Genomic DNA, 56,817 nt, shown 5'->3' on the forward strand with positions numbered 1-56,817 from the left:
ATCTCGAGCTCGGCCAGGTCAAGCTCCGCACCGGCGGCGGGGACCACGGGCACAACGGGCTGAAGTCCGTCACCAAATCCCTGGGCGGCAAGCCCTACCACAAGCTGGCGCTCGGCATTGGTCGCCCGCCAGGCCGCATGGCCCCGGCGAACTACGTGCTCAAGCCGTTTTCTTCCAGGGAGCAGGTCGACCTCTCCATCGCCGCAGCCGATGCGGCAGATTTGTGGCGCCGTTCCGTATAAGTTTGTGGCATGCGCTTAGTCACCCTGAGAGTCCCCGGCCATGACCTGACCGTCGCCGCCCGCCTCGAGTCCGACACCACCGCGGTCACCTACCCCGGCTTCCCGGACGTCGGCGCGCTCCTCCAATCGGATTCCTGGCAGGAGGGCGAGCGCGTCTCGTTTTCCCACGACCAGCTTGCACCCGTGATCCCGAGCCCAAGCAAGATCATCTGCGTCGGGCTCAACTACGCCAAGCACATCGAGGAGATGGGGCACGAGCGCCCCGACGTCCCCACCCTCTTTATCAAGTTCCCCGAGGCCCTCATCGGCCCTAACGATGACGCGGAGATCCCCGATTTCAACGCGGATACGCTCGACTTCGAGGGCGAGCTCGCCGTCGTGATAGGAAAGTATGCCCGCCACGTGCGGGAAGCGGATGCGCACGCACACATCGCCGGCTACGCGGTGATCAATGACTACACCCAGCGACACATCCAGAAGCGCACCAAGCAGTGGCACCAAGGAAAATCATTAGAAAAGACCGCCGGGTTCGGCCCATGGTTGGACACCGAATGGCAGCCCGGCCCCACCCTGACCACCACCGTCAACGGCGAGGTGATGCAGCAGGCACCCACCGACGATCTCGTCTTCTCCCCCGCCAAGCTCATCGAGTTCATCTCCCACCTCTACCCGCTCAACCCGGGTGACGTGATCGCCACTGGCACTCCGGCGGGCGTGGGCCACGCGCGCGACCCCAAGCGCTACCTCGCCGACGGCGACACGGTCCGCGTGGAGATCGACGGCCTCGGCGCGATCGAGAACACCACCCGCATCCTGCGGCGACAGCACGCCATGCTCACCAGCGCGTTCCCGCCCTCCGAGTACCTCTACGAACCAGAGTCGGACGAGAGCGACATCGCGATGATGCTCTGCCACGGCTGGAGCGCCGCCGAAATCACCGCGCATTACGAGGACGAGGACAACGTCGACGCCCTTTCGCTTCTCGACGACATCCGCGCCGAATACGCCCGCTGCATCCCCTCCCCCTCCGAGGACGCCACCAAACTCGAGGCCTTCAGGGACGCGCTCGCCGACCGCGGTCTCTCCTTCTCCTTCGACGAGGGTTGGACCAAGGCCGAAGCCGCGGACGAGGGCGCGGATCGGGCCACACGCGAGGGCCGCCGCGGCTACGCCTACTGCACCACGCAGGACGTGGACGACCTCATCCACACCGGCAAGCTCTATTTCGGGTTTGCCTCGCTGGATGCGCCGAACACCGACGCCGACGACGCCGTCGGCCAGCAGGTCGTCGACGCGCTCAGGGATGTCGGCTTCGCGCCCGAGTGGGAAGGCACCCGCGCCGCGCGGATCATCTGCAGCGGCCTCATGTTCGAGCTGGCGCTGAGCGACTAACGGTCGCCCAGCAGGTAGCGCTCGATCTCCTTCGCCGGTGCCTCCATGAGCTCCCCGCGGTCCTTGCCTACCAGGCAGTAATCTTGATGTTTCGTCATCGGGCGCAGGTACGGGTAGATCGGCGGCATGTCGCGATAGCGCTTGGTCATCTCGTTTTCCAGGCCGCGCGCCCACCGGCCGGAAAACGCCTTACTCACCACGGTTCTCCGGTCGGTGCGCAGCAGCTCGCGGTTGCGCTGGCTGGTACCGGCTTCATCGGACAAAAGGAAGGCGGTGCCGCACGCAATGGTCGACGCGCCCAGATCCCGCAGCCGTGCCACGTCCTCCGGCCCCCGCACCCCGCCCGCGGCGATGAACGGCGCGCCGAAGTCCACCACCTCTTCGACGATGGTGTCCAGGTAGCGGGTGTCCGGGACCTCCAGCGGCGACCAGGTGCTGCGGTGCCCGCCCGCCTCTGGGCCCTGCACGATGACGCCGTCGGCGTTCCATGACTCGCCCATCGCTTCCCGCGCATCCTCGATGCGGGTCACGGTCACCCATGCCTCCGAACCGACGGAGTGCAACCGCTCCACGTGCTCCGGGTCCAGCGGCCCGAAGGTGCTGCTCACAATGGGTGGCGCGGCCTCCAGGACGAGCTCGAACTTTTCCTCAAAGCCCCCGGTGACATCCACGTTCGGAACGTCGGTGCCGAGTTCGGAGGCGATGAGTTCGACGTCGATAAGCGAAGGCTCGACCTGCGGCACGAAAAGGTTCACGCCAAACGGCGGTGTGCACTGGCCGAGCCACGTGCGAGCCTGCTCGACGGTGCAGGTGCCGAGCGCGAGAAAGCCGAAGCTGACCGCGTTGACCAGCGCTGGCGTGGTTGGGCCGCCCGCCATCGGTGCGGCGACGATGCGTGGTAGGTCCATGGTTATGCTTGTCCCCGTGTTCGATTTTCTGAAGCGACTGACATCTCAGCCACCGGCCAGACCCCACACCGAGTGGCTCGTGGTGGGGCTGGGAAACCCCGGCCCCGAATATGAGACCACGAAGCACAACGCCGGTTTCCTGGCCGTAGACCAGTGTGCCAAAGATTTGCGCCCCGCGCCGAAGTGTCGCGCACTCGTGCAGCACATTGACGACGTCACGTTTGCCAAGCCCACCACCTTCATGAACCTGTCGGGCGAGTCCGTCTCAGCGTTCGGCGTGCCGCCGGAGCGGATCGTCGTGATCCACGACGAGCTGGACCTCCCGGCGGGGAAAGTGCGCGTGAAGCTGGGCGGCAATGAGAATGGGCACAACGGGCTCAAGTCCATCACGGAGCACCTGGGCACCCGCGACTACGTGCGCGTCCGCGTCGGCATTGGCCGCCCGCCGAAGGGGACGCCCGTGCCGGAATGGGTGCTCGGGCCGCGCTCCGGGGACGAGGCGATCGAGACAGCTGCGGAAGCTGCGCGCCTCGTCTGCGCCCGCGGGCTCGCGGCGGCGCAGAACGAGATCCACGGGCGCTAGATTAGGACAGCGCCTGCTCGAGGTCGTTGAGCACGTTCTCCAGGGACTGGTTCTTCTGCTCGCGGGGCGCGAAGGCGCCGTCGGCGAAGTCCTCGAACAGGGAGAGCGCGACCTGGTTGCGGACGCCGAACATGGAGAAGTTGGCCACGATCTGGCGCCAGTGCTCCACCGCGCGCAGGCCGTTGTCGGCGCCGTAGGACACGAACGCGACGGGCTTCCCGGCCCACTCGGCGCCCAGCACGTCGAAGGCGTTCTTCATCGCGCCCGGTACGGAGTGGTTGTACTCCGGGGTGATGAAGATGAAGGCGTCGCAGGCGTCGACCGCCTTGGACCACGCGGTGGTGGCCTCGTCCTCGTACTGCTTGTTTGCGGCGCCCGGCACCATTTCTGCGTCGAGCAGCGGAACGTTGAACTCGGACAGGTCGAGCAGCTCGTACTCGAAGCCGTCGCGCTTCTCAGCTGCGTCCGAGACCCAGCGGGCAATGGCCTCGCCGACGCGTCCCTTGCGGATGGAGCCGAGGAAAATTCCGATCTTCATAGATACAATCCTTTTTGTTGATTCGTCTACAATTTCGACCCTTTACTCTACACCGCTCCCCGCAACATTGTCAGCCGAATCAGCGCTGCGAGAATTGCTCCAGGTCACGCGGGCTGCCCGCCGCCACGATGCGGTCCGACGGCGTGAGCTGGGTGCCGTCGGTAAGCGGTGCCCACCCCTCATCCCGCTTCACCGAGACGAGCTGAACATGTTGGCTCCTCCACACCTGAGCCAAGTCGAGCGGGCGCCCCGTCACGCACGCGGGCGCCGCCATCTTTGTCACGCCGTAGTTGGTGGAGATCTCAGCGAAGTCCTGGAAGTGCCCACCCAACAGGTGGGCCACGCGCCTGCCCGTGTCGCGCTCCGGGCGAATCACGTGGTTGGCCCCGATCTGGTGCAGGATGCGCGCGTGCGCCTCCGAGTCCGCCTTCGCCCAGATGTCTTGCACCCCCAGCTCGACGAGGTTGGACGTGGTCAGGATGGAGTCCTCCAAGTGGGAGCCGATGGAGACGACAACGCGCTCGACATCCTCGATCCCCAGTTGCCGCATCGCCTCCGGGTCCGTGGTGTCCGCGGCGAGCGCCTCGGTGAGGTACGGTGCCCGCTCGCGGACAATCTTCTCGCTGGAGTCCACGCCGAGCACCTCCACCCCGTTCGCCATGAGTTCGGTGGCCAAGGCGGTGCCGAATCTGCCGAGCCCGATGACTACGACGGGCGGAATGTCAATCGTCGCGCGGGAAAATAATTTAGCCAATGAACGGCCTTTCTTCGGGGTAGCTAAAGCGCCTATCGAGCGTCTTCGCCGACAGCGCCGCCACCAGGGTGGTCGGGCCTACGCGGCCCAGATACATGATGAAGCAGAGCACGATTTGCGACGCCGACGACAACCCCGCCGTGATGCCGGTGGAAAGCCCCGACGTTGCAAATGCGGAAATGACCTCGAAGGATACCTGGTCACCGGTGAACTGCGGGTCGAAGAACCGCAGGGCCGCCACGCCGACGGTGACCACCATGACGCCCGCGAAGCTCAGCGCGAGCGCCTGCCTGGTCACCGAGTGCGGCAGGCTCCGGTGCCCGATCGTTGTTTTCTCACGACCGGTGAACTCGGCCGCCATCGCTGCCAACAGCACGCACGCGGTGGTCACCTTGATGCCGCCCGCTGTGCCAGCCGAGCCTCCGCCGAGAAACATGAGGACGTCGGTGCCCATCAGCGTGATCGGGTGCGCCTGCCCATAATCAAAGGCGTTAAAGCCCGCAGTCCTCGGCGTCGCGCTGGCAAAGAAGGCATTGAGCAGCTTCACCGCCACCGGCATGGGCGCAAGCACGCCGGTCCATTCCGTCGCCGCGACGAACACGGTGCCGGCGACAAGCAGGAACGCCGTCGCAGCCAGCGTCATGCGGGCGGTAATAGAGATGCGGTGGACGGCGTTGGACCTCCGGCGCACCAGTCGCACCAGTTCCGCCCACACCGGGAACCCGAGGCCACCTCCGATCAGCGCGGCGGCTAGCGGCATGAGGATCCAGGCGTCGGATGCAAAGGACACGAGGTTGTCGCTGTGGGTGCTAAACCCGGCGTTGTTAAACGCGGAGACGGCGTGGAAGACGCCCTCCCAGGCGGCGCGGCGGAACGAGTACCCGTAGCCCACCATGAGCCGCGCGCCGACGATCACCGCAATGGTGGCCTCGGCGATCGCCGTGAACCCAACCGTGAAGAAGAGGGTCCGGCGGATGCCTCCGGCAGTGATGGGGCGCCCCTCGTAAGCGCCGGTCTTGCGCGCCTTCAAGCTGATGCGCCCGGTGAGCAACAGCCCGGACAGCGACGCCAGCGACATGATCCCCAGCCCGCCGAGCTGGATGAGCAGCAGGATAACGGCCTGCCCGGCGGGGCTCCAGAAGGTGCCGGTGTCCTCGACAACCAGGCCGGTCAGGGAGACCGCGGACGTCGCAGTAAAGAGCGCAGCCAGGAACGAGGCGTGTTCCGCCCCCGACTCTGCGAATGGGAGCATGAGCACCCCCGTGCCGCTCAGAATGAGCAGCAGGAACCCGATCGCGGTCAGCCGTGCTGGCCCGAGCGATCGCAAGAAAAGCAAGCCCTTCACGAAGATGAAGTATAGACCCAAGCAATTCCTCCGCACTACTCCTTGGCGGCTACACTCTGCGGCATGAGTTCTCTCACTTCCGAGGCCAAGCGCCGCCGCACCTTCGCCGTCATCGCCCACCCCGACGCCGGTAAGTCCACTCTTACTGAGGCGCTGGCGCTGCACGCACACATCATCTCGGAAGCGGGCGCCGTCCACGGCAAGGGCAACCGCAAGTCCACCGTGTCCGACTGGATGGATATGGAGAAAGACCGCGGCATTTCGGTCGCGTCCTCCGCGCTCCAGTTCGAGTACGCGCCGGAGGGGCACGAGGGCGAGCCCTACGTGATCAACCTGGTGGATACCCCGGGCCACGCCGACTTCTCCGAGGACACCTACCGCGTCCTCTCCGCCGTCGATGCGGCGGTCATGCTTATCGACGCAGCCAAGGGCCTCGAGCCGCAAACCCTCAAGCTCTTCCGCGTCTGCAAGGCCCGCGGCCTGCCAATCGTCACCGTGGTGAACAAGTGGGACCGTATCGGCCGCGAGCCCCTCGAGCTTGTCGACGAGATCGTGAACGAAATCGACCTGCAGCCCACTCCCCTCTACTGGCCGGTCGGGGAAGCCGGTGATTTCCGCGGCCTCGCCCACATCAGCGACGACGGCGAGGCCGACGAATACGTCCACTTCATCCGCACCGCCGGCGGTTCCACCATCGCGCCCGAGGAGCACTACGCCCCGGACGACGCCTCCGGCAAGGAGGGCCAAGTGTGGGACACCGCGGTGGAAGAGGTTGAGCTGCTCGCCGCGGACGGCGCCCTGCACAACCAGGAGCTGTTCGAGCAGTGCATTACCTCCCCGATCATCTTCGCCTCCGCGATGCTGAACTTCGGCGTCCACCAGATCCTGGACACCTTGTGCGCGATCGCGCCCGCCCCGCGCCCGAAGGAGGAGCGCGACCTCGACGGCGACTTCTCCGGCATCGTCTTCAAGGTGCAGGCGGGCATGGACCGAAACCACCGAGACACACTGGCGTTCATGCGCGTGGTCTCCGGCGAGTTCGACCGCGGTATGCAGGTCACACACGCCCAATCCGGCCGCACCTTCTCCACGAAGTACGCCCTGACCGTGTTCGGCCGCAACCGCGACACGGTGGAAACCGCCTACCCGGGCGACATCATCGGCCTTGTGAATGCGGGCTCACTGGCCCCGGGCGACACCATCTTCACCGGTAAGAACGTGCAGTACCCGCCGATGCCGCAGTTCGCGCCCGAACACTTCCGCACGCTCCGGGCGAAGTCGCTGGGCAAGTACAAGCAGTTCCGCAAGGCGCTCGACCAGCTGGACGCCGAGGGCGTCGTCCAGATTCTGCGCAACGACCTGCGCGGCGACGCCGCCCCGGTGATGGCGGCCGTGGGCCCCATGCAGTTCGAGGTCATGCAGGCGCGCATGGAGGTGGAGTACAACGTAGAGACCGTCACCGAGCCAGTTCCTTACTCCGTGGCGCGCCGCACCGATGCGGAGTCCGCCGACGAGTTGGGCCGCCAGCGTGGCGTGGAGATCTTTACGCGCACGGACGGCGAAATTATCGCCCTGTTCGGCGACAAATGGAAGCTGGCCTTCGTGGAGAAGGAGCACCCCGAGCTGACGATCGAGCCGCTTATCGCAGACTAGGCGCCGGAGCGGCGAGGAACTCGACCCACCGTTCCCACTCGCGCTCGAGCTGCGCCTGGCCGGCAGCGTAATTGCGCTGCAGCTTGCTGGGGCGGCGCTCGATCGACTCGGCCTGCATGTTGTCGGGGAAGAAGACCAGCGCATCGCCTGCCCTCTCGGCGGCGAGAATCTTCCGCTTGGCGGCATTGTAACGCCAGGCACGCACGTGCAGCGCGTTGCCGATCTCCGGGTAGCGGCGGAACATGCCCCGCACGGCCGCAGGCTGGACCAGCGGTTTCTTCCAATAATCGCGGGGGCGGGTGGCTAAGACGACGAAGCGTGTGAAGCCGGCCTGGCGCGCGGCGTCGATGAGCAGGCCCCCGGAGGTGCCGAGGGCGCCGTCGACGTAGGGTGCGGCGTCGATAAGCGTAATAGGCATGACTTTGGGCACTGTCGACGACGCGCGGGCCGCCCTGGCGACGAGCGACGGGTCGCGCAAGAAGTCGTCCCTCCCCCAACTGACGGTGTCACCGGTATCCGCGCGCATCGCCTCCACGTGCACCTGGGTGGAGGACGCGGCGAATGTGGCGAAGTCGAACGGGAGGAGTCGTTCCGCCTGCCCGTAGAGGAACTCGGAATTGAAGTACCCCTTGCCGCGCGCCAGTTTGAGCACACCGCCGAAGTGCGGGTGCGAGGCCAGCTCGGTAAACGCGGCGCGGGCGCGGCGCACGTCCGCCGACGCGTAGTTCAGCGCGTGTACGGCGCCGGCGGAGACGCCGCCGACCCAGCCGAATTTCACCTGCTCGATGAGGCGAACGATGGCGGGTGCGGTGTACGAGTTGCGCATCCCGCCGCCTTCAACAATCAGGGCCACGTCTTGCGCATCAATCATGCGCCAAAGTCTAGAGCCAGATCACCGATTGCGCTGGGCGAGGAAGTCGCGCATCGCGGGCCACTCGCGCGCCAGCTGCTCCTGGCCGGCTGCGTAGTTTGCCTGCAGCTTGTCCACGTTCAGCTCGGTCGACTCCACACCCATGTGCTCGGGGTAGAACACGTAGGCGTCACCCGCTGCTTCCAGGCGTTTCACTTCGGCGCGGGCCGCATTGTAAATGTCGGGGCGCGCGACCATTGCGTCGACAACGTTGGGGGTCTTGCGCAGGATGCGTCGTAAAGCGCGCTGCCGCTTCTCAGGAGGCTTGATGTAGTCGCGCGGACGGGTGAGCACGACGAGAAAGCGGGAGTAGCCGGCGTCCTTCGCCGCCTGGATGAGGATGCCGCCCGAGGTCCCCAGCGCGCCGTCGACGTAAGGCACGCCGTCGACCTCGCGCATCTTCATCACGAGCGGCAACGTCGACGAGGTGCGTGCTGCGATATTGATCTGCTCGATGGTGCGCATGTTCTCACGGTTGTATACCACGGTCTCGCCCGTATCAGCGCGGACAGCCTCGAGGTGCACCTCCTCCTCAGTGTGCAGGAACGTTTCTATGTCGAACGGCAGATGGTCCTCGTAGCCTTCGTAGATGAACTCGCCGTTGAGCAGACCCTTGCCGCGGACCATGGTGCGCCAGCCGCCGAACTCGGGGTTGCCCACGAAGTCGGTGAAGGACTTCTCTGACCGATACGCGTCGCGCGAGGCGAAGTTGAGCGCGTGGCTCGCACCAGCGGAAATGCCGCCAACCCAGCCGAACTGCACGTGCTCCGCGATGAGCTTTTCCACCACCGGGGCCGTGTACGAATTTCTGGTGCCTCCACCTTCGAAGATGACGGCGACGTCGCGGGCGTCGATTTCTGGCTCAACAGTCATGCGCTTCATCCTAAACGTTTTCGTAGCGACGCCCCAAGGTATTACCTTGCACACCGTAGGCAAGTTTGCATATTCTGTGCAGCATGTCGAATTTCTTGTACAAGCTAGGCAGCTGGTCATACCGAAAAGTGTGGCCCTTCCTGGCCTTTTGGATAGTTGTCCTCATCGGCGCCGGGGTGCTCGCCTCCAATTTTGCCAAGGCACCCAACCCCTCATTCTCCATGCCAGACATGGACTCCACCATCACGCAGGAGGAGATGAGCGAGCGCTTTGGCACTGACGCGGATCTCACCAGCGCACCCACCGGCACCGTTGTGATCCAGGCGGAGGGCGATCACACTCTCGCCGACCAAGACGTGATGGCAAAGGTGGACGAGATGCTCGGTGAGCTGAAGTCCTCCGACGCGCTCGCCGATACCGACGCCATCGTGAACCCCGTGCTCGCCGCGGGTGGCATGCAGCAGCAGCTGACCGAGGCGAAAACGGCGCAGGGCGTCCCACCGGAGCAGATTGAAAAGGACCTCGCACAGCTCGCCCCTGTCAGCCCCGACCAGAAGACCGGCACCGTGGACGTCACCTTTGACGCCGAGGCGGTCATGGATATCTCGTCGGAGCAGCGCAGCGAGATCACCGATGTGCTGGACAGGTATGGCGAGTCTGACCTGCTCAACGTGCAGTACAACGGCATGGCGTTCCAGTCGCAGGAGATGAACATGACCTCCGAGCTGATCGGCCTGGCCGTGGCAGCGGTCGTCCTGCTCATCACGTTCGGCTCCTTCGTCGCCGCCGGTATGCCGCTGCTCTCCGCCGTGATCGGCGTGGGCGTTGGCCTGCTCGGCGTCCAGCTGGCCACGCTGTTCACCGACACGATCTCGGACATGACGCCGATGCTGGCTTCCATGATCGGCCTGGCCGTGGGCATCGACTACGCGCTGTTCATCGTGGCGCGCTTCCGCAACGAGCTCATCAACGGTGCCGGCCTCAACGACCTCACGCCGAAGGAGCTGGCGCAGGCGCTGCGCACCATGGACAAGGGCACGCGCGCCCACGCCATGGGCATGGCCCTGGGCACAGCCGGCGGCTCCGTGGTGTTCGCGGGCTTCACCGTGCTCATCGCGCTCGCCGCGCTGTCCATCATCGGCATCCCGTTCCTGTCCACCATGGCGTACGCCGCCGCCGCGACGGTCGCACTCGCTGTGCTGGTGTCCACCACCTTCCTGCCCGCGATGCTTGGCCTTTTGGGCACCCGCGTCTTTGCGGGCCGCGTCCCGGGGCCGAAGGTGCCGGACCCGGAGGATGAGAAGCCGACGATGGGCCTGAAGTGGGCCCGCATCATCCGCAAGCGCCCGTGGGTCATGCTGCTGGCGTCCGTCGCCCTGCTGGGCATCCTGGCCATCCCCGCTGCGGGTCTCCGGTTGGCCATGCCAACCGACGGCACGGCGTCGCCAGGCACCCCGGCCCGAGAAGCGTACGAGATGACCTCGGACGCCTTCGGCCCCGGCCGCAACGCTCCGATGATTGCGTTCGTGGATGTGGCCAACGTCGCTGAACAAGACCGCCCCGCCGCGTTCCAGGACGCGCTGACCACCTTTAACGGGACCGAGGGCGTCGAGAACGCGCAGATCGTGCAGACCACCGACACTATGGACGCGGCTCAGATCATGATCACCCCAACCACCGGCGCAACCGATCCAGCGACCTCCGAGACGCTGGAGCGACTGCGCGACTACCAGTCCGAATTTGCGGACAGCACCGGCGGCGAGTTCGGCATCACCGGTGTCACCCCGATTTTCGACGACATCTCGCAGCGCCTCCAGGACGTGCTGCTCCCCTACATCGCTATCGTCATCGGGCTTGCGTTCATCGTGCTCATGCTGGTGTTCCGCTCCCTGTGGGTCCCGCTCATCGCCGCGCTCGGCTTCGCGCTCTCCATGGCCGCGACCTTCGGCATCACCGTGGCAATCTTCCAGGACGGCATGTTCGGCATCATTTCTGACCCGCAGCCACTACTGTCGTTCCTGCCCATCATGCTCATCGGCCTCACCTTCGGCCTGGCGATGGACTACCAGGTCTTCCTGGTCACACGCATGCGCGAGGGCTTCGTCTCGCGCGGCAAGACCGCCGGCAACGCCACCGCCAACGGCTTCAAACACGGCGCGCGCGTGGTCACCGCCGCCGCCCTGATCATGATTTCCGTGTTCGCTGCCTTCATGCTCATCGACGAGCCCTTCATCAAGGCCATGGGCTTCGCGCTCGCCGTGGGCGTGCTTATCGACGCCTTCGTGGTCCGCATGACCATCATCCCGGCCACCATGTACCTGCTGGATGATCGCGCGTGGAAGCTGCCCAACTGGCTGGACAAGGTGTTGCCCAACCTGGACATTGAGGGCGAGCACCTGCAACAAACGGTGGAACACCATGAACCTGCGCGAGTCTAAGAAACAGGCCACCCGCGAGGCGATCTCCGACGCGGCGGCGCACATCCTGCTGCACCAGGGGTCGGAGAAGCTCACCGTCGCCAGGGTCGCCGCCGCAGCGGAAGTGTCCCCGCGCACGTTCCACAACTACTTCGCGGACCTGGACGCCGCCCTGCTGGTCTTTGTGGAACGCACCTTTGCGGAGATCGGCGAGGATATTCGCCGCCTCCCGCCCGAGCTCGGGCTCACCGAGGCGTTCGAGCAGATCTGCGTCGACGCGCTCACCGGCGACGGGGTCAAGCTGCACTCGGCGTCGACCCTGCTGCTCACCTCGGACCGGCTTGAGCTGATTCGTGGCTCCGCCTGCCCGAACGACGAGCGCGAGCGCATCCTGACCCCGGTGGTCAGCGCACTACAGAAGCGCGCACCCCAGCTGGACCCCTTCGAAGTCCTCGTGCTACTCAGCGCCTACGGGTCCGCCGCGGGTGTGGCGTTCAAGCGGCACCTCCGCACGCCGAGTGACGACAGCCAGGCCCTCCTGCACAAGGCGTTCGCCGCCGTGCGCGAGAGCCGCTAGTTCCGCGCGTTTTTCACCTCGCGCGCTGTCCGCGCGATCCACCGCTCCAGCTGCAGGCGCCACCGGGCGCCCTCGCTGGAGCGTGGCCGGGCCTGGATGTGCCGCTCGGAGTCGTACCCCACCTGGAGCTCCTTCGCGCGCAGGACTTCGGCGTCGATCTTCACGCCTTCCAGCAGCACGATGTTCATCACCCACACGAGCGCCAGCACCGCGATCACGGTCCCGAACGCCCCGTACGCGGATCGCACGCCGAACGTGGCCATGTAGAGCCCGAACCCCCACCACAACCAGAAGCCGACGAACAGGGCTAACGACGACCCCACCGTCAGCAACCTGAACCGCCCCGGCCTCACATTTGGCGTGAAGTAGTACAACAGCGACAGTAAGATCATCGCCGTCAGCACGATCACGGGCGTGCGCAAATACACCCACACCGGCAGAAACTTCTCCGTGAGGTAGGTCAGCACATTCTCCACACCGAGCGGCCGCGCCACCGGCCCAAGCACGCTGTGCACGATGCCGTCCGTGAGCAGCGTCCCGAGCAGGATCGCCAGCCCGCCGACGACGAGCATCAGCGTGATCAGCCACATGGTCACCCACGTGACCACCACGTTTCGCCCCTCCGAGCGCCCGTAGACCAGATTGGCGTTGCGCGAAAAACTCCGCACGTACGCCGACGCAGACAGCAGCGAGATCAGCAGCGAGACGATCAACGCCACAGTGCTTTGCGACGGAGTGCCCACAATCGTTTCCATCAGATCCCTCGCCTCTCCGCGCAGGGCCTCCGGCACGTACACCTCAACGAGCCCGTCCAGGAGCTGATCGACCGTCCCCGGGTCGCGCCCGAGCAGCAAGGTCGCGATGGCGTACGCCGAGACAAGCATGGGCGCGAGGGACAGCACCGTGTAATAGGTCAGCGTGGCGCCTCGATCCACCATGGTGTCCGTGGAAAAGTCTGCAAACAGCCGCTTGAGCACGAGCGTCCAACCAGCCTTTCCCAGCCGGTTCCTGCGACCGAGGGGATTGGGCAACGTATCTTCCGACGGAGGGAACTCCGGTTCGCCGATGCCGTAGGGCAACACGAAGTCGACGCGTCGCGACGCAATCTCAGGGCCCTTTTCGGCATCTTCCATAGTGCCAGCGTAACGGTTTTCTGCTCGTTGACCTTGTCCTGACACGGTGAAAATCAGCGCGCTTCCAGAGCAGCATGTTGTGTTCGCACGGACATTCTTAGACTCTATGCTCGAATGGCAATTGTGCACCATATCGAAATCGTTTAGCACGCCTGTTCTATTTTAGGCATCGATCTTCGAACCCGTGTTTGGTGCCACGTTTATAGTGCAAGGCATGAACGCTCAACCAGCCCCACCTCGCCCCTACTTCCGAATAGACAGACCTCACGACAGCGCTGCGCAATTTGGCCGCAGCCTCCGTGAATCGGAGCACGCACTGTACTCGCGCTTTAGCGACGACGGCATGGACATCGAAGACTTCGACGTGGTCGTCGATAAGCTTGCTCAGGCCACAGGCTACTCCCGCACCGTCATCCGCTCCGCAGTGCTGTCGTATCACCGGCTGACGGATCTGCCGCGGCTGCGTGCGCTGCACAACGAGCAAAAGCTGCTCACGCTGGGCCACCTGACCGCGATCCGGCGGAAGCTGGAGGAGCTCGGTCCCGACGCCGACGCGGAGATCCTCGCCGGCATCGACGACTTCCTGGTCGAACAGTTCACGCCCACCCGGCAGAGCCAGCCGTTCCCCGACCCTGCGGCCGTCACGCGAAAGTTGCGGGCGCACATCCGGCGCATCGACCCGGCTCTGGGGTACAACCCGAAAAAGCGGAAGGAGCGCGAGGCCCGCCGGGACCACGGAGCCGAGTTCTTCCTCGAGGACTTCGGTGGGATAACAAAGGGCATGATGAACCTGACCACGGACACCGCGACGCTGGCGGCCGTGCGCGCGTTCGTGCAGCAATGCGGGTTGGAGCACAAGCTGTCTTCGCACGACACCGTGGTGAAACTGCTCACCGGCGAGATCACGCCGGCAGCGAAGGCGCGAATCCAGGTATACGCGCCGAAGGGGCGCGAGGCGGGGCAGCCAGTGTTCATCCCGGGCTTCGGCTGGACCGAGCCTGACGCCACGATCGCGTTCGACGAGATGTGCGCGCAGACCCCGCCCTCCATCGCCGACATGGACGGCGTTCGCGAAAACACTACACCCAGCTACGTGCCGACGGCAGACATGCGGGCGCTCGTAGAGGCTCGCGACGGCACGTGCATCTACCCCGGCTGCAACCGCCCCGCGGAGCAGTGCCAGTTGGACCACCGCATCCCGTTCGCTGAGGGAGGGGAAACACGCGTGGACAACCTGCACTGCCTCTGCCAGAAGCACCATAACCTCAAGACCGACCGCCGCGCCTTTTACGTCGTCGACCCCGCGACCGGGGATGCCATTTGGCTGTACGAGGACGGCACATTTGAGGTTTCGGAGCCTTCCGGACTGCTGACCGCTCAGTTGGGTGCTGAGGATCCGCGGTGGAGGGCGTCGATAAGCGAAGTGAAGCGCAGGCGCGAGCGGGCCGCGGAGTTTCATGCGCGCGGACACGCGATTATGGACCAATACGAGAAGGACCAGGACATCATCGAGTGTGAATTCGCGCTGGGCCAGCTCGAAGAACAGTTTGACATGCGCTTTCCGTTCCGCCCGGAACCGGAATGGTGGATGGGGCTCACACCACCGGTGGATGCACCATTTCCCGACTACGAATGGGAGGACAACCCGGACAACCTGCGCTTTGACGACGCCAACATTCCGCTCCCGGAGGCCGGTTAGACTCGCACCATGGCATTTCTTGAGCGAATCCGCGCACTGTTCGCGGGCGACCCGACCCTGCCGCTCGTGGAGTACCCGGAGGAATTTGAGCGATTCGAGGTCACGCACCTGCACGTTCACACCGCGAACTTGTCCCCCGACACCGACGAAAAGATGGTGATCATCACGACAACGCCCGCCGCGCTCCCAGCTCTTCAGGAGGCGGACGGTCCGGTGCAACTCGTCGCAGAAAACGAACGGTCCGTGACGTTTGTCCCGATGGACAAGCAAGCGGACCCGCTGCTCGACCCGAACCTCGGATGGCTCATTCCGATGACCGAAGCAACAAGTCGTGAAATTGCGACCATACAACAAGGCCCCGGCGCGCACGAGCTGAACTCGCTACACCTGGGCCTTGTGCTGGAGGGCGACTAGGCGGCTACACCAGCCCCATCCACTTCCAGTACGTCGCGGAAAGGAGCAAGATCAACAGGTACGCCACGATGGTCAGCGGGATGCCCGCCCGGAGGAACTGCTTCGTGGTGAACGCGCCCGTGCCGTAGGCCAGCATGTTCTGCGGGGCGGAGATGGGCAGCAAGAACCCGAAGCAGATGACAAACTGCTGGATGATGACGAAGCCGATGCCGCCATTCGGCACGTCGAGCGTCGCAGCGAGCGCGATGAACACCGGGATCAGGGCGGAGGCGAGCGACGTCGCGGACGCGAAGCCCAGGTGAATGATAATGTTGAACAGGGACACGATCGCGATCGTGGCAAGGATCGGCATCGAGGAAATGCCCAGCGTGCCAAACGTCTGCTCCGAAAGCCAGGTCGCCGCGCCCGTCTTCAGCAGGAACGATCCGAGCGAGATGCCCACCGCGAACACAATCAGCGTGCCCCAGTTGATGTGGTTCTGCGCGTACTTGAAGTCCATCACACCGATGCCCGGTAGGAGCATCACACCGATCGCCACGAGCGTGATCGTGGACGAGTTGATGGGGTGCAGCAACCCCTCGGTCGCCCAGAAGAGAAGCAGGACCACGGCGATCGCAGTCAGGCGCTTCTCCGCGCCAGTCATCGGCCCCATCTCCTCCAGCTGCTGCTGCACGAGTTCGCGCCCTCCCTCAATGCGATCCACCTCGGGTTTCATGACGGCGAGCATGATGAAGTACAGCGCAATTGACATCAGCACCGCCCACGGCGCGGCCCACAGGAACCACTTGCCCCAGGACACGGTCTGCCCCATCTGGTCCTCAATAAAACCGATGGCCACGAGGTTCTGCGCCGCAGCAGTCTTAATACCGACGTTCCAGATCGACACCGCCTGCACCGCAGTAATCACCAGCAACGCCGACAGTTTCGAATCCACCGTCAAGCCGAACGCGGCCACCATGCCCAGGAGGATCGGCACCACGGCGCCCGCGCGAGCGGTTGCGGACGGCACGAAGAACGCGAGGATGATAGAAATCACGATCGCGCCGGCGACAATGTGCGACGTCTTCTCGCCCGCAACTTTGAGCACGTTGAGCGCGATGCGCCGGTGCAGCCCCGTCGCCTGCATCGCCGTGGCCAGCGCCAACGCGGCCGCGACCAGCGCCACCGCGCCCGACGAGAAGCCGCCGAGCGCAATGCTCAGCGCCGGGCCCGTACCGAAAATCTCGCCCGGATTTTCCGGATCGGGCGACAGCCCCACGAGCATGGCAATGAGTCCGATGATCAGCACCGAGCTGACCGGGTAGCTCACCGCCTCGGTCACCCACATGATCACGGCAAATGCGAGCATTCCGAGCGCGATCTGCCCCTGCCACTCGATGCTGTCAATGGGAATCAGCAGCACCACGATGAGCGCGATAAACGCAAGGAAAAACGAAATGAGCTTTCCCTTGCTTATCGACGCCCCCTCGCCACCCCCTCCCTGCGTCACTGTTCCCGAATCCGCGTTTTGGTGCGGTTTTGCTGGTTGTGTTGCAGCCGATGTCACGAGGACCTCCCTACCGAAAGTGGTGTTATCACCGATTCTAGCCAGGTAAATTGGGCGCAACAAAAGTATACAAACGGTCAGAATCGGGCCCTACCAGGCACTAAAACGGAAGCAATCCCGCAGACCAGGCGCCTCCCGCGATGAGCGCGATCACACCGCCGAGCGCCGCGAATACCGCGATCACGATGTCGGTGGTGCTCGACCCCCGTGCGGGATCCGAAGTGTCCGACGGCGTCTCCGTCGGCCCTATCGGCGCGCCCAGCTTTGCCTCCGCGAGCTCGCGCATCGCCTGTGAGGCGTCCGGGTCCGCGAGCACCTCCTCGCGCACTTGCTTCGCCTCGTCCGCGGAGTAGTCCAGGAGCGACAGGTCGTAGTGCTCGGCGAACACCTCCTCGCCGTCCTTGTTGCGAACCGCCACGTCGAGCGGCATCGTTGCGCCCTTGAGGTGCTGCACCCCGGTGATCGGGATGTCGAAGGTCACCGACGGCGTCTCCGCCAGCTGGCCGGGCACGCGGATCGTGTCCGAGTAGTGCCCGCCGGGGTACGAGACGTCGACGGTGAAATCGTCCAGGTCCAGCCCCAGGTTCCGGAGCTGGGCAGTGACGCTGTTGTCGTTCCGGGAGGTGATGATGGAGTTGGTGGAGGCGTCGACAAGCCTGAAGCCCGCCTGGCCCGCGTTGTGCTCGGCGGCCGCGATCTCCAGGTCCCGCACGAGCATGTGGTCGTGGGTGACCACGGATTCGTCCGCGCCGACGGTGGCGTTGACCTTGCCGATGAACTTGCCGCCCAGGTCAAGGTGCTCCCAGTCCGGGGCTACCTCGTAGGCCCCGGTGTAGCAGGTGTAGTCGCCGCAGTGGGGGTCGTCGCCATTGCCCTTGGCCACCGTGTCGCTGTAGTCAAAACGGGCGAACTGGTAGAGGTAGTTCATCACGGACTCGTAATGGCGCAGCAGGTCAGTTGTCTCCACACGCGTGTCCGACAGTGCGGACCCGGTGTGAGTCAGGCCCAGGTTGTGGCCGAACTCGTGCAAAATCGTGTTGCGCACCTGGTCTTGGCCCGTAAGCCCCTCGTGCTTCGCCACGTAGAATACCGAATCGCTCACCAGCCCCATGCCGGTGGTGTAATCGTCCTTGGCCAGCTGGTCGCCGATGATGCCGACGCGGAAGACGGACTCGCGCGGACCGAGGAGCCGGTCGCGGTCAGCGGCCAAGCGGGAGTGATGGTCGGCGTCCTTGAAGTAGTACGGCTCGAAGTCCTCGGTCGCGCCGCCGTGGCTCTCCTCATAGTTGGGGATGTTGTTGAAGAGGCTGCCGGCATCAATGTGCAGGTTAATCCCCTGCTGATCGAAGAGGTCGACGAGCTCCAGGAGAGAGCTTCTCGACGGCCTGTACACGTTCGCATTCGCCGCATTGCACGCCGCGAACTCGCCGAATTGCTCCGCGCTCGCGCCGAAGCGCTGCTCACGGTCGCACCCCAACGTCTCCCATTCGGACTTCGCCCAGTTGAGCTGCAGGTACAGGTCTGGCCGGTGCGGGTCCGCGCCCCACGCCTGCAATGGGAACTGCTCCCCGCTCGCGGTGGTGAAGCCCTGGCGCTCCCACGCGTCCGGAAGACCGTCGCGGTCCGAATCCACCGCGGATCCCTGCGTGGCGATGTCCATGGTCATGCTGGCATGCAGCTTGCCCCCTGCGGGAACCGCCCGCTCCCAGCGTCCGCGCTGAAACGAAGCGCCATCCGCGCCCACGCGACCGACCTTGCCCTCGGCTGTGGTCGCATCCTTGTCAGCCGCGACGCCAGACGACGTGGGGTCCTTGTAACGCAACGTCGTCTCGTAGCCGCCGTCCTGCGGGGCGATCATAAACGCGCCGTCCCGGAAGCTCGCCCGGTCCTTGCCGTAGGCGGTGATGCGCGAGTTCATGTCCACGCTGAGTTCGCGATCCTCGTTGCGCAGGTTGGTCAGGGTGACGTCGACAGCCATGGACTTCTTGCCCACCGTGAATGTGCGTTCCACCTTCACGCCCTGCGACGCATCTTCGTGCGTCAGCGTGACCACATCTGCGCCGCCTTTGGCCGATGTGTGCACCCTCGTCGCGCTCGGCAGATAACGGACGCTGCCGCCGTCGGCACGCAGCGCGACGTCGAAGCTGCCGGCCATAATCCCCGCAACGGAATACGGGTGCTCGAACGTAAACGTCGTAGTGCGACCCTTCGAGATGTCCATTACAGCGAACCCCTCGTCGTCGGCGCTGGGCGTCATGTGGACGCCAAAGGGCATGTCCTCCACGCCCGCAATCGCCGGGCTCGTAGTCCCCATCGCGATCATCGCCGCGGCAATCGCGGCGGCCCCCGCTCCCCTCAAGTTCACCGGGCACCCCCGGAGAAGGTGGTCCACGCCCAGTTGCCCACAGCTCCGGCGACAGCCATCGCGACCATCACCACCGGGATCCACCACGCCTTGCTGAAGTCTGCGCTTTGGTCCGGCGCGTCCGCAGTCAGGGTGACGGTCGTCTCCTTCCCGTCGACGCGCAGCTTGACCGGGTACACCGCACCGCGCATCGCGTCCGACGGCACCGACGCCTTCACCGCTCCGTGTTTGTCCACGGCGACGTCGGCGCCGCCACTATCGACGATCACCACATCTGCTCCCCCGCCAGCAAGGATTTCCTCCTCCTGCCCCGGTCGCAGCATGTGCTGTTGGGGCACTGATTTCGGTGCCACCCGGAGGCGCACCGGGGCCGTCGACTGCGAGCCGTCCGAGTAGCTCACGCGCACGTTGACGTCTGCATCCTTGGCCGTGTCTGACGGAGCGGCGGAGACGGCGCCCGTCGCTGGATCGACGGAGATGGCCCACCCCTTCAGCTCCGGGTTGTCCGCACGGCGCCACACAAACTGAGCGTCCGCGGGAACGCCGGCGTCACCGGTCTGCTCCACCGTCACCCGCTCCCCTGGTGCCGCGGCGAGCGTCTCCCAGCCGGGGTGGAACTGCTCCGCGCTTGGCAGGTCGTTGACCTGGAAGACGGCCGTGGCCTCGGCGGTGGCGCCACTGGGCAGGCCGACTTCCAGCGGCACCGTGACCGAGTCGCCCGCCTTCGCGCCCGACGCCGCAGTGTCTAGCGTGACCTGGCCAGTGTTGACGTCCACCCACGCGCCCTCCGAGACGGTGTGAAACGTCATTCCCCCCGGGACCGGCTGGCTGGAAAACTCGCGCCCCTGGTGCCAGATGGTCACCGTCGGTGCCGCGCTCCGCACCTTGCTCCCTACCCGTACCTGCGTCACCGGGTACGTCACGTCTTTCGGGTCCTGCGGTCCGGTCACGCGCACCGGAATGGTCTCGACCTGCCCTGCCGACGTGCGCACAATGAGGTCGTGCACCCCCGGTTGCTCGTTCGCCGGGGGCATGGCCTCGACCGTGCCGTCGGTGAACACCTCTGCCCACTCCGGGCCGTCAATGCGCTCCACGGTGACCCCGCTCTCGTTGCCCGTCACCGTCGGCACCACGGTCGCGCGGCTCCCCGCGGAAACGTTGATTGCATTCCACACGTAGTCGACTGTGCGGCTCGGCCCCGGGATCATCAGGCTCGATTCCAGGTCTGCAGTGAGCTCGATCTCCGACTGCGTGTACTCCTCGCCGTCCCACGTCACACGGTAGGCGTACGTGCCGACCGGGACTTCTAATGATACTCTGCCCGCGTAATCGGTCGTGGCCTGGAACGACCCGCCGCTGCCAGTGAGCTCGACGTCAACGTGTTCAAGCGGCCCGGCCGGGGTTGCAACCGTCAGAGTGTAGCGGGCGGTGTCGGCCGCGAGCGCCGCCGGGGCGACCAAGGCGGTGGTGACCGCCGCGCACGCCACGATGGGAGTCGTTGTCCAGTTCATTGTTCTGCCTTGCGCTGTTGAGCTTTGCTGAAGAGTTTAAATGAGGCCGCTCGCCCACGCCGCCGCTGCGCCACCGGCAATGGCCAGCAGGAGAAGCAGCGGCACGACGATGGCCGCCGAGCTGCTGCCGCTTTCCGGCTTGGGCGTTGCCTTGGAGGCTGGCGCTGCCTTCGTGGTCGGTGTTGCTTTGGTGGTCGGCGTGGTCTCGTTGTGCACCTTCGCGACCGCCGGGGTCGACTTCACGGCCCCGCCCATCGGCGTCGAGTCGGTGTTTGGGCCCTCAGCTACCGGGACGGCGAAGCGGTCCTCGAAGGTGGTGTCGCCAAGCTCATCGGTCGCGCGGACGTCGAGAGACAATGCCCCCGGCTCCGTGGGTGTGACGGGCACGGTGATGGTCGTCGTGTTCTTGCCGGAGCGAACGCCGCCGAGCACAACACGCTGGGTGGTGCCGCCGACGGCGACCTCGTAGCGGTGCAGGTCCAGGCCTGGGTTCGTGAGCTTGAGCGTCACCTCGCCGCGCTTGCCACTGGTCAGGTCGCCCTCGTCGGTGACCTCGACCTCGACGCGGTCACCGCTCGCGTCGGCGCGCTCCATCTCCTTGTCCAGCTTTTTGAGCGCCGCCGTGTCGACCTTGCGCGCGTCAACGCCCGCGGTACCGACGTGGCCGCCGAGGCGCAGGGAGTTAATGAGCAAGTTGTCCCAGTCCGCGGGGACGCGGTAGTCGCCGCGGTAGCAGTTCACGCCCGAGCGGTTGCACTCCTCCGGGAGCGGGCCGCCGGACACGGCCTCCACGTCCGAGTAGTCGAAGTAGGAGAACTGGTACAGGTAGTTCATCACGGACTTGTAGTTGGGCAGGTAGTCAGATTTTGGCACCTTGCCCTCAAACTTCAACGAGCCGTTGTGGTTGAGGCCCAGGTTGTGGCCCAGCTCGTGCATGATCGTGTTGCGCAGCTGGCTGTCTTCGGTCATGCGCTCGTGCTTGGCCACGTAAAAACCGTTGTCGCCCACGAGGGAGGTGCCAACCGAGTAGTTGCTCGGGTTCATCTGGTCACCGATCACGCCGGCGTGGAAGACGGAGGCACGCTGGCCCAGCAGGCGATTGACGTTGTCCACCATGCGCAGGCCGGGGATGGAGTTACTAAAGTAGTACCGCTCGTATCCCTCGGTCTGTCCACCGTGGCGGGTGTCGTAGTTCGGGATGTTGGAGTAGGTCTCGCCAGCGTCGATGTGCAGGGAAACGCCGTGCTCATCAAACTTGTCCGCCAGCTCATCCAGGATGTGGCGGGGCGGGCGGTAGGTCCGGGTGTTCGCGGTGTCGCACTGCTCGGCGTCCGGCGTGTTCAGGCAGCCGAGCTTTTCGTACTCGGATTCCATCCAGTTCAGCTGCAGGAAGACATCGGGACGGTGCGGGTCTGCGCCCCATTCGTTGAGGGGGAGCTGGGTGCCGTCGTCAAGCGTGACGCCCTGTTCCTCCCATTGGTCGGGCAGGCCGTCCCGATCGCTGTCCACGGCGGAGTCCTGCGTGTCAAAGGTGATCGTTGCCTTTGCCGTGAGCTGGTCGCCGGGGTCGACCGAGCGGAACCAGCGGCCACGCTGGAACTGTGCGCCATCGGGGTCGACGTAGCCGACCTCGTCGGTCGCGGTGGTCGCATTGAAGCTGTTTGCCACACCGGAGAAACCGGGGTCTGCGAACTCCACCAACGTGTCGTAGCCGCCGTAATCCGGGCCGACGGTGAAGCGTTCGCCGTCGAAACTGCCGGTGAGCGTGCGGTTGGTGTTGATGGAATTGGTCAGGTCCAGCTGGAAGTAGGCGTCCTCGGGGCCCTGATTCGTGGCGGTGACCTCGACCGTCATCTCGGTGTCGGTGGTGCGCACGACCCGCTCGATTTGCACTCCCCTCGCGGAGTCTGCGTACTGAGCAGTTGTCACCCGCGCTCCCCGCTCATCCTTCGTGGTGACCGGCGCGTTGTCCGGCGCCATGATGCGGGCACCGTTGACAAGAATGTCGGTGTACAGCGTGTTCGACTGGGTACCCGCAACTGAATCCTCGTCGTGGTGGGAGAACTGCGTCAGGCGGGAAGCGTCCACTGTTGCCTCGATGGCACCGGCGACCGCGGGCTGCCCGCCCACGACGAGCGCTGCACCGAGCGCGACTGCGATGCAGCGTGATGCCAGGTTCCTCATGCGGCTGCTCCTCAACGTTCTTACCCTGACCATGTATGCGCCGATGCATGAAAACTATTCACGGTCGATACATGAGCCAATGCTTATCAGTTCAGTTCTGGTGTCAACTGCTTAAGCTACCCCAAAACCGCAGATTAACAACTCCCTTTGCTCCAAAACCGCGACCAATCGCCAATTCGTAGACACCGGTAAATCAAAATGTCCGGAAGCTTTCGCAGCCTGTTGAACAATCCTAGAGTGCATATTATTCACCGAAGAGTGTCCTATCAGATGAGAAGCTGTAAGGCTAATTCATACAATCGGAATCCTTTTCTCAGAATTGAGCCGGCGTCCGGCCGTTAACTGGCACAAGTCAAAATTCCTTCATTAAGGTTCGGCTTGGGCATCCTCTTAGGCCACGTGAATACCTTAGCCAGGGCAGATATGGACAATTCGACGCTTGTCAAAAATGCGCTTGCCCCGCAGTGCAACGCGAGACAAGCGCATTATTTTTAGTGATTTTTACCACACTTGGCGCTAGATGAGCCCCTGGCTCAGCGCCCACCCGGCCCCTGCAGCGGCAATTCCGCCGAGCGCAAGCAGCACGGCGACTACGATCGCAACTGAAGAAACTGGCTCCTCCTGCTGCCGGGTCGGCTTTTCCGCCTGCTTCTCCGTCGGCGTCTTCGTGTTCAGTTTCGTGGCCGCCGCCGGGGCGCGATCGGTCACGCCGTCCAGCTTGGATTTGGCCATCCGTTTCACCTGCGGCGAGGCGTCGGACTTGAGCACGTCGTTGAGCACGCGCTCCGCCTCCTCAGCGGTGTAGTCCAGCACCGAGAGCTCGTAGCGGTCGGTGAAGACGCTCTCACCCGAGTGGTTGAAAATCTGCACATTGACCGGCAGGGTCGGGCCACTGATGCTGTTCGCGTTACGGATCGGGATCTTCACCTCGCGCTCCGAGCGCTTGTCCTGGATCCCGGCGAGGGTGATCTCCTCGGTGTAGCGCTGCCCGCCCGGGTAGTTGGCCACCAGAGTGAACCGCTCCGCGTCGGCGCCAAGGTTGCTGATGGTGCCTGTAGCGAAGTTCTCTTCGCTGGCGGTCACGATGCCGTTGTCGCCGCTTGCAGTGGTGTCCATCTGGAAGCCAGCCTTGCCCACGTTGGCAACGGCGGCGTTTTCTGCCAGCTTGCGGGGAGTTTTTTCGGACTGGTCGTCGTCGTCAAGCTGCCCGGAGCCCGTCGTCACATTGCCCTGGCCGATGTTGAAGCCGGGCAGGTCCAGGTTGGACCAGTCAGCTGGGATGGTGACGGACTGCTCACCGCACCCGCCGCCCTTGACGCAGGCGTTTACCCTCGCGTCGGTCGGCTCCTTGGCGTAGTCGAAGTAGCTGAACTGGTACAGGTAGTTCATCACGGACTTGTACTCCGGCACGTACACATCTCCCGCGAGCGGGTTGTCAGGCACCTCGGGCCCTGAGTGCCCCAGGCCCAGCGTGTGGCCGAACTCGTGGAAGATCGTGTTGCGCAGCTGCTCCTGCGTGGTCATGTCCTTGTGGTCCGCAATGTAGAAGGCGGAATCGCGGACGAGCGCGACGCCGGAGGAACGGTTCCCCTCCGCCATCTTGTCGCCGATGATGCCAAGGCGGAACACGGCCTTGCGGGGCCCAAGCAGGCGATCGCGCTCGTCGAGCAGGCGCTGAGCCTGCGACTTATCCTGGAAGTAGTACTGCTGAAAGCGCTCGGTCTTCCCGCCGTGGGGCTCCTCGTAGCCCGCAAGCGAGGCGCTCTGGTAGGTCTCGCCCGCGTCGATGTGCAGCGCGATGCCCTCCTTGGCAAAGACGTCCTCCAGGTCGCGGAGGATCGAGGTGGAAGGGCGGTACGAGTTGACGTTGGCGGTCGCGCAACCGGCGAACTGCTCAAATTCCTCCGCCGTCGGCGCGAAGTCATCCTTGCGCGCGCAGTTCAGGGTCTCCCACTCTGCCTGCATCCAGTTGAGCTGCAGGAACAGGTCCGGGCGCTCGGGATCGGCGCCCCACTTCTGAATCGGCAGTTCGGTCCCGTCCTCCAGCTTCAGGCCTTTGAGCTCCCACTCGTCGCGCAGCCCGTCGCCGTCCGTGTCAATCGCGGACTCTTGCGCCGCCACGCTTACCGACGCCCGCGCCTCCACCGATTCGCCAGGATCCAGCACCTCGATCCACTCGCCGGCCTGGAGCTTCGGTGTCCCTTCGCCAATCCCCTTGCTCTGCTCCTGTGTCAGCTGCTCGCGCGTGCCCGAAAAGTTCGGCTCCGTAAAGGACACGGTGGTGTCGTACCCCTCGGACTCCGGCCCCACCTTGTAGGTGTCCGCCTTCGTCTCGCGGGCGCTCACCTGGTAGGGATTCTGCAGCTCGTTGGCCAGCTCGATGTCCACCTGGCGGCGCTGCTTACCAGAGTTGCGCGCCCGCACGTCGACGTCGATGCGGTTCCCGTAGATACGGAAGGTGCGCGTGATCTCGACGTCCGAGCGGGCGTCCGTGTAGGTGTAGGTGATCACGTCCGCGCCGCCGTCCTTGCGCACGTCGGTTGATGCGCCCCAGTTGGGCGCGAGGTTCTTTCCATCGATCCAGATGTTTGAGTACACGGTGAACTCGTGGATACCCACCGCGGCCGCGGGGTGGACGTAGGCGAGCCGGGCGCGGGAGTCCTTGCGGACCTCGCCGTCGATCCGCCCCTGCTCGGCGTTGGGGGTCTCGCCGTGGACGCGCACGGAGATTTCTCGCTGCTCCGTGGCTGCGGAGGCCTGCGGGACGGCGACACCTCCGAGCGCGAGGGACGCGCACAGGGCGATGGCAACGGTTTTCAGGGAAGCATGCATGGTATTCACCTTTTAGATCCGGATCCCGAACTGTGAGAGCATCCGACGAATGTGGTCTTGGTTAACGAACGCGGCGTAGCCCACCCCACCAATCGCGGCGAGGAGGCCGAGGACGATGGGCACCCAGCTGTACCCGGACGATGCGCCCGACGGCGCGTCCTGCGGGGTGGGGGTCACGGTCTGCAGGGCCGGGGCGTTGGCCTTGACATTCTTGATCCGCTGCGAACCGTCCGGGTACGAGACCACCACCGGAACTTGCACCGACTTCTTCTTCGTGGCGTCAGCGTCCACGTCGACTGAGAGCTCGCCGGTGCGCTTATCGACGCTCACGTACCACCCCGGCTCGTCGAACTTCTCAGAGAGACCGAAGGTGGTCCCCTTCGGCGCGGTCGCGGTACCCTTGCTGTCTTTGCTGTCACGGCGCGCTTGCGAATCGGTGGTGACCTTGAGCGGGAGCAGCGCGGTGGTGCCGTCCGGGTACTGCGCGCGAACGCGGACGGTGTACGTGGCGTCGGCGGGCGCGCTCGCGGGAACATCGGCGCGGACGTTGCCGGTGCGCTGGTCAACGTCGACGCGCATGCCGGCGTCGTCCATGAGGACGAAGACGGTGCCCTCGGGGACGGACCCCTTCGGCTTCGCGGTGACGACGCGGCCCGTCTTGGAGACTGTTGCTGGGTAGGTCAGTGTGGTGCCGCGCTTCGGCGCCGTTGCGGTGGCCACGCCGATCCTCGCGGTGATGGTGCGCTCCGACCCGTCCGGGAAGCGGACCTTCACCGGGACCTTGACCGGCTTGGCGTCGGCCGACGGGGCGGTGACGTCGAGCGCGCCGGTGCGCTCGTTCACGCCAACGACCCACCCGCCAAGTTCAGTGTCCTCGTCGAGCGCGTACTCGGTACCGTCCGGCACGCCCTTGGAGGTATGCGCGGTGATCATCGTGTGCTGCCCGGGCCCGACCAGGACTCCGGCCTCGTAGCTCGGTGCGAGGCGGTCCGCGATCGGGGACTCGACGATTTCAAACGGGACGATCGCTTCGTCCTTCGACCCATCGGGGAAGGTGATGGCGACTTTCACCTTGATGGTGCTGCCGGGTTTCGCGTCCTTCGGCACCTTCAGCTCCACGCGGCCGTCGCTGGTGACGGTCGCGTTCGGGTTTTTTATGATGCGGTACCCGGTGCCCGCCGGCAACGGCTGCCAGCCGTACTTCTCCGGGGTGATCGTGCGGGTCGCGGCCGGCTTCGGGCTCCTGGCCCGCTCCCCCGCGCGGACGGTGCGCGGTTCGTAGGACACGTCGTACAGCGCAGCCTCAGACTGCGGTTTCCCGACCGTGATGGTCACAACGTTGTGCCCTCCGGTGGAGTTGCGGATCTCCGCCTTGTATTTCCCCGGGGCGACATTTGCCTGCGGGGCTGCTGCGACGGTGCCGTTCTGGTCGACGGTGACCCAGGTGGCGTCGAGAAGCGGCTGCCCGTCTTGGCGGGTGACCCCATCCACGACGAAGGCGACGCCTCTGCCGGCAGACTTTTGGGGGTTTGCGATCTCGATCTCGCCCGGGCGGACCTCGATGTCGCCCCAGCCGAAGTTCTCAACCGGTGCGAGCGTGGGCTTGGGTGCGGGCTTCTTCGTGGTGGGAGTTGGCTTGGGTGCGGGCTTCTTCGTGGTGCGGGTCGGCTTGGGTGCGGGCTTCTTCGTGGTGGGGGTCGGCTTGGGTACGGGCTTCTTCGTGGTGAGGGTCGGCTTGGGCTTTGTGGTGGTCTTCGGTGTGGTCTTCTTCGGTGTGGTCTTCTTCGTCGTGGGAGCTGGCTTGGGAGCTGGCTTGGGAGTTGGCGTTGGTGCGAGCGTGACCTCGAGCGCCACAGTCTTATTGGGCGAAACCACTACGCTCGTGGTGCTCGCTGTATAACCATCCGCAACCACGTCGACGACGTAGGTACCCGGGGGGAGCCCCGCAGCCTGGAATGCCCCGTTGTTGTCCGTGGTTGCGGCAATGGCCCGGGCCGGGTCGTCCTCAGCGTGCACCTTCACCGCGGCTCCGGCTATCGGGGTCTTGCGGTCCGAGACGACCACCCCGGACAGCGCGCCGGTCATGCGCTTGACCGGAACGTGCACAGACGCTATCTCGCCCGGAGCGACGGTCACCCCCTGGAGCACGCCGCCCTCGATCGTTTCTGTCGCAGACACGGAGATGTCGTACGTGCCCGGTTTCAGGTCAGGGAACTGGAAACTCCCGTCTCGATTCGTGACGGTTTTGTGCTTGCCGGTGCTGACGTTTACCCCGGCGACGGGGGTGCCGGAGGAATCGACCACGGTGCCGGCAATCGCGCCCGGTTTCGCGTCGACGGTGATGTCCCTCGCCCGGTTGCGCTCGGTGGGCTCGGCCCACACACTGCTGCTGGTGGGCAGCGTGCGCGCGGAGCCTCCGACACTGATTTTTTGTTCCCCCTCCGGCACGCGGGTGAGGGTAAACGTTCCGTCGGCGTCCGTGGTGGTTTCCAACTCGCCGATGGAGACGGGGACGCCCTCGACGGGCTTCGTGTACTCGTCGATCACGCGGCCCATCACGCCGATGGGTGTCAGCTCGATCGGGGTCGGGGTGTATTCCTGGCCGCTCGCCACGGTGAGGGAAACTGGCTGCTCGGCGAAGTACCCGTCCAGAGTGCCCGACTTGATGGTGTAGGTTCGGCCTGGTTCCACGTCGGCGAAGGTGACGGTACCGTCCGCGTTGGTGGTTTGGGTTTGGAGGGGTTTGCCGTCGGCGCCAACAAGCGAGACCTCGACGCCCTCGGCCGGCTCGGCGGAGTCGGCGCGCACCACCTTGCTGTGGATGGTGGCGGGCTGCGCGTCGAGCGGCTCCGCAAACCCGCGGGCGCCGACGGATGAGTTGTATGCGCGCCATGGCAACGTGTCCGCGCCAGCCGCGTTGCTGATGAACAGCGCCTCCGCTTGTCCGATGGTCACTGTCTTGGGCAGCGTAATGTCCAGCCATTTGTAGCCGCGGGCGTCCTCGAACCCGTAGCCCGTCACCGCGCCGAAGTCCTCGGTCACCTTTCCGTTCGTCTTCAGCTGAACCTGATATCTCTCCTCTGCGGGGAAGGAACGATTCACGTTGGAATAGCGACCCGTTGGCGTTGGGTAGTTCGGGTCCGCTACCCGGTCAGGCAGGAAGTACATGCGCACGGACCGGACCGATTTCGACTCATAGTCGCCGTCCTCGAGTTTGAAGAGCCCGCCCCAGCTCCGCCGCGCGTTGATGCTTTGGTCATCGGTCGTGGCGTAGAGCGCAAACCCGGCTGCCTCGTCCAGCACGTCGGCCGCATGCGCGACCGGGAGCAGGGTGGGCGGCACGGCGACGACACCGGACGCGAGACAAGCAACGACTGTTGCTACGGCGAAATTACGGCTCCGAAAACCCCGCACCATATCAATTCCCAGACTTTCCTTGAGGGCAACACAGGTAACTCCATTAATTTAACTACAGATATGCCTAAACTGCACGTTTGCAGAACGCGGGCCAGATTCCGCGCGAGCGGAGTCGTTTTACTCAGCAAAGGAGGCGCGTGCTGGGTATCGTGAATCGGAGGTGTCGGCGCGCTCAGCGTCGACAAGCTTTTGCATGTGTTGACGGAAAGGTTGTTCGGAAGTGAAGATTGCGGTTCTCGGTGGGGATGGATTCTGTGGCTGGCCGGCCTCGTTGCACCTCTCCGACCTCGGTCACGACGTGGTAATTGTGGACAATCTGTCTCGCCGCGCTATCGACGAGGAACTGGGTGTGGCCTCCCTGACCCCGATCGCTTCTGCTGAGGAGCGCCTGCAGGCGTGGAACGAAGTGTCCGGGCACACGATCGGCTTCCGCAATCTCGATGTCGCGCAGGACTACGAGGGGCTGCTCGCTTTCATCCAGGAGTTCCAACCGGATGCAGTGATTCACTACGCCGAGCAGCGCGCCGCGCCGTACTCCATGAAGACGCCGCGGGCGAAGCGATACACGGTAGATAACAACGTCAACGCGACGCACAACCTGCTCGTGGCCATCGTGGAATCCGGGCTGGACGTGCACGTCGTACACCTGGGCACCATGGGCGTCTACGGCTACGGCACCGCCGGGATGGAGATTCCGGAGGGCTACCTGGACATCAAGGTGGACACCGAGGACAGCACCACCGTTGAACAGGAGATCCTCTACCCCACCAACCCGGGGTCGGTCTACCACATGACCAAGGTGCTGGATCAGAACATCTTCGCCTTCTACGCCAAGAACGACGAGCTGCGCATCACCGACCTCCACCAGGGCATCATCTGGGGCACCCACACCGCGCAGACGCAGCGCGACGAGCGCCTGATCAACCGCTTCGACTACGACGGCGACTACGGCACCGTGCTCAACCGCTTCCTCATGCAGGCCGCCGTGGGCTACCCGCTCACCGTCCACGGCACTGGCGGGCAGACGCGCGCCTTCATCCACATCCAGGACATGTGCAAGTGCATCCAGATCGCCCTGGAAAACCCGCCTGCCAAGGGCGACCGCGTGAAGATCTTCAACCAGATGACGGAGACGCACCGCGTGCGGGACCTGGCGCAGCTCGTCGCAAAGCTCTCGGGCGCCGAAGTACAGATGGTGCCGAACCCGCGCAAGGAATCCGCCGAGAACGAGCTGCACGTGAAGAACGACACCTTTATCGGGCTCGGGCTCGAGCCCACCAAGCTGGCGGAGGGCCTGCTCACCGAGGTCGAGGACGTGGCGCGCAAGTATGCCGACCGGGCGGACCGCTCGAAGATCCCGGCGCGCTCCCTGTGGACGGCCAAGCAGGCTGCGGGTGTGCCGACCGGCGAGCAGTAACCCTATGCGCATTGCGATAGTCACCGAGGTTTTCCTACCGAAAATCGACGGGGTGGTTACACGCATCACCCGCCACCTCGACCAGCTGGCAGAGATGGGGCACGAAGTCATCATCTTCGCACCGGGCAACCCTCCCACGGAGTATGCGGGATTCGAGGTCGTGCCTATCCCCTCGCGGGCGCTGAAGGTTTACCCGGAGGTCAAACACGGCATGCTCGGGCCAAAGGCGTTTCGTCGCCTCCGCGAGTTCAATCCCGACATTGTGCACGCGGTCAACCCAATCTGGACCGCGGGCTGGTCATCGCTTGTCATCTCGCGCTTTTTCCCCATGCTCGCCTCGTTCCACACCGATGTGCCGGAATACTGCGTCAAGCTGGGCATTCCGTGGGTCAAACCCATTGCGAAGTGGGGCCTTCGCACGTTCCACGGCCGTGCAGCAATCAACCTTGTCACATCTGGTCCGATGATGGACAAAGCTGCTGAGTATCGCATCCCCCACGTTCGCCTGTGGCCGAAGGCCGTCGACACAGAACGCTTTACGCCAGAGGCTCGTTCAGTGTCGATGCGCGAGCGCCTAGGTGGCGGCCCGCTCGTAATGTTTGTCGGCCGCATCTCCGCGGAAAAATCCGTCGAGCGTTGCTTCCCCATCATGGAGGAAGTCCGCAAGCGAGTCCCTGGTGCGCGTATCGCGTTCGTAGGCGAGGGCCCGCTTTACGACGAGGTACGTTCCAGCGCCCCCGACTGGGCCGTCTTCACCGGCTACCTCTCGGGGGCCGAGCTCGCTGCCGCCTACGCTTCCGGCGATGTTTTGTTGTTCCCCTCCACCACCGAAACGCTTGGCTTCGCCGCACTTGAATCCTTCGCGTCGGGCCTTCCGGTCGTGGCTGCCAACGCCGGCGGCCTGCCCTTTGTCATTGACGACGGCGAAACTGGCATCCTTGTGGATCCAGATGCGCCGGAAACCACGTGGGCCGATGAAATTGCGCGCGTGCTCCAAGACGACGCATTGCGCACCCAGCTTTCCACCGCAGCCCGGGCAGAAGCGCAGCGCTGGACGTGGCGAGCTTCCTCAGAGCAGGTGGTCGATTACTACGACGAGGTTATTCGAAACGCAGGACGGTGACCTCGGCGGTCTCCCCGCCCGCGTATTCGCGGGATTCCGTCGCTGTCCGCACTCTCGCCGAAGGATCAATGTCCTGGTAAGGGTCCACACCCGGACCACAGGCATCAACGTTGCGCGGGTCGAACCACTCGATATTTGCGCGGCCGTCTGCGATCACGCCGATGCCGGAGGCGGTCTCCCAAGCCTGGATATCGCCGTCAATGCCGGGCACGTCGTCTGGGTTGAAGCCGAGGCGCTGCGCTTCGGCCTTGTCCGTGTACGGGCAGAATACGTACGCCCGCTCCACTCCCGGCCCCGCCACATCCGCGACGGTGAAGTCTCCGGCGAGCGCGGCGTCCTGCAGCCCCATTTCGGTGCCGTGCGCACCGCAGCCGGCCAGCGCGAACACGCTGGCAACGACGGCGATCTTACGGCGCATGCCCATAGTTACTTGATGCTCTCCGGAGCCTTGCGCTCCGGGTAGATCTTCGGGCGCACGCCCGCGATCTCCTCCACCACGCGCACCACCTGGTGGGAGTAGCCGTACTCGTTGTCGTACCAGACGTAGAGCACCAGGTGGTTGCCGGAGGCGATCGTGGCCAGGCCGTCCACCACGGAGGCGTGCGTCGTGCCCAGCAGGTCCGTCGAGACGACCTCGGGCGACTGGATGTAGTCGATCTGCTGGCGCAAGTTGGAGTCCGTGGACACGCGACGCAGGAAGTTGTTGACCTCCTCCTTCTCCACCTCGGTCTCCAGATCCAGGTTGAGCACCGCCATCGACACATCCGGGGTGGGCACGCGGATGGCGTTGCCCGTTAGCTTGCCCTCGAATTCCGGCAGCGCCTTGGACACAGCCTTGGCGGCGCCGGTCTCGGTCAGCACCATGTTGAGACCAGCTGCGCGACCACGACGGTCGCCCTTGTGGAAGTTGTCCGCCAGGTTCTGGTCGTTGGTGTAGGCGTGGACGGTCTCCACGTGGCCGTGCTTGACGCCGTAACGGTCGTTGATCACCTTCAGCACCGGCGTAATGCCGTTGGTGGTGCACGATGCAGCAGAAAGCACCTTCTCATCACCAATCATGTCCTGGTTAATGCCGTAGACAATGTTCGGGATGTCGCCCTTGCCCGGTGCGGTGAGCAGGACGCGGTCCACGCCCTTGGACTCGAGGTGCTTGGACAGCCCCTCGCGGTTGCGCCACGCGCCGGTGTTGTCCACCACAATCGCGTCGTTGATACCGTAGGCGGTGTAGTCCACCTCAGCCGGATCGTTGGCGTAGATCATCTGGATCGGGGTGCCGTTCGCCCAGATGATTTCCTTTTCCTTATCCACGGTGATCGTGCCGTCGAACGCGCCGTGGACAGAGTCGCGGCGCAGCAAGGACGCGCGCTTCACAATGTCGTCCTCGCCCTTCTTGCGCACCACGACGGCACGCAGACGCACGCCGCCGTAGGCAGCCTCGCGGGAAATGAGGATGCGGGCGAGCAGGCGACCGATGCGCCCGAAGCCGTACAGGACAACGTCGCGAGCCTGCAGCTCCGAGGAGGTCCCGACGACCTCGGCGAGCTCCTCTTCCAGGAACTCGCGCAGATCCTTGCCATCCGTGCGGGAGTAGTTCTTTGCCAGGCGACCCAGGTCGATCGACGCGGTACCCAGGTCCATCTTGACCAGTTCCTTCAGGATGGGCAGCGTGTCATCCAGTGGCAGTTCGCGCTCAACGATGCGGCGCGCGTAGCGGTGCGCCTTGATGATGTCGATGTCCGTGGCCCCCAGGAGCAGGCGGCCGTAGATAGACGTGACCGCGTTGTGCTCGCGGTGCAGCTGGCTGATCAGCGGGAGCATCTCCTGCGCGAGAGTGAGCTTGTGGTTCCAGTCAGCGGCGGGGGTAGTTGATTGTGTCACTGTAGTCCTCAAATACGGTCGTTGGTGTACGAATCATGTTCGGTTCGGGGGCATTCCGAAGTCCCACATGCACCCCTATCTTAGCGCGCCCGGCCGCGCGCGACGACGAGAGTTCACCCTAAAGAAAACCGCGTGTTACCTAGGCGTTCTTCGGCACACACATCACACCATTGATTGGTTCGGTGTCAGTTTCCGCGCACACCCCGGTTCGTGCTTTCGCTCAGAGATGGGAGTTCCTGCGGTGCCAACACCGCTACTTCGGCGTAGCATGTCTGCCATGGATTTGAGCTCGCAGCTGAACTACAACATGCACTCCGGCGCGCAGGACCTTCGCGACGCACTTTTCACCCCGACGACGGAGATCCTGCCCGGATCGTGGCAGGCCTCCCTCAACGACCTGAGCTACTCAGTCATCGGCCTGTGGGACTCGATCGTCCGCGCAGTGGAGACGTTTCTCATCTAAAGAGTCAGCCCTCCCCTACTTCAGCACCGCCCTGTACTTCTCCGGCGACGGCTGGGGCGCGAACGACGGCGCCTGATCCTTGTCCACCAGCACCGCGCGTACACCCTCCGCAAAGTCCGGCTCCCCGCGCATCAGCTCGCCGAGCACACGCTCGTTGTCCAGGGAGCCGGCGAGGTCTTGGTTGGCGTTGGCGTGAAAAAGCTCGGCCGCGGCGACGAGCGCGGAGGGCGAGGCCTGCGCGGTAAATTCGCGGACCTTGGCGCCGAATTCTCCGGCGACGTCGAGGCGGCCCTCAATCTCGGCCCACGAACCGGAGAAGACCTCCTCGATCTGCTCGTACCACCGGGCAAGCCCGCTCTCGCCGGCGGGGAGGGCGAGGGCGTCAAGGGCGGTGACGCCCTCGTCGATAAGCCTTTCTACGAGCCCCTCGAGCGTCTCCACCTTGTGCGAGGCCAGGCCGAGCGCGAGCATGTCGTCCGCGGTCATGCGGTAGCCGGTCAGCCCAAGGAACTTCCCGAGCGCGAGCGACGGGCGGGCCGGCAGGTGCTGCAGCTTCCAGGATTGGCCCACGTCCGTGATGTAGCCGATGTTCATCTCCGGCATGGAGGCGAACGCGTCCTTGTGCACCACCAGGTGCGAGCCGAGCGCCGAGATCCCCATGCCGCCGCCCATGTCCACGCCGGAGACCAGCGCGATATACGGCTTGGGGTAGTTGGCAATGTAGTTGTTCATCTCGTATTCCTCGGCGAAGAACGCGCTGATCTCCTCGGCCCTTCCGGCAAGGACGCCCTCGCGCGCGTACTTCACGTCGCCGCCCGAGCAGAAGTGCTTGGAACTCGAGCAGACGATCACCTGCGTGATCGCGTCGTCGGCCTCCCACGCGCGCAGTGCCGTGTAGATGCCATGGATCATTTCGCCGTTGAGCGAATTCAGCGCCTTCGGCCGGTTGAGCGTGATGATGCCCGTGGTGCCGTGGACATCGATGTTGAGCAATTCGGTGTTCAAGGATTCAGTCATACCCCCTAGTGTTGCACATCACAGCGAATGCAGGTGTGGAGACAGCGGGTATGGTGTGAAGAATGAATGCCCCGCGCTTGGTTGCCCTCGATATGGACGGAACGCTTCTTACCCCCAGCGGGGCGATCCCCGAGCACTTTTGGCACACGCTCGACCGGGCGCGCGCCGCCGACATCACCGTCGCCCCCGCCTCCGGCCGCCAGCTGGCCACGCTGCGCTCCATGTTTGCGCGCAACGAGCCCGACACCTTTATCGCGGAAAACGGAGCCGTGGTCCAGCACCTGGGCGAGATAGTGTCCGCCGTCACCATGCCGGAGGACACCGTGCGTCGCTTTGTCGACGCCTTCCCGCACGCCCCCTTCGCCGCCCACCCCGTCATGTGCACGCCCGAGGCCTCCTTCACGCTCGCCGACACCCCCGCCGAGGTGCGGCGCGAGGTGGACAAGTACTACCTGGCCAACTCGCACATCAGCACGCTTGCCGACGCCCCCGCGCACCGCATCGTCAAAATCGCCCTCTTCGTCGACGGCGACGCCGAATCAGATGGCCTTCCCTGGGTCCGGGAGACGGTGCCGGAGCTCGAGGCGCTCGTCAGCTCCAAGCACTGGCTGGACATCATGCCGCCCGCCGCATCCAAGGGCGCGGCGCTCACCGCGCTGGCGGCAACCCTCGGCATCGCGCAGGAGGACACCGCCGCGATCGGCGATTACCTCAACGACTTCTCCATGCTGCAGGCCGCCGGCACCGCCGTCGCGATGGGGAACGCGCACCCGGAGCTCAAGGCGATTGCGCATGAGGTCATTGGGACGAATGGGGAGAACGCAGCCGTCGATAAGCTTGCCCAATGGGCCAAATGATCGACTTCGCACAACCCGCTGACCTCGTCGCCCCGCAACTGCTGGGGTGCCTGGTCACGCACCGCGGCGTGACGGTGCGACTGACCGAGGTGGAGGCCTATACGGGCGCAAGCGACCCGGCCGCGCACACGCACCGGGGGAAGACCGCTCGCAACGCCGCCATGTTCGGGCCGGGCGGGCGGCTGTACGTCTACCTGTCGTACGGGATCCACCTCAACGGCAACATTGTCTGCGCGCCGGAGGGCGACGGGCAGGGCTGCCTCATGCGCGGCGGCGAAGTCATCGCGGGCGAGTCGCTGGCGCGGAAGCGACGGCAGCGGCCTGATCGCAACCGGATTCCCTTTGCAAATCTGGCGCGCGGTCCAGGGAATTTAGGGCAGGCGCTGGGGCTCGAGCTCGCGGATAACGGGACGCCAGTTGAGCTCACGCCGCGAGAGACGGAGCCGGAATGGGTGGCCGGGCCGCGCATTGGCATTAGCAAAAACGCGGAGGCCCCCCTCAGGTTCTGGATCCCGCGCGACCCGACCGTGTCCACGCCGCGCGGGTACCCGAAGCAGTAACGCTACTTCTTCTTCTTTTTGCCCTTCTTGTGCTTCTTGCCGGGCTTTTCCGGCTCAACGCGGCGCTGCTCCAGCTTCGCGGCGGCGTCCGGCACATAGCGGAACTCCTCGCGCGGGGGGCGCTCGTAGTCGGTGATCTCCGGGCGCTCCGGAATCTCCGGCAGGTCCACCTCGACGTGCTCGTAGGGCACCGTGGACAGGAGGTGCGAGATGACGTTGATGCGCGAGCGCTTCTTGTCCTCGCTCTCCACCGTGTACCAGGGCGCGGACGGGATGTCGGTGTGGATGAACATCTCGTCCTTGGCGCGGGAGTAATCCTCCCAGCGAGTGATGGACTCCAAGTCCATCGGCGAGAGCTTCCACTGGCGCAGCGGGTCCTCTTTGCGGGACTGGAAGCGCTTATATTGCTCCTCGTCGGACACCGAGAACCAGTACTTGCGCAGCATGATCCCGTCTTCTACCAGGAGGCGCTCGAAAATCGGGGCCTGGTGGAGGAAGCGGCGGTACTCCTGCGAGGAGCAGAAGCCCATCACGCGCTCGACGCCGGCGCGGTTGTACCAGGAGCGGTCAAAAATCACGATCTCGCCCGCTGCTGGGAGCCGCTCGACGTAGCGCTGGAAGTACCACTGCCCCTGCTCGCGCTCGGTCGGCTTTGGCAGCGCCTCGATGCGGCAGGTGCGCGGGTTCATGTACTGGGTGATCCGTTTGATCGCGGACCCCTTGCCGGCAGCGTCGCGCCCCTCCATCACGATGACGAGACGCGCGCCGGTGCGCACGACCCACTGCTGCATCTGCACAAGCTCCGCCTGGAGACGCACGAGCTCCTGCTCGTACGCCTTCTTAGAAAGCTTCGGCGGCTTCTTCGCCACATGTTCTTCGCTCATGTACTTCACCGTACCCAGGGTGAAAGCTGCCGAGCAAAAATGCCCAACCTAGCGGTTGACCTTGAATTCCGCCATCTCGTCCCACTCGGTCTTGCCCTCGATGAGCGTGTTGATGATGGTCGGGGTCTCCTTCAGGACCTTCGGGAACAGCTCCTGGGCGTCCTTGAAGTGCTGCGAGTTGACGTGCGCCTCAGCGGCGTCGTCCTTGAACGCCTCAACGAGCAGGTACTCCTTCGGGTCATCCTCGGAGCGGTACCAGTTGAAGAAGAGGCAGCCGTCCTCGGCGCGGCTGGCGTTGGTGAACTCCGACACGACCTCGCGGAAGTTCTCTACATGCTCATCAAGCGGCTTGAATCGAACGTTAATCAAAATCATGTGCACCACCGTACCCGGAGTTGACGGATGGGATTGCGCGCCAATTGTTCAACAACTCTGCGCTACGCTTGTCTGCAATGTACGCGCTCGCACTCGGCCCGGTACATAAAGGGGGGAGTTTCCCCTCCTCCAACCGGCTGTAGCGAGTACCGTAAATATGTTGTCTTCTTCCCACCTCGAGCCGGATGCCATGCTTGCCCAAAATGTTGCCGCCGAAGTTCGCCGCGCCATCTCGCGTGGCGAGTTTTCGCCTGGCCAGAAGCTCAACGAGGTAGCGCTGGCCGAACGTTTCGGCGTCTCGCGCAACACGCTGCGCGAGGCGTTTGCCATGCTGACGTCGGAGGGGCTGTGCGAGCGACTTCCCAACCGCGGCGTGTTTTTGGCCACCCCCTCCCCCGAGTTTGTCACGGACACCTACCGCGCCCGCGCCGCCATCGAGCCCGCTGCGTTGCTGTGGGGCGAGCACCTCGACGTCGAGCGGCTCACCCTGCTCAACGAGGAAGCGCGGGAGGCGATCGCGCAGAACGATGACGACCTCGTCTCCGCGATCAATCAGGCGTTCCACCACGTCGTCCTGTCCGCGATGGGGTCCAAGACGTTGGGCGACACGATGGACCAGCTCGACGCCTTCTTGCGCCTGGCCACGCTGCCGATCGTGCAGCACCAGCCCACGTTTCACCGCCAGTTCATTGACGTCAACGAGCATCTCGTCGAGCTCCTGGTCGAGGAACGCCGGCAGGAAGCGTCCGATTACCTGCAGGAATCGCTGGAGGATCAGGGGCGGATGGTCAACGAGCTGATTGCCAAGATCAACAACGGCGAACCGATTTAGCCCACCGCATGCGTGGCGGAGTATAACTGTGTCAGGATCTGCCTGTGGCCCACGAGCCAGCACCCGCCTCGTGTGAGCCGCACCATGCATTCCGTCGCCCACGTTCAATGCTTCAGCTGTGAGAAGGGATGCCGCCTGTGAGCACCACCATTGACCTCAACGCCGACCTGGGAGAAACCACGGCCGGCAACCCCGTCGCCGACGACGCAGCCATGCTCGGCATGGTGTCGAGCGCCAACGTCGCCACCGGCTTCCACGCCGGCGACCCCCACACCATCGCGGCCACGCTGGCTGCCGCCGCGGAACACGGCGTCTCGCTCGGCGCCCACATCGCCTACCACGACCCGGCCGCGTTTGGCCGCCGCTTCGTGGACTACGAGCCGGGCATGCTTGCCAGCGAAACGCTGTACCAAATCGGCGCCCTCGACGCGCTCGCCCGTGCCCAGGGCCTGCAGGTGCGCTACGTCAAACCCCACGGCGCCCTCTACAACGCGATCGTGCACCACGAGGCGCAGGCCAAGGCGGTCATTGACGGCATCAAGGCCTTCGACCGCGACCTGCCCGTCATGCTGCTCCCAGGTGGCGTGGCCTGCGACATTGCGGAGCGCGCCGGGCTGCGCGTGATCCGCGAGGCCTTCGCCGACCGCGGCTACAACCCGGACGGCACGCTGGTGTCGCGCCGCGAGCCGAACGCGGTGATGCACGACCCAGAGCAGGTCGCCCAGCGCGTCCTGCAGGTCGCCGAAACCGGCTCCGTGACCGCCATCGACGGCACCGAGGTGCAGGTGCAGGCCGAGTCCGTTTGCGTCCACGGCGACTCGCCCGGCTCCGTCGAGCTCACCCGCAGCGTGGTCGAGCGACTCGGCCAGTCCGGAATCACGATCGCGAGCTTCCTATGAGCGTACGCATCACCCCGGTAGGCACCCGCGGGCTCATGGTGGACCTGCCCGACCTGACCACCGTGATGAACTGGCACGCCTTCCTCAAGGCGAACCCGCTGCCGCGCCAGACCGACGTCATCGCCGCGGCCCGCACCGTGCTCCTCACCTTCGACTCCCCGACGGCAACGCGCGAGGCGGCGGGAAGGTTGGCGTCGATAAGCCCGAGCTCCGCCGAGCAGCGCGCACCTCGCGACGTGGAGATCGCAGTGCTTTACGACGGCGCCGACACCGCCTCCCTGGCCGAATCCCTGCACATGAGCGTGGACGAGCTGATTGCGTGGCACACCTCCACGACGTGGGTCGCGGCCTTCGGCGGGTTCGCCCCCGGCTTTACCTACTGCGTGCCGGAGGACCCGGCGCGGGCGCTGAGCGTGCCGCGGCTGACGTCCCCGCGGACCGAGGTGCCCGCCGGCGCCGTGGCCGTGGCGGGCGAGTTCTCCGCGGTCTACCCGCGCACCTCACCGGGCGGCTGGCAGCTCATCGGCACCACGCACACCCCGATGTGGGACTCCGCCGCGACCCCGCCAGCACTCGTCGCACCCGGCGACCGGGTTCACTACCGCGCCGTTGACGCGCTCGAGGACGCGACCGAGACGAGCCACCACCACCTGGCCACGCCGCCGCGCCGCCCCATCTTTTCCGTGGACGACCCGGGCATGCAGACCCTCTACCAGGACCTGGGCCGGCAGGGCAACGGCAACCTCGGCGTGACCACGTCCGGGTCGGCGGACCGGGCGAGCGCGCGTACCGCCAACGCCGCGGTGGGCAACAAGCGCAACGCCACCCTGCTGGAGAACATCGGCGGGCTGACGCTGACCGCGCTGGCTGAGACGGTCATCTGCGTCACCGGCGCCGACGCGGACGTGACGGTAGGCGGCCGCCCCGCCCTGCTGGCCACGCCGACGATCGTGCCCGCCGGCGCGGAGGTCGTCGTGGCGCCCGCCCGCCTGGGGATGCGCACCTACATCGCGGTGCGCGGCGGGCTCATCGCCGACACGGAGCTGGACTCCGCCGCGACAGACATGCTCTCCGGGCTCGGTCCCGATCCGATCCGCGCGGGTGACACCATCGCCATGTCGCTCACGCGCCCCCAGTCCGCGAACGCGCTACTGTCCAACCCATTGCGCGTGCGCAAGGAGGGCGCGACCACCACGGGCACCGTCCGCGTGGTGCTCGGGCCGCGCGACGACTGGTTCAGCCCCGCGGCGATCGAGCAGTTCCTCTCCACCACCTACACCGTCACCGCGGAATCCAACCGCGTCGGCCTGAGGCTGGACTCCGAGCAAGGCCTCGAGCGGGCGCGCACCGAGGAGCTGCCCTCCGAGGGCATGGTCGCCGGTTCCGTGCAGATCCCGCCGTCGGGCCAGCCCGTCGTGTTCCTGCGCGACCACGCCGTCACCGGCGGCTACCCGGTCATCGCCACGGTGATCAACGAGGACGTCGACATTGCCACCCAGCTCCCGCCCGGGGGCACCATCCGCTTCGAACTGTTTGAGGAAAAGAATGACTAACGCCACCCCGCACCAGCCGCTTACCGCCGTCCTGATTGCCAACCGCGGAGAGATCGCCGTGCGCATCGCGCGCACCGCCCGCGACCTAGGCATCCGCTCCATCGCCGTCTACTCCGAGCCGGACACCGGCGCGCTGCACACCCAGGTGGCGGACGAGGCCTACCTCCTGCCGGGCAAGACCTCGGCGGAGACGTACATGAACATCCCGGCGCTGATCGACATCGCCTACCGCGCCGGCGCGGACTGCCTGCATCCCGGGTACGGCTTCCTGTCCGAAAACGCCGACTTCGCCCGCACCGTCGAGGAAGCGGGCCTGCGCTGGGTGGGCCCGCCGCCGGAGGCTATCGAGCTGCTGGGCGACAAGCTGTCCGCCCGCGCGCTCGCCGTCAAGGTCGGCGCGCCGCTCGCGCCCGGCACCGGGGAGCCGCTGGAGACCTGGGAAGAGGCGCGCGACTTTGCCGCCGAGCACGGCATGCCCATCGCCATCAAGGCGGCGTTCGGCGGCGGCGGGCGCGGCCTGAAGGTCGTCTTCGACGAGGCCGACATCGAGGAGGGCTTTGCCTCCGCGGGCCGCGAGGCGAAAGAGGCGTTCGGGCGCGGCGAGTGCTACGTGGAGAAGTTCCTCGTCCACCCGCGCCACGTCGAGGCGCAGGTGCTTGCCGACGCCCACGGCAACGTCGCCGTCTTGAGCACCCGCGACTGCTCCACCCAGCGCCGCTTCCAGAAGCTCATCGAGGAGGCGCCGGCGCCGTTCCTCACCGACGAGCAGCGCACCGCCATCGAGGAGGGCGCGCGCGCCATCTGCCAGCAGGCCGGCTACCAGTCCGCGGGCACGGTGGAATACATCGTCTCCGAGGACGGCACGGTCTCCTTCCTGGAGGTCAACACCCGCGTGCAGGTGGAGCACCCGATTACCGAGCAGGTCACCGGCGTGGACATCATCGCCGAGCAGTTCCGCGTCGCCGCGGGCCTGCCCCTTTCCTTCGCCGGGAAGGACCCCGAGGTCAACGGCCACGCCTTCGAGTTCCGCATCAACGCCGAGGACATCACCAACGGCTTCGCCCCCTCCCCCGGCACGATCACCCGCTTCGACCTGCCCACCGGCCCCGGCATCCGCGTCGATTCCGGCGTGATGACCGGGTGGACCATCCCCGCCTACTACGACTCGCTGATGGGCAAGCTCGTCGTCTGGGGCCCGGACCGCGAGACCGCGATGCGCCGCGCCGAGCAGGCGCTCAAGGAGTTCTCCATCGGCGGCGTGCGCACCGTCCTGCCGTTCCACCGCGACATGATCACCGCGCCGGAGCTCACGGGCGACTCGCTCGACGTCTACACCGACTGGGTCGACCACAACTACTCACCCTCGGCGCAGCACGAGGTGGAGGACATTGAGCACATTTACGACGATCGCACGTCCCTGGTCATCGAAATCGACGGCAAGCTTCACACCGTCGGCGTGCCGGTCGCGCTGCTCTCCGGCGGCGGAGCTGCGGGCGGTAGCGCCGAGCCGGCTCCTGGTGCGGCTGATGCCGCTGGCGCAGTCACGGTGAAGTACGAGGCCACCATCGTTGAGTGGCTCGTTGCCGACGGCGACGTGGTGTCCAAGGGCGACGCCGTGGCCACCATCGAGGCAATGAAGATGGAGTCCAGCGTGAAGGCCACCCGCGACGGCCAGATCTCCCTGGCGGCGGCCGCGGGCGAGCGCGTGAAGGCGAACGCGACGATCGCCACGATTTCCTAGGGGACGCTAGGGCACCTGGTACTCGGCGTCGTGCACGTCCGTGATGAGCATCTTGCCCGGCGAGTGGCAGATGGCCAGGTCCGGCCTCGAGTGCATGACGATGGACTGCGGGGTTACCCCGCACGCCCAGAACACGGGGACGGTGCCCGCTGGGATGTCGATGGCGTCGCCGAAGTCGGGCTGCCCGAGGTCCTCGATGCCGATCAGGGAGGGGTCGCCCACGTGTACGGGCGCGCCGTGCACCGCCGGGTAGCGCGAGGTGATGCGCACCGCGTCTGCGACCTGGCCGGCCGGGATCGGGCGCATGGACACCACCATGGGGCCCGCGAATACGCCGGCGGGCTCGCACTGCAGGCTCGTGCGGTACATGGGCACGTTGCGGCCCTGGGCGATGTGGGCGACGGGGACGTGGGCGTCGAGAAGCGCCCGCTCAAACGTGAACGAACAACCAATGAGGAAGCCGACCATGTCCTTCGTCCAATACTCGGAGGCGTCGGTGGTTTCCTCGACGAGCTCGCCATGGCGGTAGAGGCGGTAGGCGGGGATGTCCGTGCGGATGTCGCCGCCCTCCATGAGGTGTGAGCTGACCTGGCCGGGCTCGAGGACGCCGATGACGGGGCACGGCTTCGGGTTGCGCTGCGCGAACAGCAGGAAATCGAAGGCGTGCTGCTTGTCCACCGCGATCAGGTTGGCCTGCACGTTGCCCGGCGCGAAGCCTGCGGTCGTGGTGACGTTGTGCTCGCGGAAGTAGGCGCGCGCCTCCGCCGGAGTCATGGCTGCCGGGTTTATGCCCACAGCGCGCTCAGCTTGGTCAGGGACATCACGCCCAGGACGACGGAGCCGAGCAGCACGACGAAGCCGATGATGAGCAGCGACTTCGGGTACTGGTACCCCTTGAGCAGGTCCGGGCGGCGCCACGCGGCCCACATCACCACGGCGAAGCCGATCGGCAGGATGATGCCGTTGAACGCGCCCGCGAAGATGAGCAGCATCTGCGGCGCGGCGCCCATGAGCAGGTACGCCACCGCGCACACCACGATGAAGGAGACGGTGAGCAGGTTGCGGGTGCGCTCCGAGGTCTGCTGCGTGGTGACGAAGGAAACCGAGGTGTAGGAGCAGCCGATCACCGAGGACAGCCCGGCCGCGAAGAGAACGAGGCCGAACGCGCGGAGGCCGAACTCGCCGGCGGCCTGGTAGAAGGCGTCCGCGGCGGTGTTGTCCTCAGACAGCGCCACACCCGTCGCCACCACGCCGAGCACGGCGAGGAAAAGCAGCACGCGCATGATGCCAATGACGATGATGCCCAGCACCGAAGAGCTCGTGATTTGCTTGATGTTTTCCAAGCCCGAGTTACCGGAGTCAATGAGGCGGTGGACGCCGGCGAAGGTGATGTAGCCACCGACGGTGCCGCCGATCAGGGTGGTGATGGTGAGGAAGTCGACGCGCTCGGGCAGGACGGTCTGCTTCAGCGCCTCCCCCACCGGCGGCTGCGAGACGATCGCCACGTACAGCATGAGCAGGATCATGATGGCGCCGAGCACCACCACAATGCGGTCCAGCGCCACGCCGGCGCGCTTGGACAGGAAGACGAGGACGGCGATCGCCGCGGAGATACCGCCGCCGATTTTCGGGTCCAGCCCCAGCATGGCGTTCACGCCCAGGCCGGTGCCCGCGATGTTGCCGATGTTGAAGACCAGCCCGCCGATGAACACCAGCGCCGCCATGAACCAGCCCAGGCCAGGCAGCACGATGTTGCCCAGCTCGTTGGCGCGCAGCCCGGAGATGCCCAGGACGCGCCACACGTTGAGCTGGATCGCAATGTCCACGATGATGGACAACAGGATGGCAAAGCCGAGTGCTGCGCCCATCTGGACGGTAAAGACCGAGGTTTGGGTGAGGAACCCGGGGCCGATGGACGAGGTCGCCATGAGGAAGACGGCGCCGACCATCGCGCCGATCCCCTTGCCAGAGCCTTGCGCGGCTTCTCTGGTCTGCTGCTCTTGAGTGGCCATTGCGGTGACCCCCATTTCTTTATACGCGGAAAAGTGACCCACGTAATGTTAGGCGATCATGTGACTTACGCGCCACTGCGGCCTACCCCTCGAGCTGCTCACCCAGCTCCAGCCACTCTATCTCCAGCTCGTCGCGCTGGCCCTTCAGCTCGCCGACCTGCCTCGTCTTCGCCCCGATCGCCTCGAAGTCGGGCGCGTCCTGCGCGGACATCGCAGCAATCTCGCCTTCCACGGCGGCGATCTGCTCGTCCGCCTTCGCGATCTTGCGGTCCAGCGCCTTCATCTTCTTCTGCAGCTCGCGTGCCTCCTGCGAGCTCAGGGCCTGTTGCTTCTCGACGCCCCCGTGCTCCTTCTCCCCCAAATCCAGGGGACCCGACGACGTGGACGTGGCCGCGCGTCGGTCCAGGTACTGCTGGATCCCGCCCGGCAGGTTGGTCAGCTTCCCGTCGCCGAACAGGGCGTGGGTGACGTCCGCGATGCGCTCGATGAGGTAGCGGTCGTGCGAGATCACCACGAGCGTGCCCGGCCAGGAGTCGAGCAAGTTTTCCAGCTCCTGGAGGGTGTCGATGTCCAGGTCGTTGGTTGGCTCGTCCAGGAGCAGCACGTTCGGCTCGCTCATGAGCACGCGGGTCAGCTGCAGGCGCCGGCGCTCGCCGCCCGAGAGGTCGCGCACCGGGGTGCGCTGCCGCTTCGGCGAGAACCCGAGCCGCTCGGCGAGCTGGGAGGCGGAGATCTCCTTGTTGCCCACGTGGACGTAGTTGGCCACGTCCTCCACCGCGTCGATGACGGTGCGGGAGGGATCCAGGTCGTCGAGCTCCTGGCGCAGCCACCCGATGCGGGTCGTCTGGCCTTCGACGCGTTTGCCGTCGTGAAGCGCGTGCTCGCCGGCGAGGGTGCGCAGCAGCGTGGTCTTGCCGGAGCCGTTGACGCCGACGAGGCCGATCCGCTCGCCCGGGGCGAGGCGCCAGGTGAGGTGGTCCACGAGGGTCCGGCCGTCGGGGGCGTCGATGCGCGCGTCCTCCAGCTCGATGACCACCTTGCCCTGGCGCTGCTTGGAAAAGGCCATGAGCTCGATCGAGTCGCGCGGGGCGGGCACGTCCGCGATGAGCGCCTCGGCGGCCTCGATGCGGTAGCGGGGCTTGGAGGTGCGGGCCGGGGCGCCGCGGCGCAGCCACGCGAGCTCCTTGCGCGCCAGGTTTTGCCGGCGCTGCTCAATCGCATCGGCTTGGCGGGCGCGCTCGGCGCGGGCGAACGTCCAGTCGTTGTAGCCGCCCTCGTACACGTCGACCGTGCCGTCGTGGACCTCCCAGGTCAGGGTGGCTACGGTGTCGAGGAACCAGCGGTCGTGGGTAACCACCACCACGGCGAGCTTGCGCGAGAGCAGGTGCTTGGCCAACCACTGCACCCCCTCCACGTCCAGGTGGTTAGTCGGCTCGTCGAGCACGATCAGGTCCAGGTCCTGCACGAGCGCGGCTGCGATGTTCACGCGGCGGCGCTCGCCGCCCGAGAGGTTGCCCACCTGGGTGTCCAGGCCGAGCTCCGCGACGCCGGTGCCCTGGAGGACCTCGCGCACCTTGCTATTCGACGCCCATTCGAACGTCTGCAACCCCAGCGGCTCCACCACCGCCTGGCCCACGGTGAGCTGCTCGTCCAGGTCGAAGCGCTGCGTCACCACCGCCATGCGCAGGTCCGAATTGTGCGACACGCGGCCCGCGTCCGGCGGCTCGATGCCGGTGAGCACCTCGAGCAGCGTGGTCTTGCCGCCGCCGTTGACGCCGACGATGCCGATGCGGTCGCCGGTCTGCACGCCGAGCGAGACCCCGTCCAGCAGGGTCTTCAGCCCCCACGTCTTGGACACGTTTTCCAGATTGATCAGATTCGCCATAACGAACCTGAGTTTACTGTGCCGCCTGTGCCCCAGGCGAAGGTCCCGTGGCGCCGAAGGACTCGTAGTCCGGATAGCGCTCGCGCACCTGTCCCAGCACCTGCTCGGCCGCGGCGGCGTCGCGGCACAGCAGCGCGATCGTCGGCCCGGAGCCTGACACCATCGAGCGCGCGACGCCGGGCAGCGCGCCGGCAAAGGCGAGGATCTCCACGAGGATCGGGCGCATGGTCGTGGCGGCCGCCTCGAGGTCGTTGTGCATCGCGCGGCCGAGCTCGTGGGCGTCGCCCCGCGTCAGGGCCCGCGCTACCGTGGCGGTGCCCAGGCGCGGGACGAGTGCGGGGTCATTGTGCCGCAAGTCATCGAGCAGGCCGAACGCCTGCCCGGTCGGGATGCCGACCTTGGGGTTGAGGAACACCCAGTGGGTGCTGCCGCGGGTGAGCATCTCCACGAGCTCGTCGCCGCGACCGGTGCCGAGCGCGGTGCCGCCCATGAGCGAGAATGGGACGTCCGCGCCCAGTTGTGCGGCGAGCCGGTGAAGCGTGTCTCGGCCGAGCTCGCTGCCGGCAAATTCGGCGAGGTAGGCGTCCGCCGCCACGAGCGCGGCCGCCGCGTCGGCGGAGCCGCCGGCCATCCCGCCGGCGACGAAGACCTGCTTGTCCACCTCGATGTGCACCGGCGGCAGCGCGGTGACCACCTCTGCGCCGCTGCGGCGGTACTCGTCCACCACCGCGTCCACGGCGCGCCAGGCCAGGTTGAAGGGGGCGTCGATGTGTTCCTCCGGGCACCGCACCCCGAACGTGGTGGTCATACCGGTGACCACGCTGCCGGTGGACACCGGGGGCGCGTCCTGCACGACCAACGTCACCGTCTCGCGGCGATCCACCGCCTGGAAGACGCTGACCAGGTCGTGGTAGCCGTCCGAGCGGGCCTCGCCAACGCCCAGATGCAGGTTGACCTTGCCGGGGGCAGATGCGGAGAAGCGTTGCGCACCGTTGCTCATCGCGCCTCCCCGAGCCGGATGAAGTCGTCGACCCCCAGCTTTTCGCCGCGCAGTCCGGGGTCGATCCCGGCCGCCGTGAGCGCCTCCTCGGCGGCCGCGGGGGTGCCGTAGACCTGGGCGAGGGTCGAGCGCAGGGTTTTGCGGCGTTGGGAAAACGCGGCGTCGATAAGCGGGAAGACCTTGGGGCGCACGGCGCGGCGGGCGGCGTCGGCGGTGACGTCGATGCGCACGAGGCCCGAGGAGATGTTCGGCGCGGGCCAGAAGACGTGCTTACCAATGGTGCCGGCGAGCGAAACGTCGCCGTAGAACGCGGCCTTGACGCTCGGCACGCCGTAGATCTTCGAGCCCGGCGCGGCCGCGAGGCGATCAGCCACCTCTTTTTGCACCATCACCAGCACGCGGCGGATGGTGGGGAACTCTTCCAGCAGGTGCAGCAGGACCGGCACGGAAACGTTGTAGGGCAGGTTTGCCACCAGCGCGGTCGGCGCGACGTCCAGGTCGGCGCGGGTCACCGCGAGCGCGTCGATGTTAGTCACCGTCAGCTTCGCGGCGTGGTCGGGGGCACGCTTCTCGACGGTCTGCTGCAGCCGGCCCGCCAACCGCGGATCAATCTCCAACGCGGTGACGTGGGCGGCGGTGTCCACCAGGCCGAGGGTGAGCGAGCCGAGCCCGGGGCCGACCTCCACGACAACGTCGTCCGGGGTCAGCTCCGCGGCGGCGACGATGCGGCGCACCGTGTTCGGGTCGTGCACGAAGTTCTGGCCGAGCTTCTTCGTCGGGGTGACGTCCAGCTCGGTGGCGAGCTCGCGGATCTCGACGGGGCCCAGCAGGTGGGATTGGCTCATGGGGACCCAGCTTACCCAGCCGGGTGGGGCGCGGAGCGACTAGCCAATGCCCAGCTTGGCGGTGCAGGCGGGCCATGCGCCCCAACCCTGCGCCGCCTGGACCTTCTCGGCCACGGCGATCTGCTGCTCGCGGGTCGCCTGGTTGGCGCTCGGGGCGTAGGCGGTGCCGCCGAAGCCGGCCCAGGTGCTCGGGGTGAACTGCAGGCCGCCCTGGAAACCGTTGCCGGTGTCGATGGCCCAGTTTCCGCCGGACTCGCACTGCGCGATGGTGTCCCACACGGAGCCGCCCGCGACGGACGGGGCGGCGGCGCCGGTGTTTCCCTGCTCGGACTTGGCGGCCTTCTTGGTGCCGCGGTGGATCACGGCCGGGCGCGCTTCCTTGGTCTCGTGCGCGGACGCGATGAAGGTCTCCTCCGGCACGCCGTTGACCACGACGGTGTGGCGCACGACCTGCTTCTCGCCCAGGACCTCTTCCTTGCGGACCTCCTCGGTGCCCTCCTCGAGCTCCGGGTCGTCGACGTACTCGGCCGGGGCCTTCACGTCCATGATCTCGCGGTCCTTGAGCAGCTCGACGCGGTCCAGCGTGATCTGCATGTTCGGGGTCACCGGCGCATCCAGGGCAACGTTGAGGCGGTCGTTGGAGTCGAAGGTCACGCCGCGCTCGGCGAGCAGGTCGCCGACGGTCTTCGCGGCGGCGGAGGTGTAGGTGACGTTGCCGCCGTCATTGATGGCCACGATCTTCGGGGTGGTCACATCCACGTTCAGCCCCTCGGTCACAGGCTGGTCGCGGTCCACGTCGGTCGCGGCGTTGGCCGCCAGGCCCGCCTCGTCCATAAGATCGCCCACGGTGGCGGCGGTGGAGGTCAGCTCCTGCGCCACGCCGTCAACCACCACGGCGACCGGCTTGGCGGTGCGCACAGTGACGGTGTCGCCGTTGGCCAGCTTCTCGCCCGGCGCCGGGTAGACCACGTCCTTGTCGCTCACCTGCACGCCGGCGGCCTCGAGGGCCTTGTTCACGTCGCCGGAGAAGGTGGAGACGTTGGTGGTCTCACCGTTCACGTCGACGGTGATGTCCTTCTGCGCGGCGACGGCAGCGGTGGCGCTGCCGACGATCGCGGCGCCAGCCACAGTGCTGGCCACAACGCGCCGTGCAGCGGGGGTGCGGGAGGTGGTGCGGGACATAGCGGGGATGGTTCCTTCTGTGATACGACCGTGTACTACTGCGGTAACAATACGGTAACGGCGCGGGGTTTACAAGATTGTGACCTCCGCGCGTGTCGCACTCCACAGCCCTATCGCAAACGTGCCGCCACTCGGCGCTTCTCCCTCCTCAGGCACCACTTTTGTCACACGTTGAACACGCGATCAAACGTTGCCGAGACCTCCTCGGCGAGCGCCTCGACCGCCATTCCCCGCGCCTCGGCGACCACCTTTGCCGTGTGCCCGATCAGCGACGGCTCGTTGCGCGCGCCCCGGAACGGCTCCGGTGTCATGTAGGGAGCATCCGTCTCAATGAGCAGCTGGCCGGCCGGCGCGAGCGCCGCCGCCTCCCGCATGCCGTCGTTGCGCTTGAACGTCACGTTTCCCGCGAAGCTCAGCACGTAGCCTCGCTCGATCGCCTCGCGCGCCACCTCCACCGGCGAGGAGAAGCAGTGCAGCATCACCTCGCGCGGGGCTGGCGCGTCCGCCAAAATGCGCATGAGCTCGGCGTCGCCCTCGCGGTTATGAATCATGAGCGCCTTCCCGCTCTCCACCGCCAGGTCGATGTGGAAACGCAGCGCCTCCTCCTGCACGTCCAGCGGGGCGGTGCCGTCCGCGTCGTGCTTGAGCCAGTAGGTATCGATGCCGGTCTCCCCCACCGCCACGCAGCGCTCGTCCTGGACCATTTCGCGCAGGCGGTCTCTCGTGGGCGCGTCGAGCTCGTGCGCGCGGGTCGGGTGGATCGCGCAGGCAGCGAACACGCGCTCGTTCGCGTGGGCCGCGGCCAGCGCGAGCTCGGCCTCGTCCAGCCCGTCGCCGACGGTGCACATCCGCTCGACGCCCGCGTCCACGGCGCGGGCCACCATCGCATCGACCTCGTCGCGGGTGCGGGCGCCGGCGGAGGCGAGGTGGGTGTGGGCGTCGATAAGCTTGGCGACGCGCTCGGCGGGCACTGGTGTGGGGCGTGGCTTCTTTTTGCTCATACAGTAGAGCCTATGGCATTCCAAGATTTGGACCCGCAGACCCGCACCCAGCTCGACCGCGACCTGGCCGAGGCCGCGGGCCGTGGCATCAACGGCGATGTCGACGCGGTAGTGAAGAGCTTCGAGCACACGCTCGGGTATTACCACCGGCTCCCCGAGGACGTGCGCCGCGGCTACCCGCGCGGCGAAACCGCCCGCATCTTCGGCGCAGCGCTTGGGGCCGCGCTCGTGCGCGACCACGGCTTTGCGTGGCAATTGCTTTTCGACGACTACGGCACCGACCTCGTCGTCGCCCGCGACATCGACACCGCCGAGCCGAAGTACGCCGCCCCCATGGTGATCGTGGACGCCCGCTTCGAGGACGCCGAGCCCGGCAAGCTCACCGCCTTCGTGCAGCAGTTCCTGTGAGCACTTTGCTAGGTTCAAGCCCATGGCTTCCTTTGATCGCGTCACCGTCCCCGCGCACACCGCAATCCTCGTGCGCGACACCGTCAGCCCCACCGAAATGGCCGCGCTGACCGGCCAGGCTCTGCCCAACCTGCGCGAGTTCCTCATCTCCACCGGCGCCGAGCCAGGGGCCGCGCGCGCCTACATCTTGTCCGAACCTCACGGCACCTTCGACGTCGGCGTCGGCTTTGTGGTGGACGAGCAGGATCTGCCACTGGTGGAGCCGTTCGCGGGCGACACCGGCGACGACCGCGTCGAGCTGGCGCACTTCGATGCGACGACGGCGCTTGTCCACCGCCACACCGGCCCGCGCACTGAACTCTCTGGGGCGTGGCGCGAGTTCGCCGCCGAGGCCGAGGCCGCCGGCGAACCGCTCGGCGCGGGCAGCTTCGAGGAGCTCGTGTCCGATACCGTGACGGACCTCTACCTGCACCTGCGCTAGCAAAGCAGCTTGTCGACGAACCCCGCCCCCGTCACCTCGCGCGTCCCCGGCCCCAGGCGCGGGTCAAGGTCCTTCGCGCACGGCACCATGTGGCCGAAGCCCTCGATGGTGGCCAGGTGCACCGGGGCATCACCGTCCCAGGTATCGAGGTGAATGTGCTCGCTCAGCTGCGTCCGGCCCCGAAACGATGCTCCGTTGCGTGCCGCGAAGTACGCGGCGGAATCGACCGCCGAGCGGGTCACGCCGCGGTTGTTGCCGCCGATGCCGGCCATGCCTCCTTCGTACGGGACGAGCGGGTCTGCGGTCCCCTGCACGCACAGGATCGGGGTCGGGTGCCATGCTCGCGACGGGTCACGCGGGGGAAGCGTGTTCTCCTCGGTGGGCATGGATGCCCCGAAGAGGGCGGCTGCGTGGAGGGTGGCGGGGGCGTCGATAAGCATGCGGATGAGCATCTGACCCCCGTTGGAGAATCCGCAGCCGATGACGCGCTCGTGGGGGTAACGCGCGAGGAGCGCGGTGAGGAAGCCGACGTCGTCGACGCCGAGCGTGCGGGCCGACTCGCGGAAGCCGCGGCGCAGGTCGTTGAAGTGACGGCCCACCCCGTCCGGGTAGATGACGGTGTGTCCGAGCGACTCGAAGGTGCGGTCCGTGAAGTTGCGTGCGACGTTGCCCGACTGGCGCGAGCCGTGCAAAAACAGGATCAGCGTGCCGGTGTCCCCGCCGGGGACCTCGACCCAGGTGCGCGTGCGCCCGCCGAATTCCAGCGAGCGCTTCCGCGGTCGTTGCTCGGTCACCCTGCTACTGGACGGGCGCCCACTCGGGGCCCGTCTGCCCCAGCTCCGGATCCAGCTTGGCCACCAGCGGCTTCGGCTTGGCAAGCTCGGTGCCGGCCTCGATGTCCACGCGCTGCCACACCGCCTGCTGGCTGGTGTAATCGCCGGTGATGGTCAGGTACGTCTGCCCCTTCTCCGGCAGACCGACGCCGACGAGGTCGTAGTCAGCGTCGTCGGTGATCTCCTCGATGCGCGGCTCCGCGGCCCACACGCCGGAGCGGCCGAGGGTCTCGTGGACCTTCTGCGCGGTGTGCGGCAGGAACGGGGTGAGCATTGCGTTGCAGTCCGAGACCACCTGCAGGGCGGTCCACAGGACGGTGGCCAGGCGCTCACGCTGCGTGTCATCCTTTGCCAGCTTCCACGGCTCCTGGTCCGCGATGTAGGCGTTCGCCTCGCCGACGACGTGCATGACCTTCGTAATCGCCGCTTTGAAGTGCGCCTTGGACAGGTCCTCGCCGGCGGTGGCGAAGGTCTGCTCGGCCAGGTCCAGGATGGCTCGGTCCGCGTCGTCGAGGTGTCCCGGGGTGGGCACGGCACCGAAGTTCTTGTGCGCCATGGACACGGTGCGGTTGACCAGGTTGCCCCAGCCGTTCGCGAGCTCGTTGTTCACGCGGCGGACAAACTCGTCCCAGGTGAAGTCCGTGTCATTGTTCTCGGGGCCGGCCACCGCGATGAAGTAGCGCAGCGGGTCCGGGCCGAACTCCTTGAGGAAGTCCTTGACGTAGATGACCACGCCCTTGGAGGACGAGAACTTGGAGCCGGACATGGTGAGGAACTCGGAGGAGACAACTTCAGTGGGCAGGTTGAGCTCGCCGAGCGCGTGGGACTCGCCGCCCTTCGCCCCCTTACCGGCGTAGCCGAGCAGCTCGGCGGGCCAAATCTGGGAGTGGAAGGTGATGTTGTCCTTGCCCATGAAGTAGTAGCCCTCGGTGGCCGGGTCCTGCCAGAAGGTTTTCCACGCCTCCGGGTCGCCGGTGCGCGCGGCCCACTCGATGGAGGCAGACAGGTAGCCGATGACCGCGTCGAACCAGACGTAGAGCTTCTTCGACGGGTTGTCCTGCCAGTCCTCCACCGGGATCGGGATCCCCCAGTCGATGTCGCGCGTCATCGCGCGCGGGCGCATGTCCTCGAGCAGGTTGAGCGAGAACTTGAGCACGTTCGGGCGCCAGTCCTGCCGGGTCTCGAGCCACGACGCGAGCGCGTCGTGCATGGCGGGCAGGTCCAGCATGAAGTGCTCGGTCTCGATAAACTCCGGAGTTTCCCCGTTGATCTTGGAGACCGGGTTGATCAGGTCGGCCGGGTCGAGCTGGTTGCCGCAGGTGTCGCACTGGTCGCCGCGGGCGTCGTCGGCACCGCAGATTGGGCAGGTGCCCTCGATGTAGCGGTCCGGCAAGGTGCGGCCTGTCGACGGGGAGATCGCGCCCTTGGTGGTCTCCTTGACCATGTAGCCGTTGGCGTAGAGGCCCTTGAACAGCTCCTGGACCACCGCGTAGTGGTTGCGCGTGGTGGTGCGGGTGAACAGGTCGTAGGACAGGCCCAGACCAGCAAGGTCGTGGACGATTTGCTCGTTGTAGCGGTCCGCCAGCTCCTTCACAGTCACGCCCTCTTTGTCCGCCTGGACCAGGAGCGGGGTGCCGTGCTCGTCAGTACCGGAGACCATGAGCACGTTCTTGCCGCGCATTCGCTGGTAGCGGGCAAACACGTCGGAGGGCACGCCGAAGCCGGCGACGTGGCCGATGTGGCGCGGGCCGTTGGCGTAGGGCCAGGCCACGCACACAAGAACGTTCTCAGGAGCCGTAGGGGTCTCAGGTAAAGTCATGGTGTTTAGCATAATCAACCCGCCCGGCCGGTCGAATCGGGGCATGAAAAATCCCCAGCACCCGGATGGTGGGGTGCTGGGGATGGTGGCGCGGTGGCGTCGAGAAGCGAGCGAGCGCTACTTGCGCTTGCCAGTGAAGGCGCGCTTGACCTGTGCCTTGCGCGCGTTCAGCTCGCGCTGATCGCGGTGCATGCGGCGCTCGATGGCCAGCTGGCGGGAGAAGCGCTCCTGCTCCTTCTTATCCAGGTAGATCGTGTCGTTGGACAGATCCTTCACAATCGCGAACATCAGCGCGATGAGGATAAGCAGGAACGGGGTTGCCGCGACGATGGTCACGGACTGCAGCGAGTTCAGCGCGTCCGAGCCACCGGAGATCAGCAGGGTGAGGCCGACGGCTGCGGTGGCCAGACCCCACATCGCGGCGATCCACGGCTTCGCGTCGGACTTGCCGTTCTGGGTCATGGATGCCATGACGGTGGAGGCGGAGTCCGCCGAGGTGATGAAGAAGGTGGCGAGCAGCAGCAGCGCGAACACGCCCATCACCACGCCACCCGGCAGGGAGTGCAGCAGGTTGAACAGCTGCTGCTCTGAGGAGCCGTCTGCGTAGATGGACTCGCCGGTCTGCTCCATGTGGATGGCGGTGCCGCCGAAGATGGCGAACCACACGGTGGACAGGCCGGACGGGACGAGCAGGACGCCCAGGCAGAACTCGCGGATGGTGCGGCCGCGGGAGATGCGAGCCAGGAAGGTGCCCACGAACGGGGACCAGGAGATCCACCATGCCCAGTAGAAGATGGTCCAGCTGGACAGGAAGTCGCCAGCCTCGCCGTCAGCACTCTCGGCGGTGCGGCCTGCCATCTCGAAGAAGTTCTGCAGGTAGGTGCCGACAGACGTCGGCAGCAGGTTGAGCTGTACGACGGTCGGGCCGAAGACGAACACGAAGATTGCCAGCAGCGCGGCGATCACCATGTTGGCGTTAGACAGCCACTGGATGCCCTTGGACACGCCGGACATGGCGGAGAGCAGGAACGCGAGCGTCAGCACGGCGACAATGCCGATGATGAGGCCGTTCGACGGGTCGTGGACAAAGCCGGATGCCTCGAGGCCGGAGCTGATCTGCATCGCGCCCAGGCCCAGGGAGCAGGCGGTACCGAAGATGGTGGCAAAGATGGCAAAGCCGTCAATGAGCTTGCCCAGCGGGCCGTCCGCGGCCTTCTGGCCGATCAGCGGGATGAACGCGCTGGACAGCAGCTGCTTGCGGCCGAGACGGAAGGTGGAGTACGCAATTGCGAGACCCATGATGGCGTAGACCGCCCACGGGTGCAGGGTCCAGTGGAACATGGTCTGCGACATCGCGGTGCCCACCTCGTGCGGCTCGTGGCCCGGCACGCCGTCGCGGTACATGGCCAGCGGCTCGGAGGCGCCGTAGAACATCAGGCCGATGCCCATGCCCGCGGCGAACATCATGGCGATCCAGGATGTCGTCTTAAACTCGGGCCGCTCGTCGGCGGAGCCCAGGCGGATGGTGCCGAAGTTCGAGCAGGCGATGACCAGCACGAAGACCACGAAGGCAGTGCCGCCGAGCACAAAGGCCCAGCCCAGATTGTTGATGACCCAGCCGAAGGCCGCGTCTGCGAAGTTGGAGAAATTCTCCGGCGCAAGCAAGCCCCACGCGACCATGGCGACCACGATGACCGCAATTGGCACAATGATGCCCCAGTCGACCGGCGCGTCCTCCGCGTCGGCCTGGCGCTCAATCTGCTCTTCCGGGTCCTGATAGTTGCCACGCTCGCCGGCACGATCGGCCTGCAGCAGCGAGACGAGCTCGCCAGCCGCGGACGGCGCGGGGTCGGTGGAGTTGTTCTCAATTTGCGGATCTGCAGTCCGCGGCTCTGCGCCCGGATCGTGCGGATCCAGGCCAGTCTCACGCTGAGACATTAATCACTCCTCAAAAGTATCGAAAAACTCGTATGACCTTTGCAGGGTATCTGATAAATAGTCTCAGCACGAACCGAGCGCAATCTTTTCCCGGATCTGGTAAAGGGGCGTTGTCGCTGCGTACGGCCGCGCCTAGTCCGCGCGCGCGGCAAGGGCCGCATTATAGAGGTCGCCCGTCTTCACGCCGTGCGCCTTGGCCACCGCCTTGCACGCGTCCTTCATCCGCTCACCCGCATCGACCCGCTCGAGGACGAGTTCCACCAGGTCCTCGGGGTTCTCCTCCGCCCTGGTGCCGCCCTCAATGACGACGGTGATCTCCCCGCGCACGCCTTCCTCGGCCCACGCGGCGAGCTCCTCCAGCGTGCCGCGCTTGACCTCCTCGTATGTCTTGGTCAGCTCGCGGCACACCGCGGCGCGGCGGTCGGCGCCCAAGATCTCGGCCGCGCGCGACAGGGTCGCGGCGATGCGGTGTGGGGACTCGAAGAAGCACACGGCGCGCTCCTGCCCCACCAGCGAGCGCA

Annotated in this window: 48 protein-coding genes and 1 pseudogene (2 of these 49 only partly in view); 20 read left to right on the forward strand and 29 right to left on the reverse strand. The window is 65.9% G+C overall.

Annotated elements, in window-relative coordinates:
- From pth (FPH17_RS04320) to FPH17_RS12200, 3 genes and pseudogenes are all read left to right on the forward strand, one after another.
- Positions 1 to 242: the 3' portion of an aminoacyl-tRNA hydrolase gene (pth, locus tag FPH17_RS04320; RefSeq protein WP_154878795.1), read on the forward strand. The gene continues 322 nt to the left of window position 1, outside the view; only the last 242 of its 564 coding nucleotides appear in the window; its start codon lies off the left edge, out of view; its stop codon occupies positions 240 to 242.
- A 9-nt stretch (positions 243 to 251) separates the two neighbouring features.
- A pseudogene (locus FPH17_RS12095) lies at positions 252 to 1,049 on the forward strand (fumarylacetoacetate hydrolase family protein); the annotation flags it as partial.
- A gap of 96 nt (positions 1,050 to 1,145) precedes the next feature.
- Positions 1,146 to 1,634, forward strand: a complete 489-nt coding sequence (locus FPH17_RS12200; RefSeq protein ID WP_425277693.1) for a DUF6891 domain-containing protein — start codon at positions 1,146 to 1,148, stop codon at positions 1,632 to 1,634.
- Here the strand turns inward: FPH17_RS12200 and FPH17_RS04330 are convergent.
- A complete protein-coding gene (locus FPH17_RS04330; protein WP_154878796.1) occupies positions 1,631 to 2,542 on the reverse strand; it encodes a nitronate monooxygenase in 912 nt (303 codons plus the stop codon). The genes FPH17_RS12200 and FPH17_RS04330 overlap by 4 nt on opposite strands.
- 4 nt (positions 2,543 to 2,546) lie before the next feature.
- On the opposite strand from FPH17_RS04330, the gene pth (FPH17_RS04335) reads away from it, so the two are divergent.
- The gene (pth, locus tag FPH17_RS04335; RefSeq protein WP_154878797.1) at positions 2,547 to 3,125 is read left to right on the forward strand and encodes an aminoacyl-tRNA hydrolase; all 579 of its coding nucleotides are present in this window, start codon (positions 2,547 to 2,549) and stop codon (positions 3,123 to 3,125) included.
- Between the two features lies 1 nt (position 3,126).
- Here pth (FPH17_RS04335) and FPH17_RS04340 read toward each other — a convergent pair whose 3' ends face one another.
- The 3 genes from FPH17_RS04340 to FPH17_RS04350 all read right to left on the reverse strand — a co-directional run bounded on the left by FPH17_RS04340 (position 3,127) and on the right by FPH17_RS04350 (position 5,762).
- Positions 3,127 to 3,663: an NADPH-dependent FMN reductase gene (locus tag FPH17_RS04340; protein WP_154878798.1), complete on the reverse strand. Its 537-nt coding sequence runs from the start codon at positions 3,661 to 3,663 to the stop codon at positions 3,127 to 3,129.
- A 79-nt stretch (positions 3,664 to 3,742) separates the two neighbouring features.
- Positions 3,743 to 4,417: a potassium channel family protein gene (locus tag FPH17_RS04345; protein WP_154878799.1), complete on the reverse strand. Its 675-nt coding sequence runs from the start codon at positions 4,415 to 4,417 to the stop codon at positions 3,743 to 3,745.
- Positions 4,410 to 5,762 (reverse strand): TrkH family potassium uptake protein, encoded by a 1,353-nt coding sequence (locus tag FPH17_RS04350; RefSeq protein ID WP_154878800.1) that lies wholly within the window; start codon positions 5,760 to 5,762, stop codon positions 4,410 to 4,412. Before FPH17_RS04350 ends, FPH17_RS04345 begins: the two co-directional genes overlap by 8 nt.
- Before the next feature lie 63 nt (positions 5,763 to 5,825).
- Between FPH17_RS04350 and FPH17_RS04355 the strand changes: the two genes are divergently transcribed.
- The gene (locus tag FPH17_RS04355; protein WP_154878801.1) at positions 5,826 to 7,415 is read left to right on the forward strand and encodes a peptide chain release factor 3; all 1,590 of its coding nucleotides are present in this window, start codon (positions 5,826 to 5,828) and stop codon (positions 7,413 to 7,415) included.
- Here FPH17_RS04355 and FPH17_RS04360 read toward each other — a convergent pair.
- Positions 7,402 to 8,286 (reverse strand): patatin-like phospholipase family protein, encoded by an 885-nt coding sequence (locus FPH17_RS04360; protein ID WP_154878802.1) that lies wholly within the window; start codon positions 8,284 to 8,286, stop codon positions 7,402 to 7,404. The two genes, FPH17_RS04355 and FPH17_RS04360, sit on opposite strands and share 14 nt — an antisense overlap.
- Positions 8,287 to 8,307: 21 nt before the next feature.
- Positions 8,308 to 9,198 carry a patatin-like phospholipase family protein gene (locus tag FPH17_RS04365; protein WP_154878803.1) on the reverse strand — a complete coding sequence of 297 codons (891 nt, stop codon included), beginning with the start codon at positions 9,196 to 9,198 and terminating at the stop codon, positions 8,308 to 8,310.
- 83 nt (positions 9,199 to 9,281) lie between these two features.
- Here FPH17_RS04365 and FPH17_RS04370 point away from each other — a divergent pair, with 83 nt between their 5' ends.
- Both FPH17_RS04370 and FPH17_RS04375 read left to right on the forward strand, forming a co-directional pair.
- The gene (locus tag FPH17_RS04370) at positions 9,282 to 11,636 is read left to right on the forward strand and encodes an MMPL family transporter (RefSeq protein WP_154878804.1); all 2,355 of its coding nucleotides are present in this window, start codon (positions 9,282 to 9,284) and stop codon (positions 11,634 to 11,636) included.
- Entirely contained in the window at positions 11,617 to 12,192 is a 576-nt protein-coding gene (locus FPH17_RS04375) for a TetR/AcrR family transcriptional regulator (RefSeq protein ID WP_167496772.1), read from the forward strand. The genes FPH17_RS04370 and FPH17_RS04375 overlap by 20 nt, the downstream gene beginning before the upstream one ends.
- On the opposite strand, the gene FPH17_RS04380 is transcribed toward FPH17_RS04375, so the two are convergent.
- On the reverse strand, positions 12,189 to 13,325 hold the full coding sequence (locus FPH17_RS04380) for a YihY/virulence factor BrkB family protein (protein ID WP_154878806.1): 1,137 nt from the start codon (positions 13,323 to 13,325) through the stop codon (positions 12,189 to 12,191). The genes FPH17_RS04375 and FPH17_RS04380 overlap by 4 nt on opposite strands.
- Positions 13,326 to 13,539: 214 nt before the next feature.
- On the opposite strand from FPH17_RS04380, the gene FPH17_RS04385 reads away from it, so the two are divergent.
- Positions 13,540 to 15,024 carry an HNH endonuclease signature motif containing protein gene (locus FPH17_RS04385; protein ID WP_154878807.1) on the forward strand — a complete coding sequence of 495 codons (1,485 nt, stop codon included), beginning with the start codon at positions 13,540 to 13,542 and terminating at the stop codon, positions 15,022 to 15,024.
- A gap of 9 nt (positions 15,025 to 15,033) precedes the next feature.
- Positions 15,034 to 15,438 (forward strand): hypothetical protein, encoded by a 405-nt coding sequence (locus tag FPH17_RS04390; protein ID WP_154878808.1) that lies wholly within the window; start codon positions 15,034 to 15,036, stop codon positions 15,436 to 15,438.
- 4 nt (positions 15,439 to 15,442) lie between these two features.
- Here FPH17_RS04390 and FPH17_RS04395 read toward each other — a convergent pair whose 3' ends face one another.
- From FPH17_RS04395 to FPH17_RS04420, 6 genes are all read right to left on the reverse strand, one after another.
- The gene (locus FPH17_RS04395; RefSeq protein ID WP_154878809.1) at positions 15,443 to 16,927 is read right to left on the reverse strand and encodes an SLC13 family permease; all 1,485 of its coding nucleotides are present in this window, start codon (positions 16,925 to 16,927) and stop codon (positions 15,443 to 15,445) included.
- A gap of 157 nt (positions 16,928 to 17,084) precedes the next feature.
- Positions 17,085 to 19,349 carry a zinc metalloprotease gene (locus FPH17_RS04400; protein WP_154878810.1) on the reverse strand — a complete coding sequence of 755 codons (2,265 nt, stop codon included), beginning with the start codon at positions 19,347 to 19,349 and terminating at the stop codon, positions 17,085 to 17,087.
- Positions 19,346 to 20,860: a YPDG domain-containing protein gene (locus FPH17_RS04405; protein WP_154878811.1), complete on the reverse strand. Its 1,515-nt coding sequence runs from the start codon at positions 20,858 to 20,860 to the stop codon at positions 19,346 to 19,348. Before FPH17_RS04405 ends, FPH17_RS04400 begins: the two co-directional genes overlap by 4 nt.
- Positions 20,861 to 20,896: 36 nt before the next feature.
- On the reverse strand, positions 20,897 to 23,044 hold the full coding sequence (locus FPH17_RS04410; protein WP_154878812.1) for a hypothetical protein: 2,148 nt from the start codon (positions 23,042 to 23,044) through the stop codon (positions 20,897 to 20,899).
- Positions 23,045 to 23,560: 516 nt separating this feature from the next.
- Positions 23,561 to 25,876: a hypothetical protein gene (locus tag FPH17_RS04415; protein ID WP_154878813.1), complete on the reverse strand. Its 2,316-nt coding sequence runs from the start codon at positions 25,874 to 25,876 to the stop codon at positions 23,561 to 23,563.
- Between the two features lie 12 nt (positions 25,877 to 25,888).
- Positions 25,889 to 29,218, reverse strand: a complete 3,330-nt coding sequence (locus FPH17_RS04420; RefSeq protein ID WP_167496773.1) for a Rib/alpha-like domain-containing protein — start codon at positions 29,216 to 29,218, stop codon at positions 25,889 to 25,891.
- A 295-nt stretch (positions 29,219 to 29,513) separates the two neighbouring features.
- Here FPH17_RS04420 and FPH17_RS04425 point away from each other — a divergent pair, with 295 nt between their 5' ends.
- On the forward strand, positions 29,514 to 30,710 hold the full coding sequence (locus FPH17_RS04425) for an NAD-dependent epimerase/dehydratase family protein (RefSeq protein ID WP_154878815.1): 1,197 nt from the start codon (positions 29,514 to 29,516) through the stop codon (positions 30,708 to 30,710).
- A gap of 4 nt (positions 30,711 to 30,714) precedes the next feature.
- The gene (locus FPH17_RS04430) at positions 30,715 to 31,833 is read left to right on the forward strand and encodes a glycosyltransferase family 4 protein (protein ID WP_154878816.1); all 1,119 of its coding nucleotides are present in this window, start codon (positions 30,715 to 30,717) and stop codon (positions 31,831 to 31,833) included.
- On the opposite strand, the gene FPH17_RS04435 is transcribed toward FPH17_RS04430, so the two are convergent.
- Complete coding sequence (locus tag FPH17_RS04435) at positions 31,811 to 32,251, reverse strand: hypothetical protein (RefSeq protein WP_154878817.1); 441 nt, start codon at positions 32,249 to 32,251, stop codon at positions 31,811 to 31,813. The two genes, FPH17_RS04430 and FPH17_RS04435, sit on opposite strands and share 23 nt — an antisense overlap.
- A gap of 8 nt (positions 32,252 to 32,259) precedes the next feature.
- Positions 32,260 to 33,711 carry a glyceraldehyde-3-phosphate dehydrogenase gene (locus FPH17_RS04440; RefSeq protein ID WP_154878818.1) on the reverse strand — a complete coding sequence of 484 codons (1,452 nt, stop codon included), beginning with the start codon at positions 33,709 to 33,711 and terminating at the stop codon, positions 32,260 to 32,262.
- 277 nt (positions 33,712 to 33,988) lie between these two features.
- Here FPH17_RS04440 and FPH17_RS04445 point away from each other — a divergent pair, with 277 nt between their 5' ends.
- Positions 33,989 to 34,174 (forward strand): hypothetical protein, encoded by a 186-nt coding sequence (locus FPH17_RS04445; protein WP_122084866.1) that lies wholly within the window; start codon positions 33,989 to 33,991, stop codon positions 34,172 to 34,174.
- Positions 34,175 to 34,189: 15 nt separating this feature from the next.
- On the opposite strand, the gene FPH17_RS04450 is transcribed toward FPH17_RS04445, so the two are convergent.
- Positions 34,190 to 35,191, reverse strand: a complete 1,002-nt coding sequence (locus FPH17_RS04450) for a 3-hydroxyisobutyryl-CoA hydrolase (protein ID WP_154878819.1) — start codon at positions 35,189 to 35,191, stop codon at positions 34,190 to 34,192.
- Between the two features lie 62 nt (positions 35,192 to 35,253).
- On the opposite strand from FPH17_RS04450, the gene FPH17_RS04455 reads away from it, so the two are divergent.
- Positions 35,254 to 36,048, forward strand: a complete 795-nt coding sequence (locus FPH17_RS04455) for an HAD family hydrolase (RefSeq protein WP_154878820.1) — start codon at positions 35,254 to 35,256, stop codon at positions 36,046 to 36,048.
- Positions 36,045 to 36,608: a DNA-3-methyladenine glycosylase gene (locus tag FPH17_RS04460; RefSeq protein WP_154878863.1), complete on the forward strand. Its 564-nt coding sequence runs from the start codon at positions 36,045 to 36,047 to the stop codon at positions 36,606 to 36,608. The genes FPH17_RS04455 and FPH17_RS04460 overlap by 4 nt, the downstream gene beginning before the upstream one ends.
- 2 nt (positions 36,609 to 36,610) lie before the next feature.
- Here the strand turns inward: FPH17_RS04460 and ppk2 are convergent, their stop codons facing one another.
- Both ppk2 and FPH17_RS04470 read right to left on the reverse strand, forming a co-directional pair.
- Positions 36,611 to 37,492 carry a polyphosphate kinase 2 gene (ppk2, locus tag FPH17_RS04465; RefSeq protein WP_154878821.1) on the reverse strand — a complete coding sequence of 294 codons (882 nt, stop codon included), beginning with the start codon at positions 37,490 to 37,492 and terminating at the stop codon, positions 36,611 to 36,613.
- Between the two features lie 48 nt (positions 37,493 to 37,540).
- Positions 37,541 to 37,867: a putative quinol monooxygenase gene (locus tag FPH17_RS04470; protein ID WP_095276950.1), complete on the reverse strand. Its 327-nt coding sequence runs from the start codon at positions 37,865 to 37,867 to the stop codon at positions 37,541 to 37,543.
- A 160-nt stretch (positions 37,868 to 38,027) separates the two neighbouring features.
- On the opposite strand from FPH17_RS04470, the gene FPH17_RS04475 reads away from it, so the two are divergent.
- The 4 genes from FPH17_RS04475 to FPH17_RS04490 all read left to right on the forward strand — a co-directional run bounded on the left by FPH17_RS04475 (position 38,028) and on the right by FPH17_RS04490 (position 42,892).
- The gene (locus FPH17_RS04475; protein WP_167496774.1) at positions 38,028 to 38,699 is read left to right on the forward strand and encodes a GntR family transcriptional regulator; all 672 of its coding nucleotides are present in this window, start codon (positions 38,028 to 38,030) and stop codon (positions 38,697 to 38,699) included.
- A gap of 128 nt (positions 38,700 to 38,827) precedes the next feature.
- Positions 38,828 to 39,598: a LamB/YcsF family protein gene (locus tag FPH17_RS04480; RefSeq protein ID WP_095548478.1), complete on the forward strand. Its 771-nt coding sequence runs from the start codon at positions 38,828 to 38,830 to the stop codon at positions 39,596 to 39,598.
- Complete coding sequence (locus FPH17_RS04485) at positions 39,595 to 41,151, forward strand: 5-oxoprolinase subunit B/C family protein (protein WP_095276958.1); 1,557 nt, start codon at positions 39,595 to 39,597, stop codon at positions 41,149 to 41,151. Before FPH17_RS04480 ends, FPH17_RS04485 begins: the two co-directional genes overlap by 4 nt.
- Entirely contained in the window at positions 41,144 to 42,892 is a 1,749-nt protein-coding gene (locus FPH17_RS04490; protein ID WP_095535724.1) for an acetyl/propionyl/methylcrotonyl-CoA carboxylase subunit alpha, read from the forward strand. Before FPH17_RS04485 ends, FPH17_RS04490 begins: the two co-directional genes overlap by 8 nt.
- Positions 42,893 to 42,898: 6 nt before the next feature.
- On the opposite strand, the gene FPH17_RS04495 is transcribed toward FPH17_RS04490, so the two are convergent.
- From FPH17_RS04495 to FPH17_RS04525, 7 genes are all read right to left on the reverse strand, one after another.
- On the reverse strand, positions 42,899 to 43,666 hold the full coding sequence (locus FPH17_RS04495) for a putative hydro-lyase (RefSeq protein ID WP_154878823.1): 768 nt from the start codon (positions 43,664 to 43,666) through the stop codon (positions 42,899 to 42,901).
- Positions 43,667 to 43,677: 11 nt separating this feature from the next.
- Positions 43,678 to 44,841, reverse strand: coding sequence for an NRAMP family divalent metal transporter (locus tag FPH17_RS04500; protein WP_203085521.1), 1,164 nt, complete (start codon positions 44,839 to 44,841; stop codon positions 43,678 to 43,680).
- Between the two features lie 145 nt (positions 44,842 to 44,986).
- Positions 44,987 to 46,789 (reverse strand): ABC-F family ATP-binding cassette domain-containing protein, encoded by a 1,803-nt coding sequence (locus tag FPH17_RS04505; RefSeq protein WP_154878824.1) that lies wholly within the window; start codon positions 46,787 to 46,789, stop codon positions 44,987 to 44,989.
- 13 nt (positions 46,790 to 46,802) lie between these two features.
- Positions 46,803 to 47,789, reverse strand: a complete 987-nt coding sequence (locus FPH17_RS04510) for a 4-(cytidine 5'-diphospho)-2-C-methyl-D-erythritol kinase (protein WP_095276968.1) — start codon at positions 47,787 to 47,789, stop codon at positions 46,803 to 46,805.
- Entirely contained in the window at positions 47,786 to 48,634 is an 849-nt protein-coding gene (gene rsmA / locus FPH17_RS04515; RefSeq protein WP_095276970.1) for a 16S rRNA (adenine(1518)-N(6)/adenine(1519)-N(6))-dimethyltransferase RsmA, read from the reverse strand. Before rsmA ends, FPH17_RS04510 begins: the two co-directional genes overlap by 4 nt.
- Before the next feature lie 39 nt (positions 48,635 to 48,673).
- Positions 48,674 to 49,816 carry a resuscitation-promoting factor gene (locus tag FPH17_RS04520; RefSeq protein WP_095276972.1) on the reverse strand — a complete coding sequence of 381 codons (1,143 nt, stop codon included), beginning with the start codon at positions 49,814 to 49,816 and terminating at the stop codon, positions 48,674 to 48,676.
- A gap of 164 nt (positions 49,817 to 49,980) precedes the next feature.
- Positions 49,981 to 50,817 carry a TatD family hydrolase gene (locus tag FPH17_RS04525; protein WP_144717238.1) on the reverse strand — a complete coding sequence of 279 codons (837 nt, stop codon included), beginning with the start codon at positions 50,815 to 50,817 and terminating at the stop codon, positions 49,981 to 49,983.
- Between the two features lie 12 nt (positions 50,818 to 50,829).
- Here FPH17_RS04525 and FPH17_RS04530 point away from each other — a divergent pair, with 12 nt between their 5' ends.
- Positions 50,830 to 51,225 carry a DUF3806 domain-containing protein gene (locus tag FPH17_RS04530; protein WP_095276976.1) on the forward strand — a complete coding sequence of 132 codons (396 nt, stop codon included), beginning with the start codon at positions 50,830 to 50,832 and terminating at the stop codon, positions 51,223 to 51,225.
- 22 nt (positions 51,226 to 51,247) lie between these two features.
- Positions 51,248 to 51,706 (forward strand): GyrI-like domain-containing protein, encoded by a 459-nt coding sequence (locus FPH17_RS04535; RefSeq protein WP_154878825.1) that lies wholly within the window; start codon positions 51,248 to 51,250, stop codon positions 51,704 to 51,706.
- Here the strand turns inward: FPH17_RS04535 and FPH17_RS04540 are convergent.
- From FPH17_RS04540 to rsmI, 4 genes are all read right to left on the reverse strand, one after another.
- Positions 51,703 to 52,500: a CE1 family esterase gene (locus FPH17_RS04540; RefSeq protein WP_095554956.1), complete on the reverse strand. Its 798-nt coding sequence runs from the start codon at positions 52,498 to 52,500 to the stop codon at positions 51,703 to 51,705. The genes FPH17_RS04535 and FPH17_RS04540 overlap by 4 nt on opposite strands.
- A gap of 4 nt (positions 52,501 to 52,504) precedes the next feature.
- Positions 52,505 to 54,358: a methionine--tRNA ligase gene (gene metG / locus FPH17_RS04545; RefSeq protein ID WP_095537721.1), complete on the reverse strand. Its 1,854-nt coding sequence runs from the start codon at positions 54,356 to 54,358 to the stop codon at positions 52,505 to 52,507.
- A gap of 117 nt (positions 54,359 to 54,475) precedes the next feature.
- A complete protein-coding gene (locus FPH17_RS04550; RefSeq protein ID WP_154878826.1) occupies positions 54,476 to 56,296 on the reverse strand; it encodes a BCCT family transporter in 1,821 nt (606 codons plus the stop codon).
- A gap of 132 nt (positions 56,297 to 56,428) precedes the next feature.
- On the reverse strand, positions 56,429 to 56,817 hold the final stretch of the coding sequence (gene rsmI, locus FPH17_RS04555; protein WP_144717233.1) for a 16S rRNA (cytidine(1402)-2'-O)-methyltransferase. 478 nt of this gene lie beyond the right edge of the window; only the last 389 of its 867 coding nucleotides appear in the window; its start codon lies off the right edge, out of view — the gene reads right to left on this strand; it ends in the stop codon at positions 56,429 to 56,431.

Source organism: Corynebacterium gottingense, assembly GCF_007559235.1.
GTDB lineage: Bacteria > Actinomycetota > Actinomycetes > Mycobacteriales > Mycobacteriaceae > Corynebacterium > Corynebacterium gottingense.

What these genes read in the sequence shown, in the direction of transcription:
- FPH17_RS04380 (WP_154878806.1), bottom strand. Translation starts at nt 13,325, where the DNA reads ATGGAAGATGCCGAAAAGGGCCCTGAGATTGCGTCGCGACGCGTCGAC.
- FPH17_RS04390 (WP_154878808.1), top strand. Translation starts at nt 15,034, where the DNA reads ATGGCATTTCTTGAGCGAATCCGCGCACTGTTCGCGGGCGACCCGACC.
- FPH17_RS04375 (WP_167496772.1), top strand. Translation starts at nt 11,617, where the DNA reads ATGAACCTGCGCGAGTCTAAGAAACAGGCCACCCGCGAGGCGATCTCC.
- FPH17_RS04495 (WP_154878823.1), bottom strand. Translation starts at nt 43,666, where the DNA reads ATGACTCCGGCGGAGGCGCGCGCCTACTTCCGCGAGCACAACGTCACC.
- FPH17_RS04535 (WP_154878825.1), top strand. Translation starts at nt 51,248, where the DNA reads ATGGCTTCCTTTGATCGCGTCACCGTCCCCGCGCACACCGCAATCCTC.
- FPH17_RS04485 (WP_095276958.1), top strand. Translation starts at nt 39,595, where the DNA reads ATGAGCGTACGCATCACCCCGGTAGGCACCCGCGGGCTCATGGTGGAC.
- FPH17_RS04435 (WP_154878817.1), bottom strand. Translation starts at nt 32,251, where the DNA reads ATGCGCCGTAAGATCGCCGTCGTTGCCAGCGTGTTCGCGCTGGCCGGC.
- FPH17_RS04415 (WP_154878813.1), bottom strand. Translation starts at nt 25,876, where the DNA reads ATGCATGCTTCCCTGAAAACCGTTGCCATCGCCCTGTGCGCGTCCCTC.
- FPH17_RS04385 (WP_154878807.1), top strand. Translation starts at nt 13,540, where the DNA reads ATGAACGCTCAACCAGCCCCACCTCGCCCCTACTTCCGAATAGACAGA.
- FPH17_RS04520 (WP_095276972.1), bottom strand. Translation starts at nt 49,816, where the DNA reads ATGTCCCGCACCACCTCCCGCACCCCCGCTGCACGGCGCGTTGTGGCC.
- FPH17_RS04360 (WP_154878802.1), bottom strand. Translation starts at nt 8,286, where the DNA reads ATGATTGATGCGCAAGACGTGGCCCTGATTGTTGAAGGCGGCGGGATG.
- FPH17_RS04500 (WP_203085521.1), bottom strand. Translation starts at nt 44,841, where the DNA reads ATGGTCGGCGCCGTCTTCCTCATGGCGACCTCGTCCATCGGCCCCGGG.
- FPH17_RS04470 (WP_095276950.1), bottom strand. Translation starts at nt 37,867, where the DNA reads ATGATTTTGATTAACGTTCGATTCAAGCCGCTTGATGAGCATGTAGAG.
- FPH17_RS04445 (WP_122084866.1), top strand. Translation starts at nt 33,989, where the DNA reads ATGGATTTGAGCTCGCAGCTGAACTACAACATGCACTCCGGCGCGCAG.
- FPH17_RS04340 (WP_154878798.1), bottom strand. Translation starts at nt 3,663, where the DNA reads ATGAAGATCGGAATTTTCCTCGGCTCCATCCGCAAGGGACGCGTCGGC.
- FPH17_RS04430 (WP_154878816.1), top strand. Translation starts at nt 30,715, where the DNA reads ATGCGCATTGCGATAGTCACCGAGGTTTTCCTACCGAAAATCGACGGG.
- FPH17_RS04450 (WP_154878819.1), bottom strand. Translation starts at nt 35,191, where the DNA reads ATGACTGAATCCTTGAACACCGAATTGCTCAACATCGATGTCCACGGC.
- FPH17_RS04370 (WP_154878804.1), top strand. Translation starts at nt 9,282, where the DNA reads ATGTCGAATTTCTTGTACAAGCTAGGCAGCTGGTCATACCGAAAAGTG.
- FPH17_RS04355 (WP_154878801.1), top strand. Translation starts at nt 5,826, where the DNA reads ATGAGTTCTCTCACTTCCGAGGCCAAGCGCCGCCGCACCTTCGCCGTC.
- FPH17_RS04330 (WP_154878796.1), bottom strand. Translation starts at nt 2,542, where the DNA reads ATGGACCTACCACGCATCGTCGCCGCACCGATGGCGGGCGGCCCAACC.
- ppk2 (WP_154878821.1), bottom strand. Translation starts at nt 37,492, where the DNA reads ATGAGCGAAGAACATGTGGCGAAGAAGCCGCCGAAGCTTTCTAAGAAG.
- FPH17_RS04405 (WP_154878811.1), bottom strand. Translation starts at nt 20,860, where the DNA reads ATGAACTGGACAACGACTCCCATCGTGGCGTGCGCGGCGGTCACCACC.
- metG (WP_095537721.1), bottom strand. Translation starts at nt 54,358, where the DNA reads ATGACTTTACCTGAGACCCCTACGGCTCCTGAGAACGTTCTTGTGTGC.
- FPH17_RS12200 (WP_425277693.1), top strand. Translation starts at nt 1,146, where the DNA reads ATGCTCTGCCACGGCTGGAGCGCCGCCGAAATCACCGCGCATTACGAG.
- FPH17_RS04530 (WP_095276976.1), top strand. Translation starts at nt 50,830, where the DNA reads ATGGCATTCCAAGATTTGGACCCGCAGACCCGCACCCAGCTCGACCGC.
- FPH17_RS04510 (WP_095276968.1), bottom strand. Translation starts at nt 47,789, where the DNA reads ATGAGCAACGGTGCGCAACGCTTCTCCGCATCTGCCCCCGGCAAGGTC.
- pth (WP_154878797.1), top strand. Translation starts at nt 2,547, where the DNA reads ATGCTTGTCCCCGTGTTCGATTTTCTGAAGCGACTGACATCTCAGCCA.
- FPH17_RS04505 (WP_154878824.1), bottom strand. Translation starts at nt 46,789, where the DNA reads ATGGCGAATCTGATCAATCTGGAAAACGTGTCCAAGACGTGGGGGCTG.
- FPH17_RS04480 (WP_095548478.1), top strand. Translation starts at nt 38,828, where the DNA reads ATGCCGCCTGTGAGCACCACCATTGACCTCAACGCCGACCTGGGAGAA.
- FPH17_RS04550 (WP_154878826.1), bottom strand. Translation starts at nt 56,296, where the DNA reads ATGTCTCAGCGTGAGACTGGCCTGGATCCGCACGATCCGGGCGCAGAG.
- FPH17_RS04490 (WP_095535724.1), top strand. Translation starts at nt 41,144, where the DNA reads ATGACTAACGCCACCCCGCACCAGCCGCTTACCGCCGTCCTGATTGCC.
- FPH17_RS04525 (WP_144717238.1), bottom strand. Translation starts at nt 50,817, where the DNA reads ATGAGCAAAAAGAAGCCACGCCCCACACCAGTGCCCGCCGAGCGCGTC.
- FPH17_RS04460 (WP_154878863.1), top strand. Translation starts at nt 36,045, where the DNA reads ATGATCGACTTCGCACAACCCGCTGACCTCGTCGCCCCGCAACTGCTG.
- FPH17_RS04365 (WP_154878803.1), bottom strand. Translation starts at nt 9,198, where the DNA reads ATGACTGTTGAGCCAGAAATCGACGCCCGCGACGTCGCCGTCATCTTC.
- rsmA (WP_095276970.1), bottom strand. Translation starts at nt 48,634, where the DNA reads ATGAGCCAATCCCACCTGCTGGGCCCCGTCGAGATCCGCGAGCTCGCC.
- FPH17_RS04455 (WP_154878820.1), top strand. Translation starts at nt 35,254, where the DNA reads ATGAATGCCCCGCGCTTGGTTGCCCTCGATATGGACGGAACGCTTCTT.
- FPH17_RS04410 (WP_154878812.1), bottom strand. Translation starts at nt 23,044, where the DNA reads ATGAGGAACCTGGCATCACGCTGCATCGCAGTCGCGCTCGGTGCAGCG.